This is a genomic window from Flavobacterium xueshanense (genome assembly GCF_900112975.1).
Taxonomy (GTDB): domain Bacteria; phylum Bacteroidota; class Bacteroidia; order Flavobacteriales; family Flavobacteriaceae; genus Flavobacterium; species Flavobacterium xueshanense.
Window position 1 is genome coordinate 115,343 of the sequence record NZ_FONQ01000007.1, and the last position, 44,804, is coordinate 160,146.

The 44,804-nt window shown below is 33.5% G+C and carries 42 protein-coding genes (1 of these 42 cut by a window edge); 29 read left to right on the top strand and 13 right to left on the bottom strand.

What is annotated here, in order from left to right; translation table 11 throughout:
* The 10 genes from BMZ76_RS08610 to BMZ76_RS08655 all read left to right on the top strand — a co-directional run.
* Positions 1-366, top strand: partial view of an OsmC family protein gene (locus tag BMZ76_RS08610; protein WP_091204936.1) — the 3' portion only. It extends 87 nt beyond the left edge of the window; the window shows 366 of its 453 coding nt (coding positions 88-453); the start codon falls outside the window, past its left edge; its stop codon occupies positions 364-366.
* A gap of 2 nt (positions 367-368) precedes the next feature.
* Entirely contained in the window at positions 369-770 is a 402-nt protein-coding gene (locus BMZ76_RS08615) for a hypothetical protein (RefSeq protein ID WP_091204939.1), read from the top strand.
* 12 nt (positions 771-782) lie between these two features.
* The gene (locus BMZ76_RS08620; RefSeq protein ID WP_091204942.1) at positions 783-1,223 is read left to right on the top strand and encodes a hypothetical protein; all 441 of its coding nucleotides are present in this window, start codon (positions 783-785) and stop codon (positions 1,221-1,223) included.
* Positions 1,220-1,507 (top strand): cupin domain-containing protein, encoded by a 288-nt coding sequence (locus tag BMZ76_RS08625; protein WP_091204945.1) that lies wholly within the window; start codon positions 1,220-1,222, stop codon positions 1,505-1,507. Before BMZ76_RS08620 ends, BMZ76_RS08625 begins: the two co-directional genes overlap by 4 nt.
* Positions 1,507-2,403, top strand: a complete 897-nt coding sequence (locus tag BMZ76_RS08630; protein WP_091204947.1) for an ABC transporter ATP-binding protein — start codon at positions 1,507-1,509, stop codon at positions 2,401-2,403. The genes BMZ76_RS08625 and BMZ76_RS08630 overlap by 1 nt, the downstream gene beginning before the upstream one ends.
* A gap of 110 nt (positions 2,404-2,513) precedes the next feature.
* Positions 2,514-3,248, top strand: coding sequence for an ABC transporter ATP-binding protein (locus BMZ76_RS08635; RefSeq protein ID WP_091205040.1), 735 nt, complete (start codon positions 2,514-2,516; stop codon positions 3,246-3,248).
* A gap of 67 nt (positions 3,249-3,315) precedes the next feature.
* Positions 3,316-4,422 carry an ABC transporter permease gene (locus BMZ76_RS08640; protein WP_091205043.1) on the top strand — a complete coding sequence of 369 codons (1,107 nt, stop codon included), beginning with the start codon at positions 3,316-3,318 and terminating at the stop codon, positions 4,420-4,422.
* Positions 4,423-4,519: 97 nt separating this feature from the next.
* Positions 4,520-5,641, top strand: coding sequence for an ABC transporter permease (locus BMZ76_RS08645; RefSeq protein WP_091204950.1), 1,122 nt, complete (start codon positions 4,520-4,522; stop codon positions 5,639-5,641).
* A 29-nt stretch (positions 5,642-5,670) separates the two neighbouring features.
* A complete protein-coding gene (locus BMZ76_RS08650) occupies positions 5,671-6,105 on the top strand; it encodes a DUF2141 domain-containing protein (RefSeq protein ID WP_091204953.1) in 435 nt (144 codons plus the stop codon).
* An 80-nt stretch (positions 6,106-6,185) separates the two neighbouring features.
* Entirely contained in the window at positions 6,186-7,088 is a 903-nt protein-coding gene (locus BMZ76_RS08655) for a hypothetical protein (protein WP_091204955.1), read from the top strand.
* A gap of 560 nt (positions 7,089-7,648) precedes the next feature.
* On the opposite strand, the gene BMZ76_RS08660 is transcribed toward BMZ76_RS08655, so the two are convergent.
* On the bottom strand, positions 7,649-9,097 hold the full coding sequence (locus BMZ76_RS08660; RefSeq protein WP_091204958.1) for an FAD-dependent oxidoreductase: 1,449 nt from the start codon (positions 9,095-9,097) through the stop codon (positions 7,649-7,651).
* Positions 9,098-9,620: 523 nt separating this feature from the next.
* On the opposite strand from BMZ76_RS08660, the gene BMZ76_RS08665 reads away from it, so the two are divergent.
* Positions 9,621-10,640 (top strand): serine hydrolase, encoded by a 1,020-nt coding sequence (locus BMZ76_RS08665; protein WP_244281771.1) that lies wholly within the window; start codon positions 9,621-9,623, stop codon positions 10,638-10,640.
* On the opposite strand, the gene BMZ76_RS08670 is transcribed toward BMZ76_RS08665, so the two are convergent.
* From BMZ76_RS08670 to BMZ76_RS08695, 6 genes are all read right to left on the bottom strand, one after another.
* Complete coding sequence (locus BMZ76_RS08670; protein ID WP_091204960.1) at positions 10,637-11,569, bottom strand: transglutaminase; 933 nt, start codon at positions 11,567-11,569, stop codon at positions 10,637-10,639. The genes BMZ76_RS08665 and BMZ76_RS08670 overlap by 4 nt on opposite strands.
* Before the next feature lie 21 nt (positions 11,570-11,590).
* The gene (locus BMZ76_RS08675) at positions 11,591-12,442 is read right to left on the bottom strand and encodes a substrate-binding domain-containing protein (RefSeq protein ID WP_091204962.1); all 852 of its coding nucleotides are present in this window, start codon (positions 12,440-12,442) and stop codon (positions 11,591-11,593) included.
* A complete protein-coding gene (locus BMZ76_RS08680) occupies positions 12,442-12,969 on the bottom strand; it encodes a GNAT family N-acetyltransferase (protein ID WP_091204965.1) in 528 nt (175 codons plus the stop codon). The genes BMZ76_RS08675 and BMZ76_RS08680 overlap by 1 nt, the downstream gene beginning before the upstream one ends.
* A 153-nt stretch (positions 12,970-13,122) precedes the next feature.
* Positions 13,123-13,992 (bottom strand): nucleoside phosphorylase, encoded by an 870-nt coding sequence (locus tag BMZ76_RS08685; protein ID WP_091204966.1) that lies wholly within the window; start codon positions 13,990-13,992, stop codon positions 13,123-13,125.
* Between the two features lie 72 nt (positions 13,993-14,064).
* Positions 14,065-14,394, bottom strand: coding sequence for a translation initiation factor (locus tag BMZ76_RS08690; protein ID WP_091204969.1), 330 nt, complete (start codon positions 14,392-14,394; stop codon positions 14,065-14,067).
* Positions 14,395-14,541: 147 nt separating this feature from the next.
* Positions 14,542-15,492, bottom strand: a complete 951-nt coding sequence (locus BMZ76_RS08695; RefSeq protein ID WP_091204971.1) for an isopenicillin N synthase family dioxygenase — start codon at positions 15,490-15,492, stop codon at positions 14,542-14,544.
* Positions 15,493-15,663: 171 nt separating this feature from the next.
* Here BMZ76_RS08695 and BMZ76_RS08700 point away from each other — a divergent pair, with 171 nt between their 5' ends.
* The gene (locus BMZ76_RS08700) at positions 15,664-17,640 is read left to right on the top strand and encodes an alpha-ketoacid dehydrogenase subunit alpha/beta (RefSeq protein WP_091204974.1); all 1,977 of its coding nucleotides are present in this window, start codon (positions 15,664-15,666) and stop codon (positions 17,638-17,640) included.
* A gap of 506 nt (positions 17,641-18,146) precedes the next feature.
* Here BMZ76_RS08700 and BMZ76_RS08705 read toward each other — a convergent pair.
* Positions 18,147-19,691 carry a hypothetical protein gene (locus BMZ76_RS08705; protein ID WP_091204976.1) on the bottom strand — a complete coding sequence of 515 codons (1,545 nt, stop codon included), beginning with the start codon at positions 19,689-19,691 and terminating at the stop codon, positions 18,147-18,149.
* A gap of 154 nt (positions 19,692-19,845) precedes the next feature.
* Here BMZ76_RS08705 and BMZ76_RS08710 point away from each other — a divergent pair, with 154 nt between their 5' ends.
* The 14 genes from BMZ76_RS08710 to BMZ76_RS08780 all read left to right on the top strand — a co-directional run bounded on the left by BMZ76_RS08710 (position 19,846) and on the right by BMZ76_RS08780 (position 35,955).
* The gene (locus BMZ76_RS08710) at positions 19,846-21,021 is read left to right on the top strand and encodes a 2-isopropylmalate synthase (RefSeq protein ID WP_091205046.1); all 1,176 of its coding nucleotides are present in this window, start codon (positions 19,846-19,848) and stop codon (positions 21,019-21,021) included.
* Positions 21,022-21,058: 37 nt separating this feature from the next.
* Positions 21,059-22,174 (top strand): 3-isopropylmalate dehydrogenase, encoded by a 1,116-nt coding sequence (gene leuB, locus BMZ76_RS08715; protein WP_091204979.1) that lies wholly within the window; start codon positions 21,059-21,061, stop codon positions 22,172-22,174.
* Between the two features lie 62 nt (positions 22,175-22,236).
* Positions 22,237-23,910 carry a dihydroxy-acid dehydratase gene (ilvD, locus tag BMZ76_RS08720; protein WP_091204981.1) on the top strand — a complete coding sequence of 558 codons (1,674 nt, stop codon included), beginning with the start codon at positions 22,237-22,239 and terminating at the stop codon, positions 23,908-23,910.
* Positions 23,911-24,051: 141 nt separating this feature from the next.
* On the top strand, positions 24,052-25,746 hold the full coding sequence (gene ilvB / locus BMZ76_RS08725; RefSeq protein ID WP_091204984.1) for a biosynthetic-type acetolactate synthase large subunit: 1,695 nt from the start codon (positions 24,052-24,054) through the stop codon (positions 25,744-25,746).
* Between the two features lie 61 nt (positions 25,747-25,807).
* Positions 25,808-26,341 (top strand): acetolactate synthase small subunit, encoded by a 534-nt coding sequence (gene ilvN, locus BMZ76_RS08730; protein ID WP_091204986.1) that lies wholly within the window; start codon positions 25,808-25,810, stop codon positions 26,339-26,341.
* 56 nt (positions 26,342-26,397) lie between these two features.
* On the top strand, positions 26,398-27,867 hold the full coding sequence (gene ilvC / locus BMZ76_RS08735) for a ketol-acid reductoisomerase (RefSeq protein ID WP_091204989.1): 1,470 nt from the start codon (positions 26,398-26,400) through the stop codon (positions 27,865-27,867).
* A 527-nt stretch (positions 27,868-28,394) separates the two neighbouring features.
* Entirely contained in the window at positions 28,395-30,302 is a 1,908-nt protein-coding gene (gene acs, locus BMZ76_RS08745; RefSeq protein WP_091204995.1) for an acetate--CoA ligase, read from the top strand.
* A gap of 140 nt (positions 30,303-30,442) precedes the next feature.
* Entirely contained in the window at positions 30,443-31,573 is a 1,131-nt protein-coding gene (locus BMZ76_RS08750) for an NAD(P)/FAD-dependent oxidoreductase (protein ID WP_091204998.1), read from the top strand.
* A complete protein-coding gene (locus BMZ76_RS08755; protein WP_091205000.1) occupies positions 31,574-32,287 on the top strand; it encodes a methyltransferase domain-containing protein in 714 nt (237 codons plus the stop codon). It abuts the gene before it with no gap.
* Positions 32,284-33,336: a type III polyketide synthase gene (locus BMZ76_RS08760; RefSeq protein ID WP_091205048.1), complete on the top strand. Its 1,053-nt coding sequence runs from the start codon at positions 32,284-32,286 to the stop codon at positions 33,334-33,336. Before BMZ76_RS08755 ends, BMZ76_RS08760 begins: the two co-directional genes overlap by 4 nt.
* Before the next feature lie 89 nt (positions 33,337-33,425).
* Positions 33,426-33,860: a 3-hydroxyacyl-ACP dehydratase FabZ family protein gene (locus BMZ76_RS08765; protein ID WP_091205003.1), complete on the top strand. Its 435-nt coding sequence runs from the start codon at positions 33,426-33,428 to the stop codon at positions 33,858-33,860.
* Positions 33,861-35,150: a beta-ketoacyl-[acyl-carrier-protein] synthase family protein gene (locus BMZ76_RS08770; RefSeq protein WP_091205005.1), complete on the top strand. Its 1,290-nt coding sequence runs from the start codon at positions 33,861-33,863 to the stop codon at positions 35,148-35,150.
* Positions 35,151-35,188: 38 nt separating this feature from the next.
* Positions 35,189-35,446 (top strand): acyl carrier protein, encoded by a 258-nt coding sequence (locus tag BMZ76_RS08775; protein WP_091205007.1) that lies wholly within the window; start codon positions 35,189-35,191, stop codon positions 35,444-35,446.
* Between the two features lie 17 nt (positions 35,447-35,463).
* On the top strand, positions 35,464-35,955 hold the full coding sequence (locus tag BMZ76_RS08780) for a 4'-phosphopantetheinyl transferase family protein (RefSeq protein WP_091205009.1): 492 nt from the start codon (positions 35,464-35,466) through the stop codon (positions 35,953-35,955).
* Between the two features lie 8 nt (positions 35,956-35,963).
* On the opposite strand, the gene BMZ76_RS08785 is transcribed toward BMZ76_RS08780, so the two are convergent.
* The gene (locus BMZ76_RS08785) at positions 35,964-36,560 is read right to left on the bottom strand and encodes a 3'-5' exonuclease (protein WP_091205011.1); all 597 of its coding nucleotides are present in this window, start codon (positions 36,558-36,560) and stop codon (positions 35,964-35,966) included.
* A gap of 2 nt (positions 36,561-36,562) precedes the next feature.
* Positions 36,563-38,479, bottom strand: coding sequence for a DUF294 nucleotidyltransferase-like domain-containing protein (locus tag BMZ76_RS08790; RefSeq protein ID WP_091205014.1), 1,917 nt, complete (start codon positions 38,477-38,479; stop codon positions 36,563-36,565).
* 184 nt (positions 38,480-38,663) lie between these two features.
* Between BMZ76_RS08790 and BMZ76_RS08795 the strand changes: the two genes are divergently transcribed.
* Positions 38,664-39,170 (top strand): DUF2911 domain-containing protein, encoded by a 507-nt coding sequence (locus BMZ76_RS08795; protein WP_091205017.1) that lies wholly within the window; start codon positions 38,664-38,666, stop codon positions 39,168-39,170.
* Positions 39,171-39,253: 83 nt separating this feature from the next.
* Here BMZ76_RS08795 and BMZ76_RS08800 read toward each other — a convergent pair whose 3' ends face one another.
* Positions 39,254-40,123: a DUF808 domain-containing protein gene (locus BMZ76_RS08800; protein WP_091205019.1), complete on the bottom strand. Its 870-nt coding sequence runs from the start codon at positions 40,121-40,123 to the stop codon at positions 39,254-39,256.
* Between the two features lie 359 nt (positions 40,124-40,482).
* A complete protein-coding gene (gene clpB, locus BMZ76_RS08805) occupies positions 40,483-43,089 on the bottom strand; it encodes an ATP-dependent chaperone ClpB (protein ID WP_091205051.1) in 2,607 nt (868 codons plus the stop codon).
* Positions 43,090-43,234: 145 nt separating this feature from the next.
* On the opposite strand from clpB, the gene ytxJ reads away from it, so the two are divergent.
* Together ytxJ and BMZ76_RS08815 are read left to right on the top strand one after the other, a co-directional pair.
* Positions 43,235-43,624 (top strand): bacillithiol system redox-active protein YtxJ, encoded by a 390-nt coding sequence (gene ytxJ, locus BMZ76_RS08810; RefSeq protein WP_091205022.1) that lies wholly within the window; start codon positions 43,235-43,237, stop codon positions 43,622-43,624.
* A gap of 56 nt (positions 43,625-43,680) precedes the next feature.
* The gene (locus tag BMZ76_RS08815) at positions 43,681-44,355 is read left to right on the top strand and encodes a hypothetical protein (RefSeq protein ID WP_091205024.1); all 675 of its coding nucleotides are present in this window, start codon (positions 43,681-43,683) and stop codon (positions 44,353-44,355) included.
* Positions 44,356-44,461: 106 nt separating this feature from the next.
* On the opposite strand, the gene BMZ76_RS08820 is transcribed toward BMZ76_RS08815, so the two are convergent.
* The coding region (locus BMZ76_RS08820; RefSeq protein ID WP_167547441.1) for an IS30 family transposase at positions 44,462-44,804 on the bottom strand (343 nt) is incomplete at its 5' end.

Here is a 44,804-nt window from a genome sequence, read left to right on the forward strand (position 1 = left end):
ACTGAAAACAAATGTATTGAAGTTGCAACTCCTCCTGAATTTCCAAAAGGAATCTCTGGTATTTGGTCGCCAGAACACTTATTTACTGCTGCTGTAAGCAGTTGTTTAATGACCACTTTTTTATCAATAGCAGAAAATTCAAAACTTGAATTTACAAGTTTTAGTTGCAAATCAAAAGGTGTTCTGGAACAAGTCGATGGGAAATTTCTAATGAGTGAAATAATTCTAGAACCAACTGTAACTATAACTCATGAAAAAGACCGTGAAAGAGCCGAAAGAGTGTTACAAAAATCGGAAGCTGCTTGCTTAATTTCAAATTCAATAATTTCAAAAATTACCATGATTTCAACAATAAACATGCAGTAATTATGAAAAAAACAATTTCATATAGCATCGCATTTCTGTTAGCTGCTTTTGGGTTGCTTACCTTGTTTTTAAGTGCTTCTGTCATTTTTGACTTATTTGGAATTAGAGGCAAAGAGGGAAATTATGTTCTGTTTATCGTTTGGGCAAATTTTATAAGTAGTGTAATCTATTTACTTGCAAGTTATGGATTCATTAAAAACAAAAAGTGGACAACCACAATTTTGGTAATTTCGGCACTAATTCTTACAAATGCATTCATAGGTTTTATTTTTTACATCAACGAAGGCGGAGTGCATGAAACTAAAACAATTGGAGCGATGCTTTTTAGAATTACCGTAACCTTAATCTTTGTTGCAACTGCCTATTTCACGATCACCAAGAAGAAACAAATTAATACTAATTAAAAATTATAGAATATGTTAAAAATAAAAATTGCCCTTTTAGCTACAGTTGGACTATTACTTTTCTCCTGTAACACGAAATCGAAAGAAGAAAAATCCACTGAAATTAAAATTGAAGAACACCAACATTCTAAGGCCGAAGCCATTCAATTAAATAAAGGTAAAAAATGGAAAGTAGATGATAATATGATGCTTCACATTCGAAACATGGAAAAAGATGTGGTCAATTTTGATAAAGAAGACGACAAAAATTATTCATTATTCGCTGATAAATTAAAGGTAAATTTAGATTTACTGACATCCAATTGCACCATGAAAGGAGAAGCTCACGATGAACTTCACAAATGGTTAGTACCTTATATCGAATTAGTCAATGCGTTTTCTAAAGAGAAATCAGCAAATCAATTTATAGAAATTCAACATTATTTCAAAACATTTAATCAATATTTCCAATGATTTTAAAAAACTTGCACACCGAAAATAAACCTGTTCAAACGCAACTGTTATTTGAACCAAGTGAATCTAAAGTACTTTCAATGCAAATTGCAAAAGGAGAAACGCTTAAGGAACACGTTTCAAAAGTACCGGCATTATTAGTTTGCGTTTCAGGAAATGCCGTTTATACTGATGAAAAAGAGATAGTGATCAATCTCAGTTCAGGTGTTTATGTCATGATTCAAGAAAACATCAAACACGCCGTAAAAGCGATTGAAGAAAGTAATTTCTTATTGGTGAAGTAATGAGCATTTCAGTCAACAACATATCAAAATCTTACAAAAAGTTAAAAGTAGTTGAAAACATTACTTTTGATGTAAAAGAAGGAGAACTATTTGGATTAATAGGCCCAGATGGTGCCGGAAAAACTACCATTTTCAGAATCCTGACTACCCTTTTAGTAGCTAACGAAGGCAGCGCAGAAGTTGCAGGGTATGATGTACTCAAAGGACTCAAAGAAATTAGAAATTCTGTGGGATATATGCCAGGGAAATTCTCGTTGTATCAGGATTTAACCGTGGAAGAAAATTTAGATTTTTTCGCAACTATTTTCGGAACCACTATCGAAGAAAATTATGATTTAATCAAAGACATCTACGTTCAGATTGAGCCTTTTAAAACGAGAAGAGCAGGAGCGCTTTCTGGGGGAATGAAACAAAAATTAGCGTTGTGTTGTGCGTTAATTCATGCTCCAAAAGTATTGTTTCTGGACGAACCAACCACTGGAGTTGATCCCGTTTCCCGAAAAGAATTTTGGATTATGCTCAAACGATTGCAAAAAAAAGGCATTACCATTTTAGTTTCAACACCTTATATGGACGAAGCTTCACTTTGCGATAGAATAGCTTTGATACAAAAAGGCAAGATTTTAAAAATTGATTCCCCAGAAAATATCATCAATAACTATGAAAAAATAATTTATGATGTGCAAGCAAAAAACACACACGGACTGATTCACGATTTAAAGAATTATCCCAATCAATACAGTGTTTATGCGTTTGGTGAATTCATTCATTACATTGATAAAAAAGCAGATTTTAATCCAAACGATTTACACGACTATTTAAAAAATAAAAATCATACGGATATAGTTATAAAACCCGCAATAATAACGATTGAAGATGTTTTCATGGATTTGTAAATTAATTAAAAATTAAAAATCTGTGATAATCTGTGACCCGAGCGATAGCGAACAGGCGAAGCAAATCTGTGGCAAAAAAATGAGAGTGATTCATGCCTCACAATAACAATATGGACAAAGAAAAAATTATATCTGTAAAAAACTTAACCAAAAAATTTGGCGATTTCACGGCTGTCAAAGGCATTTCCTTTGATGTGTATAAAGGGGAGATCTTTGGATTTTTGGGAGCCAATGGAGCAGGAAAAACAACGGCAATGAAAATGTTGATTGGAATTTCAAATCCCACTTCTGGAGAAGCCAATGTAGCTGGTTTTGATGTGCTTACACAAGCCGAAATGGTTAAAAAAAGCATCGGATATATGAGCCAAAAATTCTCTATGTACGATGATTTGACCATCAAAGAAAATATAACTTTTTTTGGCGGAATTTATGGTTTGTCAAGAATGCAAATTAAACAAAAAATAGCCCAATTAATCGAAGAATTACAGCTTCAGGATGTGGTAAATAATTTAGTAGGTTCATTACCGTTGGGTTGGAAACAAAAATTATCATTTTCTGTAGCCTTATTACACGAACCAAAAATTGTTTTTCTGGACGAGCCAACAGGTGGCGTTGACCCAATTACCAGAAGACAATTTTGGGAAATGATTTATACACAAGCCTACAAAGGAACTACCATTTTTGTAACCACACATTACATGGATGAAGCCGAATATTGCGACCGGGTTTCTATTATGGTAGATGGTGCTATTGAAGCGCTCGATTCGCCAAAAAATTTGAAAGAACAATTCAAAGTAGATTCTATGAATGATGTGTTTTTAAAATTAGCGCGGAATATTGAATAAAGATTGAAAAGTTAAAATGTCAATTAGTAATGAGATTGTTTCGCAAGCTCGCAATGACCAAATAAAAATGAAAAGATTTATCGGATTTGTAAAAAAAGAATTCTACCATATTTTTAGGGATAAACGCTCCTTGTTTATTCTGTTTGGTATGCCAATTGCTCAAATTTTACTCTTTGGTTTTGCCATAACAAATGAAATTAACAATGTTGATATTGCCATTTTAGACCAGTCAAATGATGTAGAAACGCAGAAAATCATTTATAAAATAAAGGCATCCCCTTATTTTAATGTTGAAAACCAAATTGAAAAAGAAAGTGATATAGAATCGGAATTTAAAAAAGGAAAAATTAAAGCAGTCCTGATTTTTGAACCGAATTTCAGTAAAAATCTAGAAACAAAAAAAGTAGCTGTATTACAAGCAATAACTGATGCGACCGAACCTAATGTCGCTAATACCATAGCGAATTATACCTCGGCTATTATTCAGAATTATCAGTTACAAAAAAAACAATCCAATAGCAATCAGGTAAAAGTGGAAGTACAATCCAGAATGTTTTATAATCCGGAACTCAAAAGTGTTTTTAATTTTGTCCCTGGTGTTATGACTGTAATTTTAATGTTAGTTTCGGCTATGATGACCTCTATTTCTATTACACGAGAAAAAGAATTAGGAACTATGGAAATCCTCCTGGTTTCTCCATTAAAACCATTTCAGGTAATTATTGGCAAAGTATTTCCGTACATTTTTCTTTCTATTATCAATGCAATTATAATTTTAGTATTGGGCTATTTTGTTTTCAAAATGCCAATCAATGGAAGTATATTTTTGTTGGGTTTTGAAAGTATTTTATTTATCATTTCCGCTCTTTCATTGGGCATATTAATTTCCACCGTTTCTAATTCACAGCAAACTGCTATGATGCTCTCTTTAATGGGATTAATGCTGCCGGTAATCATTCTTTCCGGATTCATTTTCCCTATAAACAGTATGCCATTGCCAATGCAAGTTATCAGCAACATCATTCCAGCAAAATGGTTCATTATCATTGTAAAAGCCATTATGCTCAAAGGAGTCGGAATTCAATATATATGGAAAGAAACGCTGATATTAATTGGGATGACTGTATTTTTTATAACATTGAGCATTAAAAAATATAAAATTAGATTAGAATAATTTTCAGGAGCTATTTCCTGCTTTCCGCTCCAATCTTTTCTTTTTTAAAGAAAAAAAGAAAAGGATTTTCACTAGAATCAGGGCTAAAAAATAAATTATGAAAACAATATTATTCATCATACAAAAAGAGTTTAAGCAAATTTTTAGAGATAAAAGTATGCTGCAACTGATATTTATTTTGCCCATTTTGCAATTATTAATTTTGTCAAATGCAGCCACATTCGACGTTAAAAACATTGCCATTACCTTTGTTGATAATGACCAAAGTCGGGATTCAAGAGATTTGATAAATGCTTTTAAAGCATCAACCTATTTTAAAGTTACAGAACCTCATTTTTCTGAAAAAGAAGCTGTCGAAGAAATGCAAAAAGGAAAAACAGATATCATTGTAAACATTCCTGTTCACTTCAATCGTGACCTGCAAAAAGACCAAAAAGCGAGCATTTCAGTAAGTATTAATGCCATTGATGCCGCAACAGCTGGTGTTGAAAACGTATATGTAACGCAGACACTAAATACCTATAATCAAAACATTCAAATGCAGTCAAAATACTTCTCCGAAAACAAAGAAGTAGCGCAAAACATAATGGTTATTCCCTCTTTTTGGTATAACAATACCTTAAATTATAAAACGTTTATGGTGCCTGGTATTTTGGTTTTATTGGTTACTATGCTTACTTTATTTCTGTCGTCTATGAATATTGTTAGAGAAAAAGAATTGGGAACATTAGAGCAAATAAATGTAACACCTATAAAAAAATATCAGTTTATTATTGGCAAATTATTCCCGTTTTGGGCGCTTGGGTTAGTGATTTTAACCGTGGGTTTAGTAATAGCCAAAGTTGTTTTTGATGTTCCAATGTTAGGTAATATTTTACTGGTTTATGGTTTCACATCGGTGTATTTACTTTTAATTTTAGGATTCGGACTGTATATATCCAATCATACCGAAACCCAACAACAAGCCATGTTTATTGCCTGGTTTTTTATGGTAATCTTTATTTTGATGAGCGGCTTGTTTACACCTATAGAAAGTATGCCGAAATGGGCTCAAAAGCTTACTTTGTTAAATCCGATTCGCTACTTTGTAGAGTTTATAAGAATGGTTCTTTTGAAAGGTTCCGGTTTTTCTGACGTGCTGAATAATCTATTAATCGTCACTGGTTTTGCAGTATTTGTCAATGGTATGGCGGTTTGGAGTTATAAAAAAACAAACTAAAATCTTTAATTAATTCTTTAATAATTCAAATGAAAAAACTTATATATGCCCTGTTTTTACCTCTGTTTTTTAATTATTCCTATAGTCAGGAATCTTATTCTTTAACTGTTAAAGTAAATGATTTAAGAAATTCTAAAGGAGTTATGTTATTTATATTATACAACAAAGAGGGGTCTTTACCCGATGAAAAATTAAAAAAATATTATAAAAAAGAAATTACAGCCATTTCAAAGAATTCGTCATCTGCAACCTTCAATAATCTCCCAAAAGGGAATTATGCAGTATTTATTTTACACGATGAGAATGACAACAGTAAAATAGATAAAAAATTTATTTTGCCTACTGAAGGAGTTGGGTTTTCAAATTTTAAAAACATAAACCTTACCAATCGTCCTAACTTTTCTAAAGCAAGTTTCCAGATAAACGAAGATTTAACAAAAGCTATTAAAATTATTTACAAGTAATGGGTTCAAACTATTTCAAAATGAGATAACCATTAATTCGGCTTTAAATAATTCAATTAGAGATATAAAATAAATTATTTATGAGAAATAATATAGTATTGGCTTTTGTTATTTTAATATCAAATATTGCATCTACACAAACTAAAGTAGATTCAATAGCGTCTCTTAATTTAGATAAAATAGCTCAAGTAAACCAAGGAGAAAGTTATGTTACTTTTCCTTCTGATATTGGAAATTTAGAACCATTAATATTTGAGGCAAATGTAAGTCCTAACTTTAAAATTCGAGAACGTAATGATTCAAGATTAATGGCAGTGCTTACCTCTCAAATCATTATAAGAATGTTTGATGAATATTCTTATCCAGTAAAAACTCCCAGTTATATTCCTCAAATAGCATTTTATTTTTTAACAGGGAATAAAAAGGCAACCAATAAATTAACTTTATTTGGTAAAATTGCACATCATTCGAATGGACAAGACGGAAACTTCTATACAGAAAATGGAGATGTCAATTTGCAATCGGGAAATTTTGCTACTAATTATGTAGAACTTGGATTTTTAAAATCATCATACAGTAACCAACTCAATGCTTTTAAATTTATTAAAAGTTCTATTGAAATTCATCCTAAGAAATGGATGTTAGAGGAGCTTCAAGGCCTATATAGTGGCCTTCGATGGCACAGTACTTTTTTAGCATATAAACTTCCAATGAAAAGTAATTTAGTAAAAAGTAAAGAACAAAGAGCAAACTTTTCTGTGAAAGCTGAAACTACATGGATGTTTGACAATATTAATGATTGGCATACTTTTAATTTAAACAGACTTAATGCTAGTTTAATTGTTTATTATCATCCAAAATTTTTAGAAGATTTAGGCTTCTTTGTTCAATTCTTTCACGGTATGGATTACTATAATATTTATTTTCAACATCAAATTAATACGATCCGTTTTGGTATAATGACAGAAGTTTTAAGATTTTAGAATACTATGTAGAAACATAAAAAAAGATGTATTATCTCATTAATATATTTCCTCAAAGCAGTTTTTTCAAATATTTCAAGATTCATTCATGGGATAGCTTAAATATGAATTAACTTAAAAAAATTAAATAACTACAACGACAATCACCCTCCTTAGGTCGCTTTCTTTGTTTCGTTCGACGGGATTATTACCTCCAAAATACAGCTCAAATTCAACTAGCTACTCTATTTAAATTTCTCAAATCAGAAAAAAATGGTTCGAAAATTTTCCAGTTAAGGTTAAAATTTCATAAGCTCCTTAACGAGGCCTTGAGGTGATTTAAATCAAATTAATTTAAGTACATTAATTCTACCAAATTTATAATACCCTCAATTTCTTTAAATCATGTATAAAATGGTTCGTAAATAGTTCAGTTTGGACCACAAAAAACTCCATTAGAAATAATGGAGTTTTTTTTATGCACAATAAATTAGCTAAAAAGTACGCGAAACTTATATAAATTTAAAATATAGCTTTGCGAGCTTTTAGTTTTTCTTTTACTATAAATTTTGCGGCAACCATTAATTTTTTACACATCGACCTCTAGGAGCATTACCTTCATGAAGTACAGTTTCAGAATGCAGAAACTGTGCGGCAGCTGCTGAATCTTTCACTTTAACGGAACTGCGTTCTAACATTTCCGCTTCAAACTTAGTTAGGACACTTTCCCTAATTCCAGTTTTTCTCCATTGTGATAAAGGTCGGCATCCTCTTAAGATTCCTCGGGCTAACGTGAGCGCATCCAGCAGTGCTTGATTTGCGCCTTGTCCTTTAAATGGGCTCATTGGGTGAGCTGCATCGCCAATCAGCGTTACTGGCCCTTCTTTTTGGAGCCATTCTGATTGCAGTAAATCTCGGTCATATACAGGATAGCCAGAAATGTGGGCTTCCTGAGTTGCCGCTAAAATCTGCGGAATAGGATCATGCCACTGCGTTCTGCGACACGCTTCTTCCTTTAGTGCTTGTCGTCCTTGAGTGCTTAAAGCCTTAGCTTCTTCCTCGGGCATTGGGAAACTAAGCTGCCACATCACGGAGTCTGATGTATAAGGCATTATGTAGATCCGTTCATTGCCGTTGGCGGTTTGAAATACAGTGGCCGAATCTAGTAAAGAACTGTCAAAACGCTCGAGCGCACTTAAAGGACAAATACCCAAGATCACAATGCAACCTAAATATCGTAAAGGGGTTATATCTTCACCAATCAGCAACCTTCGCACCGAACTGCGAATGCCATCAGCTCCAACCACGAGATCCGCTTTGCAGCTTTTCATCTTTCCATCCACTTGAAAGTTTAACTTAACACTTTCATCCTCACATTTGTTAAAATCTATTAACTGGTGTCCCCATTGTACCGCATCATGTCCGCCGAGTTGCTCCAGTAATGCTAATCGCAAAGATTGTCGTGCGATATGTACATTAGAATGTTTCGCTGACGTTTTCGCTACTGACTGCATCCACTTTCTCATTCCCCATTCACCAATCACTTTTCCTTCTGTAGTATGAACCAAATGTCTTGTTGAAATCACTCCATCTTCTAATGAAAAAATACCAAACCCCTCAATCGCTTTGCTAGCTTGTTGCAAAGTGAGTCCGTAGCCCTGAGATCGGGCATCGAAGTTGCTATCGCGTTCATATAGGGTAAAAGGAATTCTGCGGTGCAAACAAGCCACAGCAAGAGCCACTCCACCTATACCGCCGCCTATAATAGCAACGTGTGGATAATTTTCTTTATCCGCTGTTGTAGGACTGGCAGAATGAATCAAACCGGAACCACAACAGTTCAAGCAGGAGTAAATATGGCCCTTCGGTTGAACAGGAGGTGTTCCTACGCATTCATTTTTTTTAAATTGATCTAATGCCAGCTGGTATTGGAGTCGTACTTTCTTGCTGAGTCCTCGACTTTTTTTGCCGCGTCCCAGACATTCGGGACAAAATATCCAACTTGCTTCTTCGTTATCCAATTTTTTCACTTCCTGTATTTTTTAAACTTTCTCTTAAATCATCTTCATAGTAAAAACTTCATTGAAATAACTGATGCTGGTTCTTTTAATAATGCAATTATTATTATCGTTACTTCTATGGAATTCTACATGAGAAATTTACATTTTTCAATGTTTTGCCGCTTATGGCAATTTCGTAATTTTTTGGCAAGCAAAACTACTTTTTTCAACTTAAAATAGAAAGGATTACTCTTTGCTATTATTTTGAAATTTTATTTAAATCCTAGGAAAAATTGGTTGATTAAGAAATCATTCTGTAACCTAAGAAACTTCTCATTCATTTTGAGGAGTTTTTTTACTTACTATTTTAATTATTTTACGAAAAAGATAGTAACTTGCTTCTGTATTATTTTAAATAAACTAGGGAATTATGAAAAAAACCATACAATTTCTCACTATACAGTTGATCTTCTTCATAGTCGGGTGCTCTTCATTTAACAAAAATATTCTTCGAGAAACTTTAACATCCCAAAAAGAAAAAATAAGAAGCGTAATGGAAAAACCAGAGGAGTTTGAACTTCAGATTATCTATACGGAAATTATACGTGATGACAATCATCAGGTAAAATTCAAAGACTATACCTATAATCTGAATGCTAAAAACTATTTTTATCCCGCCAGTACCGTAAAATTACCAATCGCTGTTTTAGCGTTGGAGAAATTGAATAGCATAAGAAAAACTTCAATAAATTCAGAATTTTCAATTGAAGGTACTATAGATAAATTTAAATTTTCGGAAGAAATTTCAAAAGTTTTTGCTGTCAGCGACAATGATGCCAGTAACCGCTTACTAGAATTTGTGGGTTTTGATTATTTGAATAAAAGTATGACTGACAAAGGACTACAAGACTTCAAAGTTATCCATCGACTATCTACTCCGGATTCTGGAAACCCGGTTACTAAAGGTATTATACTCTATAAAGATGATAATTCAGTAGTAGAAATTCCTTCCGTAATTAGTAAACCCAGAGCGCAGTTGCAATTAGAAAAAATGAAAAAGGGAATTGGATATATGAAAGATGATAAACTGATAAGTACTCCATTTGACTTTTCAGGTAAGAATTATTATTCATTAGAATCGCTACATAGCACTATGAAAAGAATTGTTTTTCCTGAGGCCTTTAAAGAAAACCAACGCTTTCATTTAAGCAAAAATGACAGAGAATTTATTCTATTTTCTCTTCAGAATTTACCAAAAAATGCAGGATATGATCCAGTAGAGTTTTACGATGGCTTTGGTAAGTTTCTCATGTTTGGAGATACCAAAAGTCCTATGCCAGAAAACATAAAAATTTATAATAAAGTAGGAGATGCTTACGGAACGCTTATAGACTGTGCCTATATAGTGGATGAAAAAAATAAAATTGAGTTTATGGTTTCGACTACAATTTTAGTGAACAAAGATGGAATTTTTAATGATGATACGTACGAATACGAAGAAATCGGTCTTCCTTTTTTGGCAGAATTAGGCAGGCAACTTTATGATAAAAATTTAAAAAAGAAATCCAACTAATCCAATGTCAAAGCTCCTAAAATTTCTTCAGACATGAAAGGTCCGCCTGGATATTTGGCGGTGTAATCCAGATTCAACCATATTTGACCGCGTTCATCCACGTGATAATGAAGTTTGTTTTCATTGCTTTCATTTACAAATAATATGTTTTTAATTAGAAAATTGACTTTTTCTAAATCAGTCAGAGATCCAATCAGTATTTCTGGATAAATATGTCCAGTAGTATGAATTAATCTGGGAGTTCCACCAATAGACTTTATTGCGGCGGCCATTAGTATCGAATGATCGTCACAATCTCCAGAGAAATAAAGTAAAGATTCCGTAGCCGTAGCGATATAATCACGTGCTTTTGGGTCACTTACATAGTTCCATCTGCCATTTATTTCTTTGAAAACGGCAAAGCATTGAATTATGGTTCTATAATCCGAATATCCTTTTATGTCTTTAAAATGTTTGGTGGTGGCCATAACTGCAAAATTCCTGATTTTTGGATTTTGATATTCTATAGCATTGATAATTTTTGATTTATTGGGAAACGGAAGCAACTTTGCAATGATAATATCTTGCGGATATGGATTGTCAGACATGGTGTACATAATTGAATTATAATCTTCAAAAACGCTGTTAAAGCCATAGTTCCCAATAGTAGAACCGTAAACTAAAACCAAGAAATATAGAATGATACAAAATAGAATAATCGTTCTCAAGAAACGAAGGATGATCTGAATAACAACAATCATCACCAAAAATAAAACTACTCTGTCGATGTTCAAAAACCAATTGGGATTGATTAAATTTTGATGGACAATAATAAAGAGCGGAATAGCAATTAATATATTCAGGATAAAAATCATAACGTCATCCCAAGGTTTTTTGACCCGGAATCGCTGTTGTATACCCTTAAAATTAATTTCTTTTATTTTTATCATAGTAAAAATAAAAACAGTAATCTAGACTGTTTTCACAATATCCTCAAAAGTACCTTTTTTATCGATAATTTTAAGTTGAAAAAGTTGATTTTGAACTTTGTTTAACATTTCAGCTGATAATGATTTTTGTGACCAATGCGTTAACGACAACCATTCTTGAATATCTTCAACTTTTTGATGGTAATTTAAAGCCAACGTTTTGTCAATACTGGGAATATCTTTAAATTCTTGTGTAGTTTGATTAATAATTGCTAGAATTTTTGAAATAATGGCTGGATTTTTTTCCAAAACTTCCTTATGAACCGCAATTACAAAACAAGGCCAAGGCGTTGGGCAATCCGCAATTCTTCTAAAAATACCTTTATCGACTAATGGTTTGGTCATGAAACGTTCCCACATAAAATAATCAGCAGTTCCGTTTGACAAGGCTTCGACAGCTCCATCAATGGTATTTACAATTTCGAACTGAAGATTATCTGTTTTCCAACCTTGATTATCGGCATTGACATACGCCATTAATTGCGAACCTGAACCCAATCTGGAAATGGCCACTTTGGTGTTTTCTACATCGGCTAATATCTTATAATTGGAGTTTGCCGCTACGTGAATTCCCCAAATTAAAGGACTTTCGACGTAAATTTGAACAATTTTACTCGGATTTCCGGCAACGATATCTTTCACAATTCCTTCGGTCAGGATTACGGCAATATCAGTTTCGCCATCACGAAGCATTTGGCACATTTTTCCGGTTCCCTCTGGAACATCAGTCCATTGTAAATCAATATTTTCTTTTTCGAAATCTCCGCTTTCTATGGCTAAATGCCAAGGAAGATTGAAATGTTCCGGAACTCCGGCTATTTTTATAGTTGTCATTATAAGTTGGGATTTTTTAATTCGTACCAATTCCAAGAAACGCCGTCCTCCATATATTGTTCGGTCATTTTCAGTCCGATTTTTTGTAATATTCTGTTTGACGCAATATTTTCCTTATGCGCTGCTGCTTCCATGATTTTGATTTTCATTACATCAAAACCATATTCCAGCCAAGCAAAACTAGCTTCACTAGCATACCCTTTTCCCCAGAATTTTTCGTTTAATCGATAGCCAATATCGTAAAAACCTACTTTGTTATTTACCATTTCGGTGTTGTATTTTAATCCGGCCCAACCAATTAATTCATTGGTTTCTTTCAAAATAACTACAAATCGTCCAATGTTATTTTGGATGTATTGTTCTCTAACAAATTTGATATGCGAATATTTTTCACTTATATCTGTCAATGGTTTGTTCCAAAGATATTGATGTACCTTAGGATTACTGTCCATCTCAAATAAAGCTTCAGCATCAGAAAGTAGCATTTGTCTTAAAATCAATCGGTCGGTTTCTAAAATAAGATTCATGATGTTTCAAAAAAAAGTTGTTCTATAACGATTTAGCCCTTATCGAAACGGCATCCTTTTATGCTGTCATTGCGAGGAACGAAGCGATTTTTAGACAGCATAAAAGATACAGTGGAGAGCAGGAAATAGCTCCAAAACAAAATGAATTTTCTACTATTGATTCGCTAATTTCTCCAATGTATGCCCAATCAATTCATCAACAGCTTTATATGGATCTGCACTAAAACTTCCCGAAGCACGATTCGCAATTATCGCGTTTAATGACAATGCATTATGTCCTAAAAGCGCCGAAAGCCCATAGATTGCTGCTGTTTCCATTTCTAAATTTGTGATTTGATTGTCACCAAATTTAAAATTATCCATTTTAGAATTCAACGCTTCATCTTGAATGTTTAAACGCAACACGCGTCCTTGTGGACCATAAAAACCACCTGCAGTTGCGGTAATACCTTTATGCATTTTGTCGCTTTCAATTATTTTTTCCAGTTTTTCGGAACAAGCGATTACGTATGGTTTTCCTTTTCTTAAATCCCAATTGGTATGTTTTACAAAAGCATCTTCCATCTCAAGATTGGAAACTTCGTCAATCAAATAGGAGCGGAGCATGTTGTCTAATCCCAGACCAAATTTTGCCATCACAAAACTGTCCACAGGAATATCCGCTTGCAACGAACCCGAAGTTCCAATTCGGATGATGTTTAGGGAAATCAAATTTTCTTTTGGTTGACGGGTTTCTAAATCAATATTGACCAATGCATCCAATTCGTTCATAACAATATCAATATTGTCAGGACCAATTCCTGTTGATAATACCGTAATTCGTTTGCCTTTAAAAACACCAGTTTGGGTTTTAAATTCTCTTTTTTGAGTCGAAAATTCAATACTGTCAAAAAACTGTGTGATTTTCTCCACGCGATTTTGATCTCCTACAAAGATGATATCGTGTGCAATATTTTCTGGTTTTAAATTCAAATGATATACGCTACCGTCTGGATTTAATATTAATTCTGATGATTGTATCATTGTTTTTTTGTTTAATTTTTGGGGTTTAAAGTTGCTCAACAGATTACTGATAACTGAATATTGACCACTTTTCTATCCACCAACACGTTTTGTTTTAAATCCTTTTTCTTTTAAAATAGTCATTATTTTATCTCGATAATCACCCTGAATGATGATAGAATCATCTTTAAAAGTTCCGCCAACACTCAATTTAGTTTTGATTTCCTTGGTAAGAATTTTAAAATCTTCTTCGGTTCCTTCGTAACCTTCAATTATAGTGGTCGCTTTTCCTTTTCGTTTTTCAAATTTGCAAATCATTGGCTCTTTTTGAACGTATAATTCATGTGCCACTTCTTCAATAGATTCTTCAGGCGATGGTTCGTGATCTGGAAAAAGGTTTTTCAGTTGGTCTTGTAAGTCCATTTTTTAAAAATTAATTGATTATTAAACCATTAAGAAGTTAAGAAAATTAAGTATTTAATGCTCTTAATGGACCTTAATTTCTTAATGGTAAAAAAACAAAAAGACATCAAGCGAACTCGATGTCTTCCTTGAACTATAAATTAAGAATTATTTTTTGATTAACCCTAAATCTACTAAACGCTCGTACAAATACGCTCCTGCAGTTATATCTTCGAATTTTTTTGGATGTTCTGCATCAATACAGTTTTCCAAACAATCCAATTTCATGTCGCTCACCGGGTGCATAAAAAACGGAATAGAATAACGTGAAGTTCCCCATAATTCTCTTGGAGGGTTTACCACTTGATGAATGGTCGATTTCAATTTGTTGTTAGTGTGACGCGATAACATATCACCCACATTGATAACTAATTCATCCGATGCAGCAATGGCATCTATCCATTCTCCATCATGCTTCTGCACTTGCAACCCTTTTCCTTGCGCACCCATCAATAAAGTAATCAAGTTGATATCACCGTGAGCAGCTGCACGAATAGCGTTTGCTGGCTCAGAGGTTATCGGTGGATAGTGAATAGGTCGTAAGATTGAATTTCCGTCTTTGGCATATTGGTCAAAATAAAATTCATCTAAACCAAGGTGCAAAGCCAAAGCTCTCAAAACATAAACGCCGGTTTTTTCGAGCATTTGATACGTTTGTTTACCTGCAACATTAAAACGAGGCAATTCTTTAACTTCTACATTTTTAGGATATTCAGTAGCATATTTAGAATCTTCAGATACATACTGTCCGAAGTGCCAGAATTCCTTGAGATCTCCTTCTTTTCTACCTTTAGCATGTTCAGTTCCAAAAGAAATATACCCTCTTTGTCCGCCTATTCCCGGGATTTCATAACTGTGTTTTGTTTCTAAAGGTAAATCGAAAAAATTTTTGATTTCACCATACAATTCATCAACCAACTGGTCGTCTAAAAAATGCCCTTTGAGTGCTACGAAGCCAATATCTTCAAATGCACTTCCGATTTCATTTACAAATTTTTGTTTACGTTTCGGGTCGTCCGAAAGGAAATCACGCAAGTCAACACTGGGAATGTTTTGCATACTTTTTAAATATTTTTTAATAACTTGAAGGCCTAAAACCTTGCAGATACAAATGTAAAGAATAATTTTATATCTTAATTTTAAACTTAGGAGTAAAATAAAAATATATAACAAAATATAGCTAAACTGTTATATTTTTTTATCTTTGAACCATACCATAAAACTGAAAAAATGACTTTTGACAGAAAAAATCTCACTGACAATCAATTATTAGATTTATACAAACGGTTACTAAAACCAAGACTTATAGAAGAAAAAATGTTGATTCTTATTCGTCAGGGAAAAGTATCAAAATGGTTCTCTGGAATTGGCCAAGAGGCTATTTCTGTTGGTGTCACGGCAGTTTTAGATTCGGATGAGTACATTTTACCAATGCATAGAAATCTTGGTGTTTTCACCGGAAGAGATATCCCTTTGTACCGCCTTTTTTCGCAATGGCAAGGGAAAGCCAATGGTTTTACCAAAGGTCGTGATCGAAGTTTTCACTTTGGAACACAACAATACAAGATTATAGGGATGATTTCACATTTAGGCCCGCAATTAGGCGTTGCTGATGGAATCGCATTGGCCAATAAACTAAAGAAAAACGGAAAAGTTACGGCAGTTTTTACAGGTGAAGGAGCAACAAGCGAAGGAGATTTTCATGAAGCGTTGAACATTGCTTCGGTTTGGGAATTACCAGTTTTATTTGTGATAGAGAATAACGGTTACGGACTTTCGACTCCAACGAATGAACAATACCGCTGCGAAAACCTGGCCGATAAAGGCAAAGGTTACGGAATGGAAAGTCATATTGTGGATGGAAATAATATTCTGGAAGTATATAATTTGTTATCCGAATTAAAGGCTTCGATGAAAGTAAATCCACGTCCCGTTTTACTGGAATTTAAAACCTTCAGAATGCGCGGGCATGAAGAGGCGAGTGGCACCAAATATGTTCCGCAGGAGTTAATGGATGTGTGGGCGATAAAAGATCCAGTAGAAAATTATAGAAAATATTTGGCAGAAAACGGAGTTCTTACAGCTGATTTTGATGCAGCTTTGCATGGTGAAATAAAAAAGGAAATTGATGAAAGTCTGGCTATTGCCAATGCGGAGCCAGAGATTGAAGCTTCTTTAAGCGAAGAGCTAAATGATGTTTACAAACCGTATGTTTTTGAGCAAGTTAATCCTTCAGAAGAAAAAGAAAATATTCGTTTTATCAATGCGATTTCTAGCAGTTTGAGACAATCGATGGAACGCCATGAAAACTCAGTAATCATGGGTCAGGATATTGCTGAATATGGCGGTGCTTTCAAAATTACAGATGGTTTTGTAGCGCAGTTTGGAAAAGAGCGTGTGATCAATACACCAATTTGTGAAAGCGCAGTGGTATCGGCAGGAATGGGATTGTCTATTAATGGATACAAAGCCATTGTCGAAATGCAGTTTGCCGATTTTGTTTCGACAGGATTCAATCCAATTGTGAATTTATTAGCCAAATCACATTACCGATGGTTAGAAAAAGCAGATGTTGTGGTTCGGATGCCTTGTGGCGGCGGAACACAAGCGGGACCTTTTCATTCGCAAACCAATGAAGCTTGGTTTACCAAAACTCCGGGTTTAAAAGTTGTTTATCCGGCATTTCCTTATGATGCAAAAGGACTTTTAAATACTTCTATTAACGATCCAAATCCGGTATTATTCTTTGAGCACAAACAATTGTACAGAAGCGTTTACCAAGATGTACCAAAAGAGTATTATACCATTCCATTAGGAAAAGCCGCTTTATTGAAAGAAGGGAATGATGTTACAATTATTTCGTTTGGTGCAGCGGTGCATTGGGCTTTGGATACTTTATTAAAAAATCCTGAAATTTCAGCTGATTTGTTGGATTTAAGAACCCTACAACCTTTGGATACCGAAGCTATTTTTGCATCGGTAAAGAAAACGGGAAGAGTGATTATTTATCAGGAAGATTCTATGTTTGGTGGAATAGCCAGTGATATTTCGGCAATGCTAATGGAAAACTGTTTCAAATACTTAGATGCTCCTGTAAAACGAGTGTCAAGTTTAGACACGCCAATTCCATTTACAAAAGCATTGGAAGATCAATATTTACCAAAAAGCAGATTCGAAAGTGATCTGAAAAAACTATTGGCGTATTAATATTGAAACTATAAGTAGGTTATTTTTAGTGTTTTAATTCTAAAAATAACCTAATATCCAATAGATAATTATAAAAATTAGAATTGTACCAAAACAGCCACCGCCCAGTTTTTTGGCACCGTAACCTGCGAGAATTGTTTTAAAAAATCCGTTCATATATTTATGATTTAAGTATTCCTAAATTTAAAATTTATTTTTGGAACTGCAAATTTTATTTTAATTAAAAAAAAACTAGATGTAATTTATGAACAGATCTTTATGACAAGTAGTACTGGTCGAAAAATTGACAATCAGTGCATTACGTTTCATCATTAAATATTATTATAAACCAATTAATAGTGGTTTTTATGAAAACAAATATTTAACAGATGCTGAATTTAAAGATAAATAATTAGCAATGGGAAGCAGTAATTTGTAATATGCACCGCATTTAATATTATAATTACAGCAATAAAACACAGGAAAAAATATTTAAATTGTTGCAAATATTATTAATCTTTAAAGTCTCATCGATTAATCAACTTGGCTTTTTCTTTAATAATATCGCTAATTTTTCGATTTTCAATTTTGCTTTCTAGCCAAGAGATGATATCTAAGTATAAGAAGGCTCTTTTTTCGTAAGTGTTTTTTTCTAATTCGATAAATCGCGCTCTCATTTTAACAAATTCCTTTTTGATGTCTGTTGGATAAATGGAATTTAAATTTTTCAAAAACTTAATGATTTCTTTTTGCACTTCATGCAAATCATTCATTTTGATTAGGAATTTATAGGTGTTTTTCAACTGATTTTCCAGATAATAATCTTTTCCTAATTCATAATGAGCAATCAAACAGAGTATTCTGGCAAAGCACATTAAATCTTCCCGCATCGAAAGATTTTTGTTGTTTATGATTTTCTCTAAATAGAAAATACATTCAGCATATTTTTCGTTCCCAAAATAAATAGACGCAAATTTATAATAGAACAACATTTCGTGATGTTCATCAAGGTGGTCCGTATGAATTTTTAATTTATTTAATACTTCGGGAATTAAGTATTCGCTTTCTGCAAAGGTTCCTTCCAGAATATGGTAATTTAATTTATTGTTATAGACATATAAGAATGATAATGACGCTATATTGTCATTCACCGGAAAATGTGAATCTTTTATGGTATTTTCCAGCAGTGATAAATACTTTTTGAATTTTGATTTGTATTTCAACATGTATAAAGATTCTAATAAATAATGATTTCCTTTTAGGAAAAATACAGGATTTAAATGAATCATGCTGGGATTGTCATAAAAAAGGGTTACCCATTTAAATGAATATTTATAACAAGATAGAAAATCCTGAACCAAAAAACTTCTCCAAAGATTGGCATTATAAAACCAATATTTTTCTCTAAAACCAAATTTTTTATCATCAAATTTGGAAATGTGTTTTCTAAAATAGTCGTCTAGGTATTTGTATTCCTCGTCACTTTTTACATAACCGGTTTTAAGCATTATACCATATAATTGCAGGGATAAATTTGATAATTTACTGGAAATGGTATTGCGATAATTTAATTCTTTGGCCTGAATAACTAATTCATCAGCACGTCCTTGAATACTTCGTGTTATGTATTGTGATTCAATAAGTTTTTCGAATTCTACAATTTCATACGCCATGAGTTTTTCGTCATTCTCTAAAGCTAAAATCTTTGTTTTATCCAAGATTTTTAAACTCTGCTTGTACAACCCTTTATTGTACAATATGGCAGCAAAATCAATTTGTTCTCTAAGCTGATATCTAATGTTTTGACTCGGAATATTCAATCGAATACTGACCAAAATTTGTTTGTACAAATAGGATTTAAGATTTGATAATTGTACTTTTTTAATGATGCCACTTTTCAAAATGAGTTTCTCATCGTAGACTTCTGATTTGTCTAAAATATTGAATAGTTCGATGAACTTTGTATTGGAACTAGTTTCCAATCGGGTTGCAAAGATCTTGAATTGTCTTTTTTCAGATTTTGAAAGGGATTTAATTAATACAAACAAGAAATCTTTTTGATGGTTAGCCATTGTAGAATGTAGTCTCTTAATGTTATGTTTTTCAGTTTGTTACAAAGTTTTTAATTGCTTTATAAGCAGTATATTTCATTAAATTGAGTTTTAGAATAAAGAAATGAAAGATATTTTTGTTGTCAAGTTGTGAAATTACATTAAATAAATGAAAATGAATAGAGAGAAAGTTCAAATTTTTGATACCACTTTGAGAGATGGCGAACAAGTCCCAGGATGTAAATTAGATACCAATCAAAAACTCGTTATCGCAAATCGACTGGATGAAATGGGTGTTGATATTATTGAAGCTGGTTTTCCTGTTTCCAGTCCTGGTGATTTTTTGTCTGTTTCAGAAATAAGTAAGGTTGTTAAAAATGCAATTGTCTGCGGATTAACGAGAGCAGTAAAAAATGATATTGATGTAGCCGCTCAAGCTTTAAAATATGCAAAAAGACCTCGTATACATACTGGAATTGGAACTTCTGATTCTCACATAATACACAAACTAAATACAACCCGAGAAGATATTATTGCCCGAGCAAAATTTGCTGTTTCACATGCTAAATCGTATGTAGAAGATGTAGAATTTTATGCGGAGGATGCCGGTAGAACGGATAATGAATTCTTGGCTCGAGTCTGTGAAGAAGTAATAAAATCAGGTGCAACCGTACTTAATATTCCAGATACAACTGGATATTGTTTACCGGAAGAATATGGTGCAAAGATTAAATATTTAAAAGAAAATGTCAAAGGAATTGAAAACGTAATCTTGTCTTGTCACTGTCATAATGATTTAGGAATGGCAACAGCAAATTCTATTGCAGGAGCAGTAAATGGAGCCAGACAAATTGAATGCACCATAAACGGAATAGGAGAAAGAGCCGGAAATACAGCTCTTGAAGAAGTGGTTATGATTTTTAAACAGCATCTGCATTTGAATTTGGATACCAATATCAATACACGGCAGCTGAATGAAATGAGCCGATTGGTTTCTGAAAGTATGGGAATGATGGTCCAACCCAATAAAGCAATTGTTGGCGCGAACGCTTTTGCGCACAGCTCCGGAATTCATCAGGATGGCGTGATAAAAAATAGAGCGACATATGAAATCATGGATCCTCAAGAAGTAGGTGTCAATGAATCATCCATAGTGTTAACCGCCAGAAGTGGTAGAGCAGCATTGGCCTACAGAGCCAAAAAAGTTGGGTACGAACTTACAAAAGTACAATTGGATGTGGTTTATGGTGAGTTTTTAAAGTTTGCCGATATTAAAAAAGAAGTGTTGGATGATAATATTCATCAGATAATTGAAGCGTGTAAAATGAATAAGGAATTGATCCTTACCTAAAATATTTTGATTTCCATAAAATCTAAATCCTACTATTATGAACTTAAAAATAGCAGTACTTTCAGGAGACGGAATAGGTCCGGAAGTAATCTTACAAGCTAAAAAAGCATTGTATGCAGTTGGTGTGGTGTTTGACCACGAGTTTGTTTTTGAAGATGCTCTTATTGGTGCTGTTGCCATTGAGAAAACAGGAACTCCATTGCCGGAGCAAACATTAAACTTGTGTTTGAATACGGATGCTATATTATTTGGAGCAGTTGATGATTCCAATTATGATTTGGTTTCAAATTCAAAATTATGTCCTATCCAAGGATTGTTAAAATTGAGACAAGCATTAGGATTATATGCAAATATAAGACCTATAAAACCATACAATGACTTATTGGATTTATCTCCTTTAAAAAGAAAAATAATCGAAGGTGCTGATTTTATAATTTTCAGGGAAATATCTGGAGGATCTTATTTCAGTGAAAAAAAGAGTAACGAACAAGGAACTTTAGCATCGGATTTATGTGAATATTCAGAAGAAGAAATAATCAGAATCAGTCATTTGGCTTTTAGAACGGCTCAAAAAAGACAAAAAAAATTGACTTTGGTTGACAAAGCCAGTATTCTTGAAACGTCAAGATTATGGAGAAAAGTGGTTACAGAAATTGCTGAAGGATATCCTGATGTAACTTTAGAATTTCTTTTAGTTGATAATGCTGCCATGCAAATTATTATTAACCCAAAACAATTTGATGTCATTTTAACTGAAAATTTATTTGGGGATATTTTGTCTGATGAAGCTAGTGTAATTACTGGTTCCGTAGGATTAATCCCATCGGCATCATTAGGAAACTCAACTGCGCTTTTTGAGCCTATTCATGGTTCTTATTCTGATGCAAAAAGTAAAAACATTGCTAATCCTATTGCATCAATAGTATGTGCTGCGATGCTTTTGGAACATTTTGGCCTTTATGTAGAATCTCAGAAAGTATACGAAGCAGTACATAAAGCAATCGAATTAAACGTCGTCACAGCAGATTTGAATCCGTATTCGAAATTTGGAACAAATGAAGTTGGAGATTTTATTTCGAATTATATTCTAAGCAAAGACGACCTATATTTTAAAAGTGACAATGTTTATATAGGACAATCGACTATTGTTTAAAAGCAAATAATTGGTGGTTCCTATAATTTTAAGAAAAAAAAATTACTACAAACTAACACGCAATGGAATTAAATAAATACAGCAAGACTATTACTCAAGATGAAACACAACCAGCTTCTCAGGCAATGTTGTACGGAATTGGATTAACTGAACAAGATCTTAAAAAAGCACAGATAGGAATAGTGAGCATGGGTTATGATGGAAACCCTTGTAATATGCACTTAAACGATTTGGCTAAAGATATTAAAACAGGCGTCTGGGCAGCAGATTTAGTTGGTTTAATTTTTAATACTATTGGTGTCAGTGATGGAATTTCAAATGGTAATGATGGAATGCGTTTTTCTTTAGTTTCTCGCGATGTTATTGCCGATTCTATCGAAACTGTTATGGGAGCGCAATGGTATGATGGAATGATTGCTGTTCCAGGTTGTGATAAAAATATGCCAGGAGCTGTAATGGCTATGGGTAGAGTAAATCGCCCTTCTATCATGGTTTATGGAGGATCTATTCATCCAGGAAAATGGAAAGGTGAAGATTTGAATATTGTTTCTGCTTTTGAAGCATTAGGAAAAAAATTCAACAATACCATTACACCTGAAGATTTTAAAGGCGTGATACAAAATGCTTGTCCTGGAGCAGGTGCTTGCGGCGGTATGTACACTGCTAACACCATGTCATCTGCGATTGAAGCTTTAGGAATGAGTTTACCTTACAGTTCTTCTAATCCTGCTTTGAGTCCAGAAAAGAAACAAGAATGTGCTGATGCTGGTGACGCCATCAAAATATTATTGGAAAAAGATATTAAGCCCAGAGATATTATGACTCGTAAAGCATTTGAAAATGCGATTACAATTGTGGCTGTTTTAGGAGGTTCTACTAATGCGGTTATGCACTTAATTGCAATGGCACATTCAGTAGGTGTTGATCTTACATTAAAAGATTTCCAAGATATTAGTGATAAAACACCATTACTCGCTGACTTAAAACCAAGCGGTAAATACTTAATGGAAGATTTACATAATGTTGGTGGCGTCCCAGCAGTAATGAAATATTTGTTGAAAGAAGGTTTTTTACATGGAGATTGTTTAACGGTAACTGGAAAAACAATTGCTGAAAACTTAGCTTCAGTTCCTGATTTAAATGATGGACAAGAAGTAATTCATGAAATCCAAAAAGCATTAAAACCCACAGGAAATATTCAGATTTTATTCGGAAACATAGCTTCAGAAGGCTGTGTGGCTAAAATTAGTGGAAAAGAAGGTGAGTTTTTTGAAGGTACAGCGGTAGTTTTTGAAAACGAACACGATGTAATTAAAGGAATTAAAGAAGGCGAAGTAAAACCAGGAAATGTGGTGGTTATTCGGTACTGTGGTCCAAAAGGCGGTCCGGGAATGCCTGAAATGCTTAAACCAACATCTGCAATTATGGGAGCTGGCTTAGGAAGTACTGTTGCTTTAATTACTGACGGACGTTTTTCTGGAGGTTCTCACGGTTTCGTAGTAGGGCATGTTACACCAGAAGCCTATGAAGGTGGAGGAATTGCATTAATAGAAAATGGTGATTTGATTACTATTGATGCGGTGAAAAACACTATCAATCTAAAAATATCTGACGAAGAATTCGCAAAACGTAAAGCCAACTGGAAAAAACCGGAATCACCCATTAAACAAGGAGTGTTACTTAAATATATGCGTTCGGTCACAAGTGCCTCTGAAGGATGTGTAACCGATAAATAAAAAACAATAGCAATTTCAATTTTCAATTTCAATATCAAAAAAAACATTTTAACTGTTCTTACCACTGAATTTTGAAATTGCCATTGAAATTGCTATTGCTAGTGAATTTTAAAAAAGGCAGTTGCTAAAAAAAAATAAAAAATGGAAAATAATAAAATATCCGGCGCCGAAGCCGTTATAAGATGCTTATTAGAAGAAGGAGTAGATTTGGTTTATGGCTATCCAGGAGGTGCTATAATGCCAGTTTATGACGAGTTATATAAATTTAAAGACCAGTTACACCACGTTTTAGTCCGTCACGAACAAGGCGCAACTCATGCAGCACAAGGTTTTGCGAGAGCAACAGGAAAAGTGGGTGTCGCAATTGCTACTTCAGGTCCTGGCGCAACAAATTTAGTTACCGGAATTGCAGATGCTCAAATTGATTCGACTCCAATGGTTTGTATTACAGGTCAGGTTGGAAAACATTTATTGGGTTCAGATGCTTTTCAGGAAACCGATATTATTGGAATTTCAACTCCGGTAACCAAATGGAATTACCAAATTACGGAAGCTTCAGAAATTCCTGAAATCATGGCTAAAGCATTTTATATTGCTAAATCGGGTCGTCCGGGTCCAGTATTAATTGATATTACAAAAAATGCTCAGTTTGACGAAATCGAATTCAGTTATAAAAAATGCACCAGTATTAGAAGTTACAATCCAAAACCGACTTTAAACCTGGAAAAAATAAAAGAAGCAGCGCAACTTATTAATACGGCTAAAAAACCATTTATCATTTTTGGACAGGGAGTAATTCTTAGTGAAGCTGAAGCGGAGTTAAAAGCTTTGGTTGAAAAATCAGGAATTCCGGCGGCATGGACCATTTTAGGACTTTCGGCATTGCCTACAAATCATCCACTGAATGTAGGAATGGTTGGAATGCATGGAAATTACGGCCCTAATGTTTTGACTAATGAATGTGATGTTTTAATTGCGCTCGGAATGCGTTTTGACGACCGTGTTACGGGAAATTTAGCCACGTATGCAAAGCAAGCCAAAGTAATTCACTTTGAAATTGACCCATCAGAAATAGATAAAAATGTGAAAACTACAGTAGCTGTTTTGGCTGATTTAAAAGAGTCTTTAACGGCTTTGATTCCTTTTATCGAAAGTAAGACGCATGAATCTTGGCACAATGAATTCAAAGCTAAATATGAGATTGAATTAGAAGCGGTAATTAATGACGAGTTAAAACCCAAGAAAGAAGGCATTTCTATGGGAGAAACGATTGAAATGATTAACAAACATTCTAAAGGAGACGCCATTATGGTTTCTGATGTAGGACAACATCAAATGTTTGCTTGTCGTTACGCTAAATTCAATTCGACCAAAAGTAATGTAACATCTGGTGGTTTAGGAACTATGGGATTTGCATTGCCTGCTGCAATTGGTGCCAAAATGGGAATGCCAGATCGTGAAGTTGTAGCTATTATTGGTGATGGTGGTTTTCAAATGACGATTCAGGAATTGGCAACTATTTTCCAAACTAAAGTTCCTGTGAAAATTGTAGTGCTAAACAATGAATTTTTAGGAATGGTACGTCAGTGGCAACAATTGTTTTTTGACAAAAGATATGCTTCTACTGAAATGATCAATCCAAACTTCATCGCTATCGCTGAGGGCTATTATATAAAAGCTAAAAAAGTAACCAAAAGAGAAGATTTAGACGCAGCTGTTGCCGAAATGATAGCTTCAAAAGAATCGTATTTTCTTGAAGTTATGGTAGAAAAAGAAAATAACGTATTCCCAATGATTCCAACAGGAGCTTCGGTTTCAGACATTCGTTTGTGCTAAAATAGTTATTATGGTTAACCGTTTAATCGATCAAACGGTTAACTAATTAAACAATAAAAAAATGGAAAACAAAACATTCACCATTTCTGTTTATTCAGAAAACAACGTTGGCTTATTAAACAGAATATCTGGAATATTCTTGAAACGCCACATCAATATTTTGAGTTTAAATGTATCCGAATCTGAAATTGAAAATGTATCAAGATTTATCATTGTAGTTAATACAACCGAAAAATGGGTGCACAATATAGTTGGACAAATCGAAAAACAAATCGAAGTCATTAAAGCATTTTATCATATTGACGAAGAAACTATTTTCTTGGAAAATGCATTATTTAAAATTGAATCGAGCTTGCTTTTTGATGAGAAACAAATTCAGAATATAATTAAAGAAAGCCATTCTCAAATAGTTACGGTTGCAAGAGACTTTTTTGTGATTTCAAAATCGGGACAACGTGCTGAAATAGAATCGTTGTACGAAAAATTGAAACCTTTTGGAATCATGCAATTTGTTCGTTCTGGAAGAATATCGGTTTCCAAAGCAAAAATGGAGATTTCAACATTATTAGAAGAACTTAAACAAGAACCTGTTTAATTTTCAATTATTAAATCTATTAATTATTAAATTTTACAATCATTAAAAAATAAAAAATGGCAAATTATTTCAATTCCTTACCACTTAGATTACAACTAGAACAATTAGGCGTTTGTGAATTCATGGATCAATCTGAATTTGAAAATGGAATTAAAGCATTATCAGGGAAAAAAGTAGTCATCGTCGGTTGTGGAGCACAAGGTTTGAACCAAGGTTTGAACATGAGAGATTCAGGCTTAGATATTTCTTATGCCTTGCGCGCAGATGCAATTTCAGAAAAAAGGGCTTCGTTTAAAAATGCCTCTGATAATGGATTCAAAGTGGGAACGTATGAAGAATTAATTCCAACTGCTGATTTGGTTTGTAACCTTACGCCAGATAAACAACATACAGCTGTCGTTACGGCGATTATGCCTTTGATGAAAAAAGGTTCTACATTAGCTTATTCTCATGGATTTAATATCGTTGAAGAAGGAATGCAAATTCGTAAAGACATTACTGTAATTATGTGTGCGCCAAAATGTCCTGGATCAGAAGTGCGTGAAGAATATAAAAGAGGTTTTGGTGTACCAACTTTAATCGCTGTTCATCCTGAAAATGATCCAAACGGAGAAGGTTTTGAACAAGCAAAAGCATACGCAGTTGCTACTGGAGGTCACAAAGCCGGAGTTTTAAACTCTTCATTTATAGCCGAAGTAAAATCGGATTTAATGGGAGAGCAAACCATTCTTTGTGGAATGTTACAAACAGGATCAATTTTATGTTTCGATAAAATGATCGAAAAAGGAATCGAGCCTGCGTATGCATCAAAATTAATTCAATACGGTTGGGAAACGGTAACGGAAGCTTTGAAACATGGTGGAATTACAAATATGATGGACCGTCTTTCAAATCCTGCAAAAATTGAAGCTTATGAGTTAGCAGATGAATTAAAAGACATCATGCGTCCATTATTTCAAAAACACATGGATGACATTATTTCTGGTGAATTTTCAAAAAACATGATGATTGATTGGGCTAATGATGATATCAATTTATTGACTTGGAGAGCTGCAACTGCAGAAACTAATTTCGAAAAAACAACACCAACAGCTGCGCATATTTCAGAACAAGAGTATTTTGACAACGGTGTTTTGATGATTGCCATGGTAAAAGCAGGTGTAGAATTGGCTTTTGAAACAATGACACAAACAGGAATTATCGAAGAATCAGCATATTATGAATCGTTGCATGAACTGCCTTTAATTGCCAATACTGTAGCCCGAAAAAAATTATATGAAATGAACAGAATCATCTCTGACACTGCAGAATATGGGTGTTATTTATTTGATCATGCTTGTAAACCGTTATTAACGGATTTTATGAAAAAGGTTGATACAAATGTAATAGGAAAACCTTTTTCAACTTTAAATGGAGTTGATAATGCGGTTCTTATTGCTGTTAACAAAAGTATTCGTCAGCACCCAATTGAAGAAGTAGGGGAATGGTTAAGAGAATCTATGACTGCAATGAAAAAAATTGAGTAAATAATACATTTGGAATTATCACACATAAAGGTGTGCCGGGATTAGCGCTATGTCATTTGATTTCTTACTATTTAAATTAGTTATAAAATGTTACAATGATAAATAGATATGGTCGCTTTTACATTCACTTAACTTTAAATTCGTTGGAAGTTAAGTGAAGTAATCCCAAATTAATTAATAGGGTAGGGCTATATTCATGTCTATTTATATTTTGCATCACAGAAAAAGCGTAAAAATAAATTTCTTGAATTTAAAAGAAAAGTTTTGGTTGATTATTTTTTAAAAAATCATCATTTGTAATATTGTATGAATTGTTGTTAAATTTTGTTAATAAATAAGGTGAAGTAGATTTAAATCTGGTCTCGCCTTTTTGTGTTTTGTAAATTTGGTCTAAACCAATATAAGTTAAGCAAATTACAATTAAAACAGCTTTTTTATTTACGAATTTGTTTTTTTTTGAGGCTATTAATAATTTAAATAATTGCAAGAATAGCGAGAGATTTAATACTTTTATAAAAAATTATAATATGAGCTACTACAAAATTGAAAATCTAGAACAATATTTTAAACATTACAATAAATCAATTCGTGAACCTAGAAAATTTTGGGGTAAAATAGCAGAAGAAAATTTCACTTGGTACCAACAATGGGATAAAGTGGTTGAATTTAATATGGCTGATGCCGACATCAAATGGTTTACTGAAGCAAAAGTCAATATAGTAAAAAATTGTATTGACAGACATCTTGCTAAAAGAGGAGAAAAAACAGCAATTATTTTTGAACCAAATGATCCTTCGGAAGCGGCATTGCACATTACTTATAATGAATTACACCAACGCGTTTGCAAAATGGCAAACGTATTGCGTGAGCAAGGCATAAAAAAAGGAGATCGTGTTTGTATTTATTTGCCAATGATTCCAGAATTAGCAGTTTCAGTATTGGCTTGTGCAAGAATTGGAGCCATACATTCTGTTGTTTTTGCAGGATTTTCAGCATCGGCAGTCGCCAGTCGGATCAATGACAGCGAATGTAAAATGGTCATCACCTCAGATGGTGGTTTTCGTGGAAATAAAACTATTGACTTAAAAGGAATAATTGATGAAGCGTTAGAAAAATGCCCTTGTGTCGAAAAAGTTTTAGTGGCCAAAAGAATTCATACCGATATTTATATGAAAGAAGGTCGTGACCAATGGTTACAACCTCTTTTGGATCAAGCATCAGACAATAATGTTGCCGAAATTATGGATGCTGAAGATCCATTATTTATTTTGTATACTTCTGGTTCAACTGGGAAACCTAAAGGAATGGTGCATACTACGGCTGGCTACATGGTTTACACAGCGTATACTTTTAAGAATGTATTCAATTATGAAGAGAATGATGTTTTTTGGTGCACTGCCGATATCGGTTGGATTACCGGACATTCGTATATTCTTTATGGACCATTATTGAACGGTGCAACGACAGTAATTTTTGAAGGAGTTCCTTCTTATCCTGATTTTAGCCGTTTTTGGGAAGTAATCGAAGAACATAAAGTTACACAGTTTTACACAGCACCTACTGCGATTCGTGCTTTGGCAAAAGAAAATATAGCATTTGTACAAAAATATCCATTGAAGTCGCTTAAAGTAATTGGATCTGTTGGTGAACCAATCAATGAGGAAGCGTGGCATTGGTATAACGATCACGTGGGAGATAAAAGATGTCCTGTTGTAGATACGTGGTGGCAAACAGAAACGGGAGGAATAATGATTTCACCTATTGCTTTTGTAACCCCAACAAAACCAACATATGCTTCATTACCGTTACCGGGAATCCAACCCGTTTTGATGGATGAAAAGCGCAACGAAATTGAAGGAAATCAGGTTACCGGAAGTTTGTGTATCAAATTTCCTTGGCCGGGAATTGCCAGAACTATTTGGGGTGATCACCAGCGCTTTAAAGACACTTATTTCTCTGCTTTTCCGGGTAAATATTTTACCGGAGACGGCGCTTTACGTGATGAGGTAGGGTATTACAGAATAACGGGCAGAGTAGATGATGTCGTAATTGTTTCGGGTCATAATCTTGGGACGGCACCCATAGAAGACGCGATTAATGAACATCCAGCCGTTGCGGAATCAGCCATTGTAGGTTTCCCGCATGACATCAAAGGAAATGCCTTGTATGGTTTTGTAATTCTAAAAGAAAGCGGAGAATATCGTGATAGACAAAATCTTAGTAAAGAGATTAATCAGCACATATCGGATCATATTGGACCAATAGCCAAGTTAGATAAAATTCAGTTTGTTTCTGGTTTGCCAAAAACCCGTTCGGGAAAAATTATGAGACGAATCCTTCGAAAAATTGCTGAAGGAGATTATTCTAATTTTGGAGATATATCAACGCTTTTAAATCCTGAGATTGTCGAGGAAATAAAAGAAGGGAAATTGTAAATAAATTAAATGTCGTTTTGTAACAAAGCGGCTTTTTTTTGAATATAAAATTAGAGTTTATTTGAAAGTTAATAATTATGTAAGTTTTATATGAAATAATATAGTTGAATTCTCAAACAAATCCATAAATTTACTTCCACATGAAAAACAATGAAGTTTTAATTATTGGTGGTGGGTTAGCAGGATTGACTGCGGCAATTCATTTATCTAAATTAGGCGTACATGTTACGGTTATAGAAAAAAATAGTTATCCCAAACATAAAGTTTGTGGCGAATATATATCCAATGAGGTTTTGCATTATTTAAATTGGCTGGATTTAAAAATAGACGATTTAAATCCAACAAAAATTACCAAACTTGAATTTTCGACAGCAAGCGGAAAAACGATTAAAAGTATTCTTCCACTGGGAGGTTTTGGTATCAGTCGTTTTACTTTAGACGAATATTTGTATAAAAAAGCTCTTGAAAACGGATGCAGAATTCTTCAAGATAATGTTGAAAATATAGTCTTCGAAAACAATCAATTTATAGTTACGACTACTAATAATAGCATTTTAGAATCGGAAATTGTTATTGGTGCATTTGGAAAACGTTCAAATGTAGACCAAAAAATGAATCGGGACTTTATAAACAAAAAATCATATTGGTTAGCGGTTAAAGCACATTATTCGGGAGATTTCCCAAATGATTTAGTTGGTTTACATAATTTCAAAGGCGGATATTGTGGAGTTTCTAAAGTAGAAAAGGATAGCATTAACATTTGTTACTTAGCGGATTACGAAACTTTTAAACAGTTTAAAAATATTGATGAATATCAAAATAATGTAGTTTCAAAAAACCCGCATTTAAAAGTAATTTTCGAAAAAAGTAATTTACTTTTTGAAAAACCGCTGACCATAAGCCAAATATCTTTTGAGAAAAAACAATCCGTTGAAAACCATATTTTAATGATTGGCGATACTGCAGGACTAATTCATCCTTTGTGTGGTAACGGAATGGCAATAGCAATTCATAGCGCAAAAATTGTTTCAGAATTAATTCATAAATTTTACACAAATGAAATAAAATCCCGAAATGAATTGGAAGAAAAATACATTCAACAATGGAATTTGAACTTTAAAGAAAGACTTAAAATGGGGCGATTTTTATCCAATATTTTACAAAAACAAAAACTTTCAACCGTATTGATGCGTTTATTAATTATATTTCCATTTTTATTGCCTAAAATCATTAAAAAGACGCACGGAAAACCAATCATTCTTAACTTGTAAATGGCGCTAAATACCAAATATAGAACTGATAAACCAGAAATCATGGATGATTTTGCCATGGAAGGTGATATTTTGCGTGATGCTTTGGATAAAATTGCTAAAATCAATCAGCTTTTAGGAGGAAATCAGTTAACTCTAAAAGGAGTACAGGAGCTGATTCAGGATTTTTCTAAAACAAGAGAAATTGTAATTGTAGACGTGGGTTGTGGTAATGGGGATATGTTGCGAACTTTAGCCGATTTCGGACTCAAAAACAATTTTAAATTCAAGTTAATAGGTATAGATGCCAACAATTTTACAATTTCTCACGCATTAAAATTATCAGAAAAATATCCAAATATCACTTATCATTGTGAGGATATTTTTGATGAATCATTTAATGATTTAAAGTATGATATTGTTTTGTGCACTTTGACGTTACATCATTTCAAAGATGATCAAATTATACAATTATTGAATGTTTTTCATAATAATGCATCCATCGGAATTGTAATCAACGATTTGCATCGAAGTGCGGTTGCCTATCGTTTATTTCAAGCTTTATGTTTCGTGTTTCAATTGAATGATATGTCCAGAGAAGACGGCTTGACTTCAATTTTAAGAGGTTTTAAAAAAGAAGAATTAGTTCATTTCTCTAAAAAATTAAATTTTAAAAACTATAAAATTCATTGGAAGTGGGCTTTTAGATACCAATGGATAATTTCAAAAATATGAGTGTAAAAATCAAAACCGTTACCAAACAGTTACCAAAATATTCCAGAAATACAGATGAAATTATTCCTTTTTTGGACACATGGCTCGTTGGGCAAGACGAACGTTTCGTTAGAAAAGTGAAGAAAATTTTTGAAGGAGCAGCAGTCGATAAACGCTATTCTATTATGGATCCGATTGAAGTATTTACAAAAACGTCATTCGAAGAAAGAAACGATATTTATGTTCGTGAAGTTATCGATTTAGGTGAAAAAGTTTTAGAAAAAGCGTTAAAAAAGGCCAATTGGAATCCTGAAGATTTAGATTATATTATTACGGTAAGCTGCACCGGAATCATGATTCCGTCACTGGATGCTTATCTAATTAACAAATTAAAATTACGTCAGGATATTGTACGTCTTCCTGTTACTGAAATGGGTTGTGCCGCCGGTATTTCAGGAATTATTTATGCTAAAAACTTTTTGCAGGCCAATCCGGGAAAACGCGCTGCTGTAATTGCAGTTGAAAGCCCAACGGCTACATTTCAATTGGATGATTTTTCAATGGCTAATATTGTAAGCGCAGCAATTTTTGGTGATGGAGCAGCATGCGTTCTACTTTCTTCACATGAAGATGATGAAGGTCCGGAAATTTTGGCAGAAGAGATGTATCATTTTTATGATAATATTCACATGATGGGTTTTAAACTTACGAATTCCGGATTACAAATGATATTGGATATTGAAGTTCCAGAAACGATTGCTTCTCATTTTCCACAAATTATTAATCCTTTTTTAGAAAAAAACAATTTAAAAATGGAGGACATTAATCATTTGATCTTTCACCCTGGCGGAAAAAAAATCGTTCAAACAGTTGAAGGTTTGTTTTCTAGTTTGGGTAAAAATATAGACGATACGAAAGAAGTTTTGCGTTTGTACGGAAATATGTCAAGTGCAACAGTTTTATATGTATTAGAGCGAATAATGGACAATCAGCCTAAAAAAGGAGAGAAAGGGTTAATGTTAAGTTTTGGCCCGGGTTTTTCAGCACAACGCGTTTTATTGCAGTTTTAAATTAGTTCAACACTGATGTCACAGATTTACACAGATTAGGTGATATCTTCTTATTTTTTTATAAGTCTGTGAAATCTGTATCAGAAAATATGACTAACCAAGAAATAATATCAAAATTACCGTATTCAAAACCGTTTTTGTTTGTGGACGAAATTCTTAAAATCAATGAAAATGGTGTAGAAGGAACCTATACTTTTGATGAAAATCTTGATTTTTACAAAGGTCATTTTAAAGATAATCCCGTGACTCCAGGTATTATTTTAACGGAAGTTATGGCGCAAATTGGTTTGGTTTGTCTGGGGATTTTTTTATTAGATAATTCATTGAATAAAAATCCTTCAATTGCCTTAACATCAACAGCAATAGAATTTTTAAAACCTGTTTTTCCAAATGAAAAAGTTACCGTAATTTCAGAAAAAGTTTACTTTAGATTTGGAAAACTGAAATGTAAAGTCATCATGAAAAATGAAAAAGGAGATGTAGTTTGTACAGGTAAAATCGCAGGCATGGTAATCTCTAAATAAATGGAAAAAAGAGTAGTTATAACAGGTCTTGGTGTTGTTGCTCCAAATGGAGTAGGACTTGAAGCGTTTACTCATGCCATCAAAAATGGAATTTCGGGAATCAAGCATGACGCTGAGCTGGAACGATTGCAATTTTCTTGTCAAATAGCAGGAAAACCAGTAATTTCTACTGAATTAGCATTAAAATATTTCTCTGAATTGGAATTAAGAAACTTTAATTCAACGGGGATTTTGTACGGTGTAATTGCGGGAATTGATGCGTGGAAAGATGCCGGTTTATCAATGGAAATCAATAAAGAACCGGATTGGGATAGCGGTACTATTTTTGGCACAGGAACATCAGGAATTGATAAATTTCGCGAAAGTATTTATAAAATAGATGATTTTAAAACGAGAAGATTAGGCAGTACGGCCGTTGCTCAAACGATGAATAGTGGCGTAAGTGCTTATCTGGGCGGAAAATTAGGATTAGGAAACCAGGTCTCCACTAATTCCTCAGCATGTACAACTGGAACCGAAAGTATTTTGATGGCGTATGAAAGGATTAAATCAGGTAAGGCAAAACGCATTTTAGCAGGAAGCACCAGCGATTCCGGACCTTACATTTGGGGTGGCTTTGATGCTATGAAAGTCTGCACTTTTAAGCACAATGAAAATCCCGAAAATGGCTCAAGGCCAATGTCTGTAAGTGCTTCAGGGTTTGTTCCCGGAAGTGGAGCAGGAGCTTTGATACTAGAAGATTTAGAAAGTGCATTAAATCGAGGTGCTACAATTTATGCCGAAGTTTTGGGTGGAAATCTAAATTCTGGCGGGCAACGTGGTTTAGGAACGATGACTGCGCCAAATCCTATTGCAGTGCAGAAATGCATTCAAGATGCTTTAAAAAATTCAGGAATCAATGCCAATGATGTCGACGCAATCAACGGACATTTGACAGCAACTTCAAAAGACAGTCTTGAAATTCAGAATTGGAGTGAAGCTTTGGATCGAAAAGGAAAAGAATTTCCATACATAAACTCCTTGAAATCAATGGTAGGTCATTGTTTATCTGGCGCAGGAAGTATTGAAAGTGTGGCTTCGGTATTACAATTGCATCACGGATTTGTTTTCCCAAATATCAATTGTGCCGATTTGCATCCTGAAATTACAGCAATAATTGATGAATCGAGTATACCACAACAACTGATTGAGAAGGATTTAAATATAATCGCAAAAGCCAGTTTCGGTTTTGGAGATGTTAATGGCTGCGTAATTTTTAAGAAATATAGTTATTCACCTATTGGCAGGTAATTTTTAATTTAATTAAGTAAAAAAAAGCAAAAATAAAAATGAATAAAGAACAAACAATTGAAGAATTAAAAAACATAGTTAAGCCATATATTCAAAATCAAGAAGCTTTTGACTCCCTTACGGAAAACACTGATTTCATCAATGATTTAAAGATTAATTCTGCTAGTTTAGTAGATGTAATTTTAGATATTGAGGAGAAATATGATATTGTAATTGACAATGAAGCGATGGAACGGATGTTAAATGTAAAAGCAGCAATGGAGATTATTGAAACTAAATTATCAGAGAAAAATTAGTGAATTACTAGTAAAAAATGATTGGAAATGACATCGTAGATTTGGCTTTAGCCAGAAAAGCAAGCAATTGGAAACGAGACCGGTTTTTAAATAAAATCTTTACCGTAAAAGAGCAATTATTAATTTCTGCCAGTGAAAATCCAGAAATAATGGTTTGGAATTTATGGTCTCGAAAGGAAGCAGCTTACAAAATCTATAATCGGGAAACAGGAATTCGTGGTTTTTTTCCATTACAATTAGAATGTTTTTACGAAAATGCAACTTTGGGAACCGTTTACATAAAAGGAAAAATTTATTTTACCCAAAGCACAATTGAAAACGATTCTATTTACACGATTGCTGTTGTCGAGAAAGAGCATTTCAAAAAAATTAAAAGTATTGATTCTGTTGCGGAAATTTTTAAAAAAAATGGAATTCCATTTATAATAGATTCCAATTCGAAGATAGAAAAACCAATTTCCATCAGTCATCACGGACGATTTTGGGAAGGAATTATTCTTAATGATTAGAATAAAAATTACTTTATTCCCAGTCTTGATTTTAATTTTAAAAATAATAATGCCGTTTTATAAGCATCTTCTGAAGATGAATTTCGGTCACTTTTAGTAATTTTATAGGTTGCACAAAGTTCATCCAACGAAAATTGTTTATCATTAACATCGTTAAGTTTCCGATGCATAACATCAACATCCAAGGCCTCATTTTTTAATCGGCCGCAACCTAATCGTTCCAAGGCTGCATTAATCATTTCCACATCAAAGTCAATGTGATGACCAACTAAAACGGAATTCCCTAGAAACTCTATAAATAATTTTATGGCATCAGGTTCTCCCAGTTTTTTCATTTTGCTTTCTACTAAAAATTCATTAGAAAGTCCATTATCATGGAAAAATTTATATTGTAACAAAACCGTTTCAAAACTATCCCCAATAACAATACTATTATCGATAATTGCAAAAGAACCAATTGATAAAATCACGTCTTTATCTGGATTTAAGCCTGATGTTTCAGTCGATAAAATCACAAAACGAGACGATTTTTTATCAAATTTAGAAACATAGGTTTTCCAAAATTCTGGATATTCTTTATTAATATTTTTTAACCAGTCTAACATAATTATGAAAATTGAGTAAGTTGAAATTTATTTTTAATTAATTCTTCCAATTCTCTCATGGGAGCTAAAGCATTTTTTAATTTTTCCTTTTCAATTTTTGATAATTCATTCAAATTTATAAATTGACCCGAATTATCATTTTTTAAACCTTCTAACGTTCGGAATTTAGATAAAATTAAAAAGGCTTCAGCACAACTAAGATAAATTTCAGCATGTTTTGGATCGGTAATCGATAGTTGTTTGAATCGTTGAAAAGTGTTGTTAATTCCCCGAATATCAAAACATAAGGTAAATAGACGAGCACCATCAATCAACGGCATCAAAGCACGTGTTTTTATGTCAAATTTATCTTTGTTAGTTCCTTCTTCTTCAACAATAAAATTTTTGAAAAAAGTCAGTGGCGAATTCTTTCTCAAAGCATCATTTCCTAAAAAGTCAAAGAACAAAGTATTGTTTTTGGCGTTTTTAAAAACAACATTTCCTATGGCATCTTCGATTCTTTGTTCTCCGAATGTGATTTCGTAATCAAAGAAAATGCTGCTTAAATCATTGCTATTCTCACCTGGAGTATTCATCCAGCTGTCGTACTGTTTCGTCCAGTCAGTCAGCGATTTACACCAAAGCATATTACTTCCCATGTGTCCGTTTGGACATAACTCATAACCAATTTTTTCGAGTGTAGCAGTTGTTCTTTTTCCAAGTTTAAGGAAATAATCTTTTACGTCACGATATTTATCAGCAGATACATCTTCAAAAATTAAAATACTGTCCTGATCCGTCAATAATAATTGCTCTTTTCTTCCCTGACTTCCAATACTTAGCCAAGCAAAACGGGCAGGAGGGGAACCTAAATCTAAAATCGATAACTCTACAGAACGTTTAATAATTGCTAAATTTATTTCGCTGGCAATATTGAAAATATGAGAAAGCGGTATGTTTTTAGAAATTGATGTTTGAACCAAATCTGTTAAACGTTCTCGTATTTGTTTTAATTCTTTTGGATTTTGGGAACGCTTAATCTCTTTGATCAAAACACCGGGATTGTTAGCTTGAGCAACGATCAAATCATGTTCAGAAATAATACCTTTTAAATCCGATTTATCGGTTCCATCTTGTGTTACACATAAATGAGTTACATTATGTTTTAGCATTAGTAATTGAGCTTCGGCCAAGGAGACATTCTCCACGACAGTAATTACAGGAGAAGACATTATTTTATCGACAGAAACAGTTACTGGATATCTGCCGGTGGCAATTTTAGAACGCATATCACTATCGGTTACAATTCCGATAGGCAGATTATTTTCACAAATAACAACATTATTTTTTAATGTTTCTGTCATTAATTGAGCAACTTCTTGTACAATTGCTGTAATCGTTGTTTTTAATGGTGAAATATTATAGGACAAAGATTGAAAATATTGCATTTCTGATTGCTGATCTGAATAAAACACATTATCAGAAATCAACTTTCCAATTAAATTTTCTTTATCTTTTGGATTCCGCGTGTTTACAGCAAAACTTTCCAATAAAAAATTTAAAACTTCCGAATTATTAGCTACGAAAGGACGAAATGTGGCTATGGGAATAGCATAAACAATACTTTCTTCTCTGGCTTTGGCCGTCATCATGTAATTGTTTTTGGCAAAAAACGGACGTAAACCAAAGATGTCTCCTTCAGTACATTTATTCAAAAGTGTTTCTTCAGCATCTGCAATGACCGATAAATTGATAACCCCTGAGGCTACAACATAGAAACTGTCATGCAATACATCATTGATTTGGAATAATGTTTTATGTTTATCTAAATTTACAACGCGAATGCTCATGGCTATTTCAGATAACTCTTCAAATGTCAAGTGATTAAATGGCGGATATTCCTTTAAAAAATCAGCAATATGTTCAGCAATTGTATTCATAGTTGGTCAAATAAATAATGTATTGTTTGTAAAAATAATAAAATAATAAATTATAATACCGTCATTGTACTGGTAAAACAATTTAATTATCAAGTTCATAATTTTTTCTTAAAATTAAAAGGAAATATACTAAGTTAAGTGAACTTACTTTATTTTTATTAAATAAACTAAATCTTTTAAAATCATGAGATTACTTAATAAAATACATCTTTTACTTGTTGCATTTTTGATTACAAATTCCATAAATGCTCAAGAGAAACCAACGAGCACAAAGGAAGTGGTTTCGGGAAAAATAAATGGTGCGACTATCACTATCAATTACGGCAGTCCATCTGTTCGAGCCAGAGAAATTTGGGGTAAATTAGTTCCATTCAATCAAGTTTGGCGTGCTGGTGCAAATGATGCAACTACTTTTGAAACCGACAAAGAACTTACTGTTGAAGGATCAAAATTACCTGCAGGAAAATATTCTTTTTTTATAATTCCAAATGGAAAGCAATGCACTATTATCTTTAATAAAGAATCAAAACAATGGGGCGCTTATAAATACAAAGAAAAAGAAGATCAACTTCGAGTTACAGTAAAACAAAGAGTTGCGAAGTCAAAAGCTGAAAAATTAATGTATTCAATTATCAATAATTCTATCTCATTAAGTTGGGATAATTGGATAATTCCAATTTCTGTCAAATAAAATTCATTTTTATTTATATATTAAACAGCATTACCAGTAGGTGATGCTGTTTTTGCTTTATTCAAATTTTTATTTTGGGTTGCTTACTTTTTGCCTATAATTTTTTTGAAGAGGTTTACAGTTCCCAAAACAAGTCCTCCTATTACAAGTCCGACTATAAATTCGGTTACTATGGAAGGTAATTGGGGTAATACGCCATGTAAAAAATCGATATTATGTACAAATATACCACCAGCCACTAATAATAAAGCGATAGTTCCTATTACCGATAAACTTTTGATGACTTTTGGCAAGGCTTGTACCAGAATATTTCCTAAAGTTTTTGAGAAACTTTTTTCTTTGGAACTCAGTTGCATCAATTTTAAACCTACCTCATCCATGCGGACTATTAGCGCAACAATGCCATAAACTCCCACGGTGGCTATGATTGCAATTATGGTAACAACCATTATTTGTGATGAAATGGGTTTTCCGATGACGGTGCCCAGCGCAATGATTACGATTTCTACAGACAAAATAAAATCAGTTACTATGGCTGATTTTATTTTATCTTTTTCAAAAGCTAAAATCTGCTCTTCAGTCAACGGTTCCAATGAAATTTCATGTTTAAAGTGCTCATGAGGAAAGAAGTATTCGAATATTTTTTCGGCGCCTTCGTAGGCTAAATATAGTCCGCCAAGCACTAAGATGATAACGACGGCTATGGGCAAAAAGGCACTCAGCAAAAAGGCGATAGGTAAAATAATTACTTTGTTTATAAAGGAACCTTTTGCTATGGCCCACAATACGGGAAGTTCTCGTGATGATATAAATCCGGAAGCTTTCTCGGCATTTACGGCTAAATCATCACCTAAAATGCCAGCTGTTTTCTTGGCTGCAAGTTTACTCATTACTGCAACATCATCCATGATTGCTGCGATATCATCTAATAGTGCGAAAAAACCTGATGCCATTTTGATTGTTTTTAGAAACTTAGTTGATTTTGGAATTGCTTTCCCAAAATTTAATCTGCGCGTTTTGTTTATTTAATAGTGCGAATTTAATACTTTTTTGATTTACTCAAATTATAAAATCAGCTTGAGAGACATAAATTTCTGGTATAGCGCTGATGGAAGTAAGTATCCTTTTTTTAAACGCTTCTTATCCTTACTGAGTTTTGAACTCTGGAAGGGTTGCGTTTAAAAAAAGATACTGCGGACAGCGGGATAACTCGTATTGAAAAGCAATAAGTGTTATGCTCCTAAAAAACTATACGTCATAAAAAAACACCAGCCTTTCGACTGATGTTTTTCATTGTTTGAAATTATTCCGATTAAGAAACCAACTCGCTTTGATTTCTAAAGACTAATTGCCCATTAAAAGCATCGAGCAGAATAATGCTATCGGTTGTAATTTTTCCGGCTAGAATTTCTTTGGATAATTGGTTCAAAACATCTCTTTGAATCACACGTTTCACTGGTCTGGCTCCAAATTGAGGATCATATCCTTTTTCGGATAAATAGGCGATAGCCTCTGGAGTAGCATCCATAGTGATGCCTTGAAGCGCTAACATTTTAGTCACGCTTTTTAGTTGTAAACCTACGATTTTGGTAATATTTTCATTGGTCAATGGCGTAAACATTACAATTTCATCTATACGATTAATGAATTCCGGGCGAACGGTTTGTTTTAATAGTCCAAGAACTTCCACTTTTGCAGCTTCGGTTGCAGCTTCGACGCTTCCTTTCAAATTTTCAAATTTCTCTTGAATTATCTGGCTTCCCATATTAGAAGTCATGATGATAATCGTATTTTTAAAATCTGCAAGACGTCCTTTGTTATCGGTCAAACGTCCTTCATCCAGAACTTGTAGCAAAATGTTGAAAGTATCTGGATGCGCTTTTTCAATTTCATCCAATAATATCACCGAATATGGTTTTCTGCGAACGGCTTCGGTCAATTGTCCGCCTTCTTCATAACCCACATATCCGGGAGGCGCACCAACTAAACGGCTTACACTGTGGCGCTCCTGATATTCACTCATGTCAATTCTAGTCATCGCATTTTCATCGTCAAACAAGTATTCCGCTAAGGCTTTTGCCAATTCTGTTTTGCCAACTCCTGTAGTTCCAAGGAATAGAAAAGTTCCAACTGGTTTTTTCATGTCCTGCAATCCAGCGCGGCTTCTGCGCACGGCATCACTCACTGCTTGAATGGCTTCTTCCTGCCCAACTACTCTGTAATGCAATTCATCTTCCAGTTTCAATAATTTTTCTCTTTCTCCCTGAAGCATTTTCATCACTGGGATTCCGGTCCATTTTGCTACGACTTCGGCAATGTCTTCACGGGTAACTTCTTCTTTTATCAACGATGTTCCTCCAGTTTGATCTTCGGCTAATTGTTTTTGAAATGTATCCAATCGTTCTTGGGCTTCTTTTATTTTTCCATAACGAATTTCGGCTACTTTTCCATAATCTCCATCACGTTCGGCACGTTCCGCTTCGTATTTGAAATCTTCAATTTCCGTTTTTACCGCTTGAATGTTATCCACCACATCTTTCTCTGATTTCCATTTGGCGTAAATCTCGTTTCTCTCTTCTTTTAGATTCGCCAAGTCCATTCCTAAAACTTTGAGTTTACTTTCGTCTTTTTCTCTTTTAATTGCCTCAATTTCTATTTCCAACTGCATTACTTTTCGATCCAATACATCCAGTTCTTCGGGTTTTGAATTGATTTCCATGCGTATTTTTGAAGCTGCTTCATCCATTAAATCAATGGCTTTGTCGGGAAGAAAACGATTGGTAATATAGCGTTGAGACAATTCGACTGCAGCAATAATAGCTTCATCTTTTATCTGAACCTTATGATGTGTTTCATATTTTTCTTTGATACCTCGTAAAATAGAAATCGCACTTTCAGTATCCGGTTCTTCGACCATTATTTTTTGGAAACGTCTTTCGAGTGCTTTGTCTTTTTCAAAATATTTTTGATATTCGTCTAAAGTTGTAGCTCCAATGGCGCGAAGTTCTCCGCGAGCCAACGCCGGTTTCAAGATATTTGCCGCATCCATGGCGCCTTCGCCACCTCCGGCACCAACGAGTGTGTGAATTTCGTCAATGAATAAAACGATATCGCCTTCAGCAGCAGTCACTTCTTTCACTACGGATTTCAATCGTTCTTCAAATTCTCCCTTATATTTAGCACCGGCAATTAAGGCTCCCATATCAAGAGAAAATACGATTTTATCTTTCAAATTGTCAGGAACGTCTCCATCTACAATTCGGTGTGCTAATCCTTCGGCAATGGCAGTTTTCCCCACTCCGGGTTCTCCCACGAGCATTGGATTGTTTTTAGTTCTGCGCGTTAAAATTTGTAATACCCTACGAATTTCCTCATCACGACCGATAACTGGATCGAGTTTACCTGCGCGTGCCAATTCATTAAGATTTTTGGCGTATTTATTCAAAGAATTGTAGGTTTCCTCAGCCGATGCCGAAGTCACTCGTTCACCTTTTCGCAATTCATCAATAGCGGATTTTAGTCCTTTTTCAGTTACGCCTTGGTCTTTTAGGATTTGGGCAACTTTACTTTTGGAACTAAATATGGCTAAAATTAAGTGCTCTACAGAAACGAACTCATCATTCATTTTTTTGGCAATAATTTCGGCTTCGTTTAGTGTTGAGTTTGCGGTTCTGGAAAGCATAATTTCGCCACCTGAAACTTTTGGGAAGCTTAATATTGTGCTGTCTATTATTTGTTCCAATAAACTCACATTTACGTTAAGTTTTTTAAGCAGAAAAGGCGCCACATTTTCATCGACTTCAAAAATAGCCTTAAAAATATGTTCGTTTTCTATTTGTTGTTGTCCATGAGTTTGTGCTAATTGTTGTGAAAGCTGAATGGCTTCCTGAGATTTGATTGTGAATTTATTTATGTTCATGATGAGATAGTGTTTTGTGGTTATTTGATTAACTTTGTAAATCAATATTCAATTTATATTCCAATACAATAGTACCGACAAATTGACAGAAATTTCATGATTTATATCATGTTTAAAAGTCAAAATGTCTTAAAACAATACAATTATGAGTTTTTTTAAAAATATTTTTAATAGTTCAGACGATACGAATTCAAATGAAAACAAAATCATCTGGAATGAACTAACTGATTTGGCACAACTGAATGAAATTATCACCATTTCGAATGAAAAACCGGTGGCTATTTTTAAACACAGTACGCGATGCAGTGTAAGTAGAATGGCGCTGAAACAATTTGAAAACGAGTTCAATAGCTCAGATAAAGTTACGCCTTATTTTTTAGATTTAATAGCACATCGCGATATTTCTAATGAAATTGCAACTCGTTTTGGAGTATATCATCAATCGCCACAATTGATTTTAATCAAAGAAGGAAAAGCCATTTATAATGTTTCTCATAGTGATATTGATGCGGAAGAGTTGGGGAGGAAAGTTTAAAAAAAACTTTATGAAGTTCTAAAATTTAATAAGTTTTTAATTAATTTAATAATAAAATGAAAGTAAGTAAATGGCTGATAGCCGGAATAGCGAGTGCTCAATTATTAATTTCATGCGAAGTAGTTCGTATTAGTGAAAATTCAAATTATAAGGATTCAAAATTTGTTTTTGGTTCCAACAAAACTGCGGTTCTTTTCGGTGATGACAATGTATTAATTAATGAATTTTCCAAAACATTTAATAAAAAGTATAAACAAAAAAAGGATTTTGTGAAACAGTATGACAGTTTATGTGCCATTACATTGAAACAAGAAAATATATTTGGTGATATAAAATATGATAAATCATTTGAATTTATTTCAAATGATCCTTTGATAGCTACCCAAGAACAACAAAAGAAAGTAGATTCATTATTTACAAATACTAATGCTGATTACTTGATAAGAATTTATGATCACGAAATTACAAACAGTATACAAGGAAATCCAGGTATCCCTATGGCTATGTCTGGAGGTATGGGTATGACTGCAGGTACTCAAAGTGAAAGTTGTATCGTTAAATCTCATTTTCAGATTTATGATGTAAAGTCACGAAAAAAAGTATTAGATTTTATATCAAAAGGAAATGGAAGCGTTATGTTTTTTGCATTTGAAAAAGCCCTTGTAGATGCTATCAACAGTTCGATTAAAAATTCAGCGATATATTTAAAAACTGGGAAATTAAAATTTTAAATTAATTTATAAATATTTAGTTACTGAATGAAAGTGCAAGATACAGTTTTGTGTCAGAATTTATTTTTTAAGTATTTTAAAAATAACCTCGTTTAAAAAGCAGGATTCAAGTTATAAATGCAACTTTTTGATTAAACATAAAATTAGGTGTTTCAAAATTAAATCTTTTTCTTGGTCTATTGTTTAATTTCTCTTGTATTTCTATAATTTTCTCTGGAGTTATTTCATCAAATGATGATGATTTGGGTATGTATTGTCTTATTAATCCATTTAGATTTTCATTTGCACCACGTTCCCAAGGGCTGTAAGGGTTGGCAAAGAAAAAATCTATTTCAAGTGCCGAACTGATCTCTTGATGTTGCGCAAACTCTTTCCCATTATCAGAAGTTATTGTATTTATAAAGTGTTTCCAGTTCTGTAGTAATTCGATTGTTGCTTGTTTTACCAAT

Excerpts from the sequence above, each read along its gene's own strand:
- leuB (WP_091204979.1), top strand. The coding sequence starts at position 21,059 with ATGAACTTAAAAATAGCAGTACTTTCAGGAGACGGAATAGGTCCGGAA.
- BMZ76_RS08695 (WP_091204971.1), bottom strand. The coding sequence starts at position 15,492 with ATGCAAAACATTCCCAGTGTTGACTTGCGTGATTTCCTTTCGGACGAC.
- BMZ76_RS08625 (WP_091204945.1), top strand. The coding sequence starts at position 1,220 with ATGATTTTAAAAAACTTGCACACCGAAAATAAACCTGTTCAAACGCAA.
- BMZ76_RS08635 (WP_091205040.1), top strand. The coding sequence starts at position 2,514 with ATGGACAAAGAAAAAATTATATCTGTAAAAAACTTAACCAAAAAATTT.
- BMZ76_RS08755 (WP_091205000.1), top strand. The coding sequence starts at position 31,574 with ATGGCGCTAAATACCAAATATAGAACTGATAAACCAGAAATCATGGAT.
- BMZ76_RS08760 (WP_091205048.1), top strand. The coding sequence starts at position 32,284 with ATGAGTGTAAAAATCAAAACCGTTACCAAACAGTTACCAAAATATTCC.
- BMZ76_RS08655 (WP_091204955.1), top strand. The coding sequence starts at position 6,186 with ATGAGAAATAATATAGTATTGGCTTTTGTTATTTTAATATCAAATATT.
- BMZ76_RS08630 (WP_091204947.1), top strand. The coding sequence starts at position 1,507 with ATGAGCATTTCAGTCAACAACATATCAAAATCTTACAAAAAGTTAAAA.
- BMZ76_RS08770 (WP_091205005.1), top strand. The coding sequence starts at position 33,861 with ATGGAAAAAAGAGTAGTTATAACAGGTCTTGGTGTTGTTGCTCCAAAT.
- BMZ76_RS08790 (WP_091205014.1), bottom strand. The coding sequence starts at position 38,479 with ATGAATACAATTGCTGAACATATTGCTGATTTTTTAAAGGAATATCCG.
- BMZ76_RS08690 (WP_091204969.1), bottom strand. The coding sequence starts at position 14,394 with ATGGACTTACAAGACCAACTGAAAAACCTTTTTCCAGATCACGAACCA.
- BMZ76_RS08685 (WP_091204966.1), bottom strand. The coding sequence starts at position 13,992 with ATGATACAATCATCAGAATTAATATTAAATCCAGACGGTAGCGTATAT.
- ilvB (WP_091204984.1), top strand. The coding sequence starts at position 24,052 with ATGGAAAATAATAAAATATCCGGCGCCGAAGCCGTTATAAGATGCTTA.
- BMZ76_RS08665 (WP_244281771.1), top strand. The coding sequence starts at position 9,621 with ATGGAAAAACCAGAGGAGTTTGAACTTCAGATTATCTATACGGAAATT.
- BMZ76_RS08785 (WP_091205011.1), bottom strand. The coding sequence starts at position 36,560 with ATGTTAGACTGGTTAAAAAATATTAATAAAGAATATCCAGAATTTTGG.
- BMZ76_RS08750 (WP_091204998.1), top strand. The coding sequence starts at position 30,443 with ATGAAAAACAATGAAGTTTTAATTATTGGTGGTGGGTTAGCAGGATTG.
- BMZ76_RS08650 (WP_091204953.1), top strand. The coding sequence starts at position 5,671 with ATGAAAAAACTTATATATGCCCTGTTTTTACCTCTGTTTTTTAATTAT.
- BMZ76_RS08705 (WP_091204976.1), bottom strand. The coding sequence starts at position 19,691 with ATGGCTAACCATCAAAAAGATTTCTTGTTTGTATTAATTAAATCCCTT.
- BMZ76_RS08710 (WP_091205046.1), top strand. The coding sequence starts at position 19,846 with ATGAATAGAGAGAAAGTTCAAATTTTTGATACCACTTTGAGAGATGGC.
- BMZ76_RS08800 (WP_091205019.1), bottom strand. The coding sequence starts at position 40,123 with ATGGCATCAGGTTTTTTCGCACTATTAGATGATATCGCAGCAATCATG.
- BMZ76_RS08795 (WP_091205017.1), top strand. The coding sequence starts at position 38,664 with ATGAGATTACTTAATAAAATACATCTTTTACTTGTTGCATTTTTGATT.
- ilvC (WP_091204989.1), top strand. The coding sequence starts at position 26,398 with ATGGCAAATTATTTCAATTCCTTACCACTTAGATTACAACTAGAACAA.
- BMZ76_RS08765 (WP_091205003.1), top strand. The coding sequence starts at position 33,426 with ATGACTAACCAAGAAATAATATCAAAATTACCGTATTCAAAACCGTTT.
- BMZ76_RS08620 (WP_091204942.1), top strand. The coding sequence starts at position 783 with ATGTTAAAAATAAAAATTGCCCTTTTAGCTACAGTTGGACTATTACTT.
- BMZ76_RS08775 (WP_091205007.1), top strand. The coding sequence starts at position 35,189 with ATGAATAAAGAACAAACAATTGAAGAATTAAAAAACATAGTTAAGCCA.
- acs (WP_091204995.1), top strand. The coding sequence starts at position 28,395 with ATGAGCTACTACAAAATTGAAAATCTAGAACAATATTTTAAACATTAC.
- BMZ76_RS08615 (WP_091204939.1), top strand. The coding sequence starts at position 369 with ATGAAAAAAACAATTTCATATAGCATCGCATTTCTGTTAGCTGCTTTT.
- ytxJ (WP_091205022.1), top strand. The coding sequence starts at position 43,235 with ATGAGTTTTTTTAAAAATATTTTTAATAGTTCAGACGATACGAATTCA.
- clpB (WP_091205051.1), bottom strand. The coding sequence starts at position 43,089 with ATGAACATAAATAAATTCACAATCAAATCTCAGGAAGCCATTCAGCTT.
- BMZ76_RS08670 (WP_091204960.1), bottom strand. The coding sequence starts at position 11,569 with ATGATAAAAATAAAAGAAATTAATTTTAAGGGTATACAACAGCGATTC.
- BMZ76_RS08780 (WP_091205009.1), top strand. The coding sequence starts at position 35,464 with ATGATTGGAAATGACATCGTAGATTTGGCTTTAGCCAGAAAAGCAAGC.
- BMZ76_RS08700 (WP_091204974.1), top strand. The coding sequence starts at position 15,664 with ATGACTTTTGACAGAAAAAATCTCACTGACAATCAATTATTAGATTTA.
- ilvN (WP_091204986.1), top strand. The coding sequence starts at position 25,808 with ATGGAAAACAAAACATTCACCATTTCTGTTTATTCAGAAAACAACGTT.
- BMZ76_RS08645 (WP_091204950.1), top strand. The coding sequence starts at position 4,520 with ATGAAAACAATATTATTCATCATACAAAAAGAGTTTAAGCAAATTTTT.
- BMZ76_RS08675 (WP_091204962.1), bottom strand. The coding sequence starts at position 12,442 with ATGACAACTATAAAAATAGCCGGAGTTCCGGAACATTTCAATCTTCCT.
- BMZ76_RS08680 (WP_091204965.1), bottom strand. The coding sequence starts at position 12,969 with ATGAATCTTATTTTAGAAACCGACCGATTGATTTTAAGACAAATGCTA.
- BMZ76_RS08640 (WP_091205043.1), top strand. The coding sequence starts at position 3,316 with ATGAAAAGATTTATCGGATTTGTAAAAAAAGAATTCTACCATATTTTT.
- ilvD (WP_091204981.1), top strand. The coding sequence starts at position 22,237 with ATGGAATTAAATAAATACAGCAAGACTATTACTCAAGATGAAACACAA.
- BMZ76_RS08815 (WP_091205024.1), top strand. The coding sequence starts at position 43,681 with ATGAAAGTAAGTAAATGGCTGATAGCCGGAATAGCGAGTGCTCAATTA.